We start from the raw sequence: 54432 nt of genomic DNA, 5'->3' as shown, positions 1-54432 counted from the left end.
AGCGCGGACAGGACGACGCCGTGCGCGATGTCGAGGAACAGCACGATGCTCGCGTCGGACTCGAGGCGCGTCCGCGCTGCGAGCAGTGCCGCGTCGACGACTCGCCCCCGTCGTTCGGCAGGCGCGGCGTCGACGTGCGGGCGCAACCACGCGTCGAGATGCTCCGGCTCCGGGACCTCCGACCACACGGCGTCGTCAGGGCGGAGCGAGATCGCGGTCATCGCTGCTTCCACCGAACGCTCGCGACGATCGCGTCGCACACCCGCGCCATCGCGGCGACGCCCTCGTCCGAGACGCGCGCCCCCTGCGCCTCCCGCAGGATCGAGGAGCGGAAGACGAGTGCGGTGTTCGGGTCGCCGGGGACTCGGAGCAGGTAGCCGTGCCCGGCGACCTCGATCTCGCCGTCCTCGATCTTCGTGGTGGCATCCAGGGCCCACCGCAGAATCGTGCCGCCGGGATCGAGCGGGGCCGCGCCCCACCGTGCGATCGCCTCGCCGCCGAGGTCGGCCGCGGTTCCGCCTCTGGCAGACATCCAGGATGCCGCGAGCGCGACGGGCGCTGCGACGCCGTCCTTCGTTCCGACGGGGGCGAGGACTGCGATCACATCGCCTTTCGCGGCCTGTGCGCGCGAGGACTCGCGGAGCGCGTCGAGATGATGACGGACCACACCTCGGGCTTCGACGGGGAGTGTCGCGAGAGCGGACGCGGTGCGCTCCTCCATGGCGTTGAGCTCAGGGTCGACCGCCTCCCATTCCGTCGGCATGAGTACCGCGAAGGACGGGCGATCGGGGCCGGAACCGAGCAACTCGGCGCGAAGCGACATCGAAGACCTTTCCGGAGACTACGACGACCCTAGCCGTTCGCGGGCCATCGACCGTGCGCGAGCTCTACGCCGTTATCGGCTCAGCCGAGCGCCGCCTGCAGTCGACCGTTCGCCTCGTACAGCAGTCCCATGCCGTCCGTGTAGACGTCGGCCGCGCCGCCGAACGCCTCGAGCACGTTGGTGGGGTTGCCCGCGAGCGCCTGCCAGCCGCCGCGGATGCTGCCGACCCACTGATTGCCCTGTGCGAGGTAGGAGGGCGTGAGCAGAGTGCGGAAGAGGTTCTGCGAGTTCAGGCCGTGCGGGGTCCGGAAGATGAGCTCGCCCGCCTCGTCGTACCGGTTGAACAGCGTCGGCATCCGCGTGCGCATGAAGGCCCCGAAGTCATCGCCGTAGCGGAGGAACTCGTCGCCGCCGAGGCGGAGCGCCCCCATGACCCTCGGGCCGAAACCGCCCAGGTCGGCGAGCGAGCCGAGTTTGGCGAGCTTGCCGAACGGGATGACGCCGACCGCGGCGAGCGCGACGCTCGTCCAGTCGCCGCGACCTGCGGCCATCTTCGCCAGCTCGCCCATCAGGCTCAGGACGCCCACGATGACCGCGAGGACGCCGGCGAGGAGTGCGAGCGGGCCGGTGACGAAGAACGCCACGATCATGAGCGCGATGCCGAGGTAGAACAGCACGGTGAGCAAGCCCTCGACGAAGGGCATGGCGTTGTCCCAGAACCCGTCGGCAACGCCGTTCGCGTTCGTGCGCTGAAGACTGGAGACGGCGCGATCGTACGCCCCCTCCCACGTCTCGACCGGTGCGTCGTACGCGCCCCAGTACGTCTCCCACGACGCGACCGCAGCGTCGAACGCACCCTGCTCCGCATGCGTCGTCGGGCGCGGCGTCGCCGACTCGTCGTCCTCATCGGTCGTCCGGTCGTAATCGCGCTGCTCGCCTTCGGCCTCGCTGAGCGCCCATGACGCCGCACGGACGTCCGGCCACGTACGCTCGGCGCCGTCGACCTTCCCGTCAGTCGCTTCCTGCACGGCGCTCAGCGCCGTCGCGTACGCAGCGAGCGCACTGCCGCTGGGCTTGTAGCGTTCCGAGGCGGTGCGAAGGTCCTCGTAAACCTCTTTCGCCTGCTCACGGATCTTCTCGAACGACTCGCCCTGCCCGATCGTGCCGTCGGCGAACAGTTGCAGCGTGTTGGCGGCGCGCGCCATCTTCTCGCCGAGGTCTTCGATGTCCAGTGCTCGTCGGGAGATGGGAATCGGCTCGCCGACGATGTGCCGCACACGGCGCCCGCCCGGCGTCTCGGGCATGTCTTCGCGTGAGTAGATGTACGAGTTCTCGGTCATTCCGATGCCTCCAGGCTGGCGGCGAGCTCGAGGTCGGCGTCCCTCCACCCGTCACGGGCGTCGTCGAGGCGCTTCTTCATCTCCTCGAGGTTGCGACGCTGCGTCTCGCGCTTGTCGTCCCACTCCGACTCGAAGTCCTCGGCGGCCCGTGCGAGCCGGCTGTCCCCCTGCGGCTCGCCGATCGCCTCGATCAACTCGGTTGTGCGTCCACCGGCCGCTTCGAACTCGCCGATGATCACGTGCAGCGCGTCGCTCAACGCCTGCATCGAGTCCAGCGGGATCTCGACTCCGTCACCCATTTCGCCCCCTCCACGGTCCGATCGCTCATCATCCTAAAGACGGCTCACCGTGAAGAGCGATGGGGAGAGGTTCCCACTCCTCCGCTCAGCCGCCCTGCTTGCGCAGCAGCTCGGCGAGACGCTCGAGCGCCGGCCGCTGGCCCTTCACGATCAGCTCGCTCGCACGAGCCAGCGGCACCCATTCGGCACGATCGACCTCGGGGAACGAGGCCGTCTTCCCCGATCGCGGCGGCCATTCCATCTCGAACTCCCCGAACACGAACCCGCCCTCCTCGAAACCCGCGCCGTCGGCGACGAATACCGTCACCCGCTTGCCCGACGAGTACGCGAACGTGCCGAGCTCGGCGTAGTCGACCTCGGGCGGGTCGACGCCGAGCTCCTCGCGGAACTCCCGCTTCGCGGCATCCAGCACATCCTCGCCGTCCGCGAGTTCGCCCTTCGGGATCGACCAGGCGCCTTCGTCCTTCTTCGCCCAGTACGGCCCGCCCATATGGACGACGAACGCCGACACCCCGCCCTCTCCGTCGAGACGGTAGAGCAGGATGCCGGCGCTGTGCACAGCCATCGGCCGAGATCAGATCAGACGGGCCTTGGGCGACACCGAGTACGTCTCCTCGGGGTCGGTCACCGCCGCCGGGGCGAGCGCGTCGTTGATCGCGTCGTATGTGGCGTCGTCGAGCTGGATGCCCGAGGCCTTCACGGTGTCCTCGAGCTGCTCGGGGCGCGATGCGCCGACCAGGGCCGCGGCGACGTTCGGGTTGTGGAGCACCCAGGCGAGCGCGAGCTGCGGCATCGTGATGCCGGCCTCCTCCGCGATCGGCTTCAGCTTCTGCACCGCGGAGAGCACCTCGTCGTTCATGAAACGGGAGATCATCTGCGAGCCGCCCTTCTCGTCGGTGGCGCGCGAACCCTCGGGCAGGGGCTGACCGGGCACGTACTTGCCGGTGAGCACACCCTGCGCGAGCGGCGACCAGACGATCTGCGAGATCCCGAGCTCTGCGGACGTCGGAACGACCTTGCCTTCGATGACGCGCCACAGCGCGGAGTACTGCGGCTGGTTCGACACGAGCTGGAAGCCGAGCTCCTTCGACAGCGCATGACCGGCGCGGAGCTGCTCGGCCGTCCACTCGCTGACGCCGATGTAGAGCGCCTTGCCCTGGCGGACGACGTCGGCGAAGGCCTGCATCGTCTCTTCGAGCGGGGTCTCGTAGTCGTAGCGGTGCGCCTGGTACAGGTCGACGTAGTCCATGCCGAGCCGTTTCAGGGAACCGTTGATGCCCTCGAAGATGTGCTTGCGCGACAGGCCGTGGTCGTTCGGGCCCTTGGGCCCGATGGGCCAGTAGACCTTCGTGAAGATCTCGAGCGACTCGCGACGCTGACCCTTCAGCGCCTCTCCGAGGACGACCTCCGCCGCCGTGTTCGCGTAGGTGTCGGCGGTGTCGAACGAGGTGATGCCGAGATCGAGGGCCTTGTGGACGGTGGCGATCGCGGCGTCGTTCTCGACCTGCGAAGCGTGCGTCAGCCAGTTGCCGTACGTGAGCTCCGAGACCTTCAAGCCGCTGTTGCCGAGGAAGCGATAGTTGACCATGGGAAAACGCTATCGCGGGACCGTGGACACAGGCCGCGACGACGGCGCCGTCACGCCCACAGCGGAATCGGGATGTCAGACGGATGCCGCGGCAGCCGCCTGATCCTCCTCGGTCGCCACCAGCTGGCCGCACGCTCCGTCGATCTCCTTGCCGCGGGTGTCGCGGAGGGTCGTCGGGATGCCGGCCTCGTTGAGGCGCCGCACGAACTCGTTCTGCACGTCGACGTCGGACGAGGTCCAGATCGATCCCGGCGTCGGGTTCAGCGGGATCGGGTTCACGTGCACCCACCCACGCCCCCGCTCGTTGAGCTTCGTCGCCAGCAGGTCGGCACGCCACGCGTGGTCGTTCATGTCCTTGATGAGCGCGTACTCGATCGAGACCCGTCGACCGGTCTTGTCGAAGTACTCGCGGGCGGCGTCGAGAGCCTCATCGACCTTCCAGCGCGAGTTCACCGGGATGAGCTCGTCGCGGAGCGTGTCGTCGGGAGCGTGGAGCGAGAGCGCGAAGGTCACCGGGATGTCCTCGGCGCTGAGCTTGCGGATGGCCGGGACGAGGCCGACGGTCGACACCGTGATGCCGCGGGCGCTCATCCCGAGACCGTGCTTCTTGTCGACCATCGTGCGGACGGCCTGCATGACGCGCGCATAGTTGGCCAACGGCTCACCCATGCCCATGAAGACGATGTTGGTGACGCGCTCGTCCTTGTGGCCGACCTTGCGGGGGTCGCCCAGCCCGCCGTCGGCGATGAGGCGGTTCGCACGCACGACCTGGTCGACGATCTCGGCCGCCGACATGTTGCGGGTCAGGCCGGCCTGACCGGTGGCGCAGAAGGGGCAGTTCATGCCGCACCCGGCCTGGCTCGACACGCACAGGGTGATGCGGCCGGTGTAGCGCATGAGCACCGACTCGACGAGAGCGCCGTCGTGGAGCTTCCAGAGGAACTTGATGGTGTCGCCGCCGTCGGTCTCGAGCCTGCGGACCTCGGTCATGAGGTTCGGCATCAAGCCGCCGACAAGCTCCTCCCGTCCGGATGCCGGAAGGTCGGTCATCTGCGCGGGGTCGGAGGTGTAGTGCTGGAAGTAGTGCTTCTCCAGCTGCCCGGCGCGGAAGCCCGGCATCCCGAGCTCCTTCAGCTTCTCGACGCGCTGATCGTGGCTGAGGTCGGCCAGGTGCACGGGGGGCTTGCCGCGCTTCGGGCTCGCAAACTGCAGGAGCGGGCGTCCTTCGGCATCCTTCTGCTGCGTCCACCCCTCGGTCGCCGGGCGCACCTGCCGGGGCTTCGTCGTGGGCACGGCGGACATGCCTTCAGGGCGCGCGGAGGGGGACTCAGTCATGTTGTCAAGGGTAGAGGAGCAGGCTGGGCGACGGCGGGGCGCGCCGATACCGTGGCACCGTGAGCGACATCCAGATCCGTCCCATCCGCGCCGACGACGCCGGCGAGGTGCTGACCCTGCAGCGCGCCGCGTTCGTGCAGGAGGCCCTCATCTACGGCGATCCCGACATGCCGCCGCTGACCCAGACGCTCGAGGAGCTGACCGCTGAACTGCACGAGAACCTCGGTCGCGTGGCACTCGACGGCACGCGGATCGTCGGCGCCGCGCGAGCGCGCCTCGATGAGACCCTGCTGCTCATCGGCCGCATCGCCATCGCGCCCGACCAGCAGGGCGCGGGCATCGGCTCCCAACTCCTCGCCGCCGTGGAAGAGTCCGGGCGGCAGGCCGGCGCGACCGAAGCCGAGCTGTTCACCGGCTCCCTCAGCGAGGCGAACATCCGCCTGTACGAACGCGAGGGCTACCGCGAGACGCAGCGCGTCCCCGGCGACGGCGGCGTCGACCAGATCTTCCTCCGCAAGCGCCTCGACTGACGGCATCCCTCGGAGATCGGCGCACACCTCGCGTTCATCCGCATCCCCGAGAATGGAATCATGACCCGAATCGCCTTCCTCGACGTCGACGGCACGATCCTGGAGCACGGCGACGCGATCGCCCCCTCCACGGTCACGGCCATCCGCACCGCCCGCGAGAACGGTCACCTCGTCTACCTGTGCACGGGCCGCGCCGCCGGCGACATCCACCCGAAGGTGCGGGAGATCGGCTACGACGGCGCGATCACCAACGGCGGTGCCTACGCCGCGCGCGGCGACGAGCTCATCTTCGCGGACCCGATGCCGCGGGAGGACACCGACCGTCTCATCTCCTACTTCGAGGCCGAGGACATCGATTACTTCCTGCAGTCCGACGAGGCCGTGTACGCGAGCCCCGGCGTCGGCGCGATGGTCGACGAGTTCTTCGAGCACCGTCGACGCCAGCACCTCGAAGACGCTCGCCGCCTCGGGCTCTCGGAGCCCGTTGACCCGAAGCCCGTGATCTCGTACCGCCCGCTCGCCGAGGCCAACCTCGACCAGATCGCGAAGACGACGTTCATCAGCAAGCGCTCCGACAGCGTCGATCGCGCCCAGGCCGACCTGGGCGACCGCTTTCACGTGATCCCCGGCAGCATCCCCCTCCCGGGCGGATCGAACGGCGAGATCGGTCTCCGCGGCACCACGAAGGGCTCCGCGATCGTGCGGGTACTCGACGTGCTCGGACTCGATGCCGCCGACGCGATCGGCATCGGCGACAGCTGGAACGACGCGGAGATGTTCGACGTCGTCGGGTCGCCCGTGGCCATGGGCAACGCCGACCCCGCGCTGAAAGAGCGCGCGGGCGGCAACGTCACCACCGACGTCCTCGACGACGGCGTGTGGAACGCGTTCGTGAAGCTCGGCCTGGTCTGACCCGCGCGCGCCGCGCGCGGCGCGCGTGCGCGGATGCAACGGATCGCGCGCGACACCCCGGCATCCGCCCGGTACGCACGGGGTGTCGCGCAGGAGCCGTTGCGATCTTGAACGCGTCAGTCGAGGAAGATGTCGGGGAACAGCTCGCTGTCGGGCGTGCCCGGGGTTGCGGCATACGCGGAGAAGTCGGTGACACCGGCATCCTCGAGGACGTCCTCGACGATCAGGGTCTGGCCGCTGTATCCGCGGGCCGGACGGCACAGCACCTCATAGGCCGCGTCGGCATAGATCTCCGGCGTGCGACTGACCTTCATCATCCGGTCGCCGCCGAGAGCGAACTGCACGGCGGCCGTCGCGATCGTCGTCCGCGGCCACAGGGTGTTCGCGGCCACGCCCGCTTCGGCGAACTCCGCGGCAAGGCCCAGGGTCGCCATCGTCATGCCGTACTTCGCGAGCGTGTAGCCGGTGTGGGCGCCGAGCCACTTCGGGGAGAGGTTCAACGGCGGCGACAGCGACAGGATGTGAGGGTTCTCGGCATCCTTCAACATGGGAATCGCCGCGCGCGAGAGCATGAATGTGCCGCGGACGTTGACGTCCTGCATGAGGTCGTACTTCTTCGCCCCGAGCTCGAGTGAACCCGACAGGTCGATCACCGACGCGTTGTTGACGACGATGTCGATGCCGCCGAACTCGCCCTGGGTCTTCAGCACGGCACCGGTGATGTCATCGTCACTGCGCACGTCACCCACGATCGGGAGTGCCTGGCCGCCCGCTGCGCGGATCTGCTCCGCCGCGGAGTGGACGGTTCCCTCGAGCTTGGGATGAGGCGTGTCGGTCTTCGCGATGAGGGCGATGTTGGCGCCGTCGCGCGCGGCGCGGAGGGCGATCGCGAGGCCGATGCCGCGGCTGCCGCCCGACATGAGGATGGTCTTTCCGGCGAGGGTCATGGTTCTCCTTGTCGTCGTCGGTCAGTGGCGGGGCGTACGGGATGCCGCGGCGAAAGCCGCCACGCGGGTCTTCGAGTCGGCGGTGTCGAACGCGGCGCCGATGGTGCGGGCCTCGTCGCCGAGGTTCTCGGCGAAGGGGCGGTGCGCACCGGTGCGGACGAGGCGCTTGGCCTGACCGAACGCGCCGGTCGCGCCCTCGAGCCACGACCGGGCGATCTGCTCGGCCCGGTCGCCGGGCTGGTCGACGACCTCGGCGACGAGCCCCCAGTCGAGAGCGGTGTCGGCGTCGATCGTCAGGTCGGTGAGCAGCATCTGCAGCGCGCGGCGCTGCCCGACCGCGGCCGGCAGCAGCGTCGAGACGCCGAGGTCGGGGGTCAGCCCGATGTTCGCGTACTTGCTGACGAACTTCGCCGCCGGCGACGCGACGACATAGTCCGCCGTCAGCATGAGGCCGAGCCCGCCGCCGGCGACCGCCCCCTGCACCGCGGCGACGATCGGGATCGACGACTCGACGAAGGTCCGGATGCCGTCGTGGATGACGTCGGCCATCGCGGTGATCGCGGCGCCGTCCGACCCGGTGGTCGCCATCGCGACGACATCGCCACCGGCGCAGAAGGCGGGGCCTGCGGCATCCAGCACGATCGCCCCGACGGTGTCGTCGGAGGTGAGCTCGTGGGCGAGGTCGCGCCAGCGCGTGCCCATCTCGAAGTCCATGGCGTTCAGCGACGCAGGACGGTTGAAGGTCAGGCGCGCCAGCGCGCCGTCGCGCTCCAGCAGGATCGTGTCGCTCATGGTCGGTTCTCCCTCGGTGGTCGCCGGGTTCACTTGGGTGCCATCCGGATGGCGCCGTCGAGGCGGATCGTCTCGCCGTTGAGGTAGCCGTTCTCCACGATGTGCTCCACCAGGGCGGCGTACTCGTCGGGCTTGCCAAGTCGGGCGGGATACGGCACCTGCTGGCCGAGCGACTCCTGGGCGGCCTCGGGAAGACCCGCGAGCATGGGCGTCTCCATGATCCCGGGGGCGATCGTGCAGACACGGATGCCATGGCGGGCCAGCTCGCGCGCGATCGGCAGGGTCATCGCGTGCACGCCGCCCTTGCTCGCGGAGTACGCGGGCTGCCCGATCTGACCGTCGAATGCCGCGACGGAGGCGGTGTTGACGATCACGCCGCGGTCGCCGGATCCGGTGGGCTCGGTGGCGGCCATCGCCGCGGCGGCGTGCGCGGTGACCGCGTACGTGCCGACGAGATTGATGCGGACGACGCGTTCGAAGTCGGCCACCGACCCCGGGGTGCCGTCGCGGTTCAGCACCTTGGCCGGCGGAGCGATGCCGGCGCAGTTGACGGCGACGCGGAGCGGAGCGGCAGCGGATGCCGCGGCGACCGCTTCGGCGACCTGCGCCGGATCGGTCACGTCGGCGGCGACGAACGTGCCGCCGACCTCACTCGCGACGGCGGCTCCTGCGGAGCGGGGGAGGTCGACGATCACGACGTGCGCGCCCCGTGCCGCGAGTCGTCGCGCCGTGGCGAGGCCCAAGCCGCTGGCGCCGCCGGTGACGAGCGCGGATGCCGCGGTGATGTCCATGCGTTCTCCTTCGAACGGGATCGCGTCTCATTCCGAGCGCGACTGCGTCTCACGGGGTGACTCTGCGGACCAGGCTACCCGGAGCGTGACATCGGCCGCACCACCGGGGTCCGACGCGCCCGGCCCCCGGCACCCGCGCCGTAGGCTCGTTCCGTGAGTGAGCGGACGAGCACCGAGTCCCGGATCATCGACGTCCCCTGGGACGATGCGCGCGCGGCATCCCTTCGCGACGAACTCGACGCCGACCTCGGCGCACGCTACGACGGCTTCCACGGCGACGAGCCCGAGGAGCGCGCAGTCGCACGCTCGCGCGCTCTCGCGATGCACCCCGACGAGATCGTCGCGACCCTCATCGCGGTGGATGCCGCAGGCACCCCGACCGGTCATGTCATCCTCCGCCGCCTCGGCGTCGAGTGGGAGATCAAGCGACTCGTCGTCACGGCTGCGGCGCGCGGACAGGGCATCGCCCGCCGTCTGATGACGGAGGCGATCGACCGGGCGCGCGAGGACGGAGCCGACCGGGTGATCCTGCAGACGGGTATCCCCCAGCCCGAATCCGTGGCGCTCTACGAGTCGATGGGGTTCACCCGCATCCCGGTATACGAGCCCTACATCGAGACGATGCCGCGGTCCGTCTGCTTTGCCTACCGGTTCTGAGCCGCGCGACGGATGCACGACTCGCGGTGCGGGAGTCGACCACTGCGACCGTCGACTCGACACCGGCACCACCGATCGTGCGGATGTCACGCGAGCGGATCAGGACGGGCCGAGGATGAAGTTCCAGGTGCCGGCCACGGCGGCGGCGACGACCGCCGACCCGGCGATGCCCGCGCCGATCGCGATCAGCGCCCACTCGCGGCCCCCGAACGTCGACGTGCGCGCCCAGGTGCGACGACCGGGGGCACCGAAACCGCGGGCCTCCATCGCCGTCGCGAGCTTCGATCCCCGCCGGATCGACAGCACCAGGAGCGCGAAGGCCATCCCCGCGAAGCGCCGCAGGCGCCCCCGATCCGCGACTCCGCGCGCGCGACGGGCGAGCTCCAGCGATCGCCAGTCGTCGATGAACAGGCCAATCATCCGCAGGCCGGCGAGCGCACCCAGCACGAATCGCGCCGGCAGCCGGACGATCTGCGCCAGGCCGTCCGCGAGATCGGTCGGATCGACCGTGATGAACAGGACGACCGACGGCAGCGCGACGGCGAGCACTCGGAGGAGCGTCGCCGCGGCGAGCTCGAGCGATCCGTCGCTGATACGGATGAGAAGCCATTCGACGTAGACGCGACCGCCGGCTTCGCCGTACAGGGCGATCGTGACGGCCGTGAGCGGCGCTGCGATCCAGACGGGCCAGGTCCGTCGCCAGAACTCGCCCCAGCGCAGCCCCGCGAACGGGATCAGGAAGCACTCGAGGACGAGCGCGACCGCGGCCGACACCCAGTCGAGGGTGAAGACGAGTGGAATGGCGACCAGGCCGCTGGCCGCCAGCTTCGCGACCGGATTGATGCGGGCGACAGCGCCGGTCCTCGCCCTGCCGTCGAGGAGGGTCACTGACCGACCCCCAGACGGACCTCGCGGGCGTGCAGTGCACGGACCGCGTCGAGATCGTGCGTGATGACGACCACCGCCGACCCCACGTCGCGGAGCTCGGCGAGGAGCGCGATCAGCTGGGACCACGTCGTCGCGTCCTGCCCGAAGGTCGGTTCATCGAGCACGAGCACCCGCGGTGCCGTCGCCAGCATCGAGGCGACCGTGAGGCGCCGCTTCTCGCCTCCCGACAGTGTGTAGGGGTTCGCCGCGGCGAGGCGGGTCAGCCGCATTTGTTCCAACAGCCCGTCGACGGTCGCGGCGATCTCCGGCTCCGCGAGCCCGAGCGCCGTCGGACCGATCTCCAGTTCGGCGCGCACCGTCCGTGCGAGGAACTGGTGCTCGGGGTCCTGGAAGACCGTCCCGATGCGCGTCAGGAGCTCTCGGGACGACCAGCGGATCGGATGCGGCCCGATGCCCCCCTGCAGTGCGCTCGTCGCCACGACCTCGCCCGCCGCCGGCGCCAGGAGCCCGGCCAGGGTCAGTCCGAGCGTCGACTTCCCGGCACCGTTCGGCCCCGTCACGGCGAGGACCTCGCCCGCACGCACCTCTAGGTCGATGCCGGTGGCGACGGGATGGCCGGCGACGCGCTGCACCGCGAGTGCGCGCGCGGTCAGCAGGATCTCGCCAGGCGCAGCGCCGGGCGGGTCGGGTGCGACCGGCGGATGCCCGGGCACCCACACTCCTGCCAGCGCGAGAGTCTCACCGAGCGCCCCCAACACCTGCTCCGGGGTGCCGTCGGCGACCACTCCTGGCGCGTCGGGGCCGCCGAGCACCACAACCCGGTCCACCAGGGGCAGCCACACGTCCACGCGGTGCTCGACCACGACGAGGGTCGCCGGGTGCGACCGCAGCATCGCCGCCACCGCGTCGCGCACCTCGGTGACGCCGTCCGGGTCGAGGTTCGCGGTCGGCTCGTCGAGCAGCACCAGGCCCGGCTGCATCGCGACCACGCCCGCGAGGGCGAGTCGCTGCTTCTGACCACCCGACAGCGCCTTCGTCGGGCGGTCCCGCGGGACGTCGAGACCCACCGCGGTCAGCGCCCCCTCGACCCGCGGCCAGATCTGTTCCCGCGGCACGCCGAGGTTCTCGCACCCGAACGCGACGTCATCACCGACGCGGGCGAGGATCACCTGCGAGTCCGGATCCTGCAGGACGAGACCGGCGCGGCCGCGCTGCGCGGCGACGGGAGCGCCGTCCAGGAGGATCTCCCCCTCCACCTCGCCCTCGTCGGCCCCGCCGAGCACCCCCGCGAGGCCGTGGAGCAGTGTCGATTTGCCGGCACCGGACGCGCCGAGGAGCAGCACGCGCTCCCCCGGCGTGATCATGAGGTCAACACCGCGCACGGCCCAGGCGTTCCGTGTCGCGTGGCGCCACCCCCAGCCGCGGACCTCGACGCGCGCGGGGTGCGTCATGCGTCAGACACGACTGCGCGCTTCGCGTCCGATGGCGAATCGGTCGAGTGCCCCCGTGGCAGCGAGCCCCCGGGCGAGGAACCACGTCAGCGCCCCGGCGATGACAGCCCCCGACAGAACGGTGGAGACGAGGTAGACACCCGTGAAGGCGACGTCCGCGCCCGCGTACCAGAGGACGAGGTTGTTGATGCCGCCGGCGAGCGCCGCGCCGGCGCCGGCGAGGATCGCGACGGGGAGCGTGAAGCGCCGGTAGAGGAAGAGGAGCACGATGAGCTCGGCGCCGAGACCCTGCACGAGCCCGGCCTCGATCGTGAGGAAGCCGCCCCAGCTGTTGCCCACGAGAGCCGACACGACCGCCGCCAGGGTCTCGGTGTAGATGGCGGCACCGGGCTTGCGGATGATCAGGGCACCGAGCACCCCGGCGAACAGCCACGGCCCGTCGAGGAGGCCCTGCAGACCCGGCAGGAGGGGCTCGAGGAGCGTCTTCGGGCCGAGGTAGCCGATGTTCCACAGCAGGAAGATGAGTCCCGATGCGACGCCCAGCACGCTGGCCACGACGATGTCGATGACTCGCCAGCGGAAACGGCCCGGCGATGAGGTGGTCCGGGTCTCGGATGTGGACGCGACAGCGTGCATTTCTTTCTCCTCCCTGCGCCGGCATGATCCGGATCAGGTTCGACGGTCGAAGCGTGGATCGCTTCCTCTCAGCCCGGCTCACCGGACTCCCGTGGTTGTGCGTCGAGTATAGCCACACCGTCGGGGCGCTACCGTGGATCAGTGACCACGGAAGACGCCACGCCCCGCACTCGCCGCGAACTCCGCGCCCGAGCGGGAGAAGAGGCTCCCGTCGCCGACGCTCCGGGCTCCGACGACCCGGCTCCCACCTCCGATGCGCCCACGCCCGGACCGTCCACCCCCGCGGGCCCGTCGCGGCTGAACGAGCCGTCGCCGCTTCCGATGTCGGCGGCGTTCGCCGCCGCATCCCCCGTCACCGTTCTCGATGCCGTCGCCGCGCCCGCGTCCACGGCCGCGCCGGCTCCCGCGGCTCCCGTCACGGACCGCGTCGCGCTGACCTGGGTCGACCCCGACGCGCTGCCCAGCGAGGCGGCACCGCAGACCGCGGGCTTCGAACTGCTGCCGCCGCTGCGGCGCCCGCGGCGCAGGTTCGACGCGCGCGTCGTCGTCATCCCGGCGGTCGCCGTCGTCTCGCTCGTCATCGCGTACGTCGCCGCCATGGCGCTCTGGCCGCTGAGCGCGGTGGAGCCGACCGTCACCGCCGCGGAGGCAACCGCGCTTCGCGGCACATCCGCCGACGTCGACTGGCCCTCCGATGGCACCGGCGCCGTCGCAATCGAAGGGTTCACTCCTGCAACCTCCACCGGCGATGCCGACCAGCTCGCCAGCCTCACGAAGCTGGTAACGGCGCTCGTCGTCCTCGACGCCGCGCCGCTGGAGAGCGGCGAGCAGGGACCGTCATACGACTTCACGTTCGCTGACCGCAGCGAGTACTGGCAGTACATCGCCGGCAACCAGTCCGCGCTGAACGTCCCCGACGGCGGTTCATTGACCGAGTACCAGCTTCTCCAGGGGACGCTCATCGCCTCGGCGAGCAACTATGCCGACCGTCTAGCGACGGAGGTGTTCGGCTCCATCGACCAGTACACCGCCGCCGCGACCGCATGGCTCGACGCGAACGACATCGACGGCGTCACGATCACCGACGCATCGGGGTTCGACCGCGGCAACGAGGCGACCCCGGCGGCGATCATCGCGCTCGCGGAGAAGGCTCTCGCGAACCCGGTGATCGCCGAAATCGTATCCACCGACTCCGCGGAACTCCCCGGCGCCGGCGTCTTCGAGAACACGAACGCGCTCCTCGGCGAGTCGGGAGTCATCGGGGTGAAGACCGGCAGCTACGCCGAAAACTACAACCTCGTCGCCGCCCGCACCCTCACCGTCGGCGACCAGGAGCTGACCCTCCTGGCGTCGGTGACGGGTCAGCCCACCGACGACCTGCGCGTCAGCGAGACGCGCCGACTCCTGGAAGACGTCGCGACCGAGGCGTCCGTCGCGTCGTCGCTCGCCGCCGGCACCGTGGTCGCGGGTGTCACCACGGCGTGGGGCGCCTCCAGCCAGCTCGTGACGGATGCCGACGCCTCGCTCCTCCTGTGGAACGGCGCCACCGCACAGACCGAGGCCGACTACGAGCTCGGCGAGGCGCGCGAAGAGGGCGCCACCGCCGGCACGCTCACGCTCACCGGTCCCGCCGGATCCGCCGAGGTCGGCGTCGAGCTCGCCTCCGACGTCCCGGGCCCCGACCTCTGGTGGCGGCTGAGCCACCCGCTCGAGCTCCTCGGCATCGGCTGAGCGCGAAGCCCCGGAGCGCTGCGCCCCGACGGTCGGCGGGGATCAGGCGAAACGCATCACCTGCTGGAGCCGGGTGCGCACGTCGAACAGCTCGTTGCCGCCGATCTCGCGCGCGCCGGTGACGCCGCGACGCAGGACGGTGGCGAGCGCACTGCGGCCGACGACCGCGACCGGGAGCCCCTTCACACGGCCGAGCTCCTCGATCGCCGTGGCGACGTCGTCGTCGGGGAGGACGACCACGGCGCCGCTGAACTTCACCTTCGCGCTCCGCCCGAGGCCACGGGCGGTGAGGACGAGCCTCGCGATCGGCGAGCCTTCGACGGCGTCTCCGATCAGCTCGCCGCGTTTCGTGCGCACGGGGGCACCGAAGTCCTCCGAGAGCAGCGCGTAAAGGCCGCTCGGCCCGAGGACGATGTGATCCAGCTTCACCTCGGGGTCGCGCGGGTCGGCTGCGACGTCGTGCCAGACGGTGTAGCCCATGCCGAGGTCACCGACCAGGCGCGCGGTGGCCTCCTCGGCCAGGGCGTCCGCGAGCAGTCGGCGGATGTCGTGGGGCGCGCTGCGCACGAGCGCGGGATCGTAGGGATCCGGCAGATCGACACCGCGGCCCGCCCACTCCCGAATCAGGGTGAGGTAGCGCTCGCGGCGCCAGCCGCCGGGCTGCCCGAAGGACCGAGCCCGAGGCCGCGTGTCGGCCGGCCGTGACCGTGGTCGCCACTGTGGTGCGTCGGGTGCGAAGGATGCCGCGTCGCCGAAGCCGTGTCCCCGGTCGTACGCGGCGCGGGCGTCGGGCGTGCCGACGAGCTCCCAGGCCCGCTGCACCTGGACGAACACGGCGGCGTCGCCGCCGGTGTCGGGATGCGTCTGTCGGAGGCGAAGCCGGTAGGCACGCCGCAGGTCGTCGTCGGACGCGTCGGGCTTCACGGCGAGGACGTCGTAAGCCGACGCGGACAGGGGGCTGTCGAACATTCAGGGCCTTCCGATGCTCACGACCACAGCGGCACGGCGGGGGTGTGAGCGAGCGCTTCCGCTCCGATCCCGGGCGCCACCTCGGCGAGCGACGCCGGCACCCACCGGGGGGTGCGGTCCTTGTCGACGATTTGAGCGCGGATGCCCTCGACGAGGTCGGGCTGTGTCGTGGCGAACCACTCCACGAGGGCGTACTCCTGCGCGAGCGCCGCACGGAGGCCCGGCAGGGCGCGCGCGGAGCGGATAGCGGCGAGGGTCACGGCGACACCGGTGGGTGAGAGCTCCTCGATGGTGTCGGCTGCTGCGGCGGCCATCGGCTCGGGCCGCGCCCGCAGCCGCGAGACGATCTCCTCGGCCGTGTCGGCGGCGAACGCGTCGTCGATCCAGTCGCGCGCGGCGGCCAGGCTCGCCTCAGCGGGTGTCTCGTCGAACAGCAGGGCGATCTCGGTCGGCGTCTGCGGATCGGCGCGCGTCACGAGCGCGTGGTGCAGGTCACCGAGCCGGTCGGACGGCACGAAGTGGTCGGCGAAGCCGGCGTAGATCGCGTCCGCGGCATCCATCGTCGCCCCGGTCAGCCCGAGGTACTCGCCCAGCCTGCCCGGAGCGTGCGCCAGCAGCCAGGAGCCGCCGACGTCGGGGGTGAAGCCGATCCGGGTCTCCGGCATGGCGAGGGCGGAGCGCTCGGTGACGATGCGGACCGCGGCGTGACCTGCAAGCCCGATACCCCCGCCCATGGTGATCCCATCGGCGAACACCACGACCGGCTTGGGGTACTCGGCGATACGTGCGTTGACGGTGTACTCGTCACGGAAGAAGGCCATCGCCGCGACCGCGTCGCCGCTGAGCACCTGCTCGCGCAGACCGCGCACGTCGCCCCCGGCGCAGAATCCGCGCTCCCCCGCCCCGTCGAGCAGGATGACCTGGACGTCCGCGTCGCGCTCCCAGCGGTCCAGCGCCTCCGCGATGCCGAGGATCATGCCGCGGTCGACCGCGTTGATCGCGCGAGGACGGTCGAGGGTCACGTGTCCGACGCTCCCGTCGGCACGCACCAGCAGGGAGGATGCCGCGTCGTTCGTCACCTCGGCAACGTTACCCGGCCGGGCCGGGGACTCAGGCTTGTGCGGGGCGGGCCGCGGGCGCTCGCGGAGTGCGCGTCGGACGAATCACGGGGATCTCGCTCGTCGCCAGTTCGACGACGTCCACCGGTTCGTCCTCGACCTCGAGGCGGAGGGCCTGCACGAGGGCGAGGCCGTGGCGGGTGGTGAGGATCAGTCGCTGGAACTCGGGGTCTCCCTCGAGGTCCACGACCACCGATGCGCGGCGCCGGCGCACGAGGACGAAGTCGTCACCGCTCGCCGAGCGCCACAGCCCCATCGCGAAGGTGCGCGGGACCACGGTGCCCGGGCTCGGAACGCCGCGCAGCCAGGTCCATGGGTCGTCGACGAGCTGGACTTTCCGGATGTGCGCGCGGTCGACCCGGACGGAGTCGCGACGGAACGACAGTGCGCGCTCGGTCGCCGAGAGCGCGACCTCGAGGCGCGTCGCGTCGAGCAGAAGCGTCACCATGGCACCAGTCTGCCAAACGCACCGCCGCGAACGGATGCCGCGCCGACAACGATCCGATCTCGACCGGTGTCAGCCGCCGATGCGGGGGATCGCGCCCGTCGGCGGGGCCAGCTCGTCGGCCGCGTGAGGCAACGGGAACTGTGCGACGGCCGAGATCAGCCCCGACACGCTTTGCTCCTTCGCCACGACGCTCACCCCGAGCCCGGTGCGTCGGGCGTCCTTCGCGGTGCGCGGACCGATGGCGGCGATGACGGTGTCGGCGGGGATCTCGGGGAACTGCTCGTGCACCTGCTCGGCGACCGAGCCACTGGTGACGAGGATCGCGTTGATGCGGCCCGATCGAACGTCGCCGGCGACCTTCTCGGTCACGGGCACACCCACGGTGCGGTACGCCACCACGCTGCGGACATCGTGCCCCGCCTCGGCGAGACGACGCGTCAGCACCGGCTTGGCGAGCTCACTGCGGAGCGTGAGCACGCGCGTGGGCTGCGGTTCGAGGGCGATCAACTGGCTGGCCATACCGGCTGCCGAGTTGTCGTCGTCGGGAACGAGGTCGACCCGATACCCGACCGCCATCAGGGCGGCAGCAGTTGTCTCGCCGACCGCTGCGACACGCGTGGTGGCCGGGATCTCGGCGCGGTAGGCGTGCAGCACGTCGACGGTGGTCGAGCTGGTGAGCGTCACCCAGTCGAACGCCCCCGCGGCGAGGTCGCGCAGGGCCTCTTCGAGGGTGGTCGGGTCTTCAGAGGGAGCGAAGTTGATGAGCGGGGCGATGACCGGCGTCGCACCCTGGGCACGCAGTGCCGCCGCGACGCTGTCGCCCCACGGACCGCCGCGGGGAACGAGCACGCGCCACCCCTTGAGGGGCTTCGGTGCGGAACCCGCAGCAGATGTGTTCATGGTTCGACTCTCGTGTAGGCGGTCGGCCACCCCGGTGCGAGACGGCCGACGCTCGCAGGCCGGAACGCGCTGTCGCGCGCGTTCGGGTCCGCATCGCCGGCAGCATACGCGTCATCGCCGCTGCCTGATGTTGAGCATACCCCCGCGCTCGCAGGGGTCGACGCGTCGCGGGTGCGGGTCAGCGCGTGTAGAGACGCACGGCGCCCCACACCACGAGTCCGACGGCCAGCGCGACGCCCACGGCGGCCGCGGCCGCTCCGGTGGGATTGCGGTCGGCGAACTGACGCGCCGAGACCGTCGCACGCTCGGTCGCCTTCGCGGCCCGCTTGGGGACGTTGGCCTTCTCCTCGATCGCGTGGAGCGCGGCCTTCAGCTCGGCGCGCGCACGCTCGACGGGGTCGGCGATCCCGAACGGAACAGCGGTGCGGGGGAGTTCAGAACTCATCGGCGACCTCCTTGACGATGCGGGCGTCGGTCGAGATGGCCGACGCGGGATTCTCACGGTTCGACATCTTCTTCACGCGGGCGAGACCCAGCAGCGCCAGGACCGCAACCAGCACCAGCCCGAGCCCGACGAGGATCAGCGCCGCGACCCACAGGGGGATCCACGCCGAAAGTCCGATGACGGTGAACGCGCCGATGGCGGGGATCGTCCAGAACAGGACGAACAGCGCCAGCACGAACCAGAGGCCCACCATGCCGGCGTCCTTGCCCGTGCGGGCAGCCCAGGTCTTGGCCGCATTGATCTCGGCCGTGATCAGGTTCCGGACGAGCTCCGGCAGGTCACCGACCAGCGACAGCAGACTGTCGTCGCGACGGTCGCGGAATCCGCGGGGCGTGCTCATGATGCCGACGAGGTCTTCTTGGCGCCGCTCTGACGAGTGCTCGAGCTCCGAGCGGTGCTCTTGGCGGCGGATGCCGTCGTCTCGGCGGCATCCTTCACGTCGTCAGCCGCGTCCTTGCTCGCGTCGAGTGCGGCGTCGAGCTTCTGCCCCGCCGTGCCCTTGGTGGTGGCGGCGCGGGTGACCTTCACCGCACCGTCCCAGAGCACGGTCGGCAGCGCGAATGCCGCGGACTTGCCGAGCTCGGCGACCTTGTCGACCTGCTTCTGAACGGCGGGCGTGTTGTACACGCGCAGGTAGGCGTCTTTGATCTGCTCGTAGCGCTGACGTCCGGCGCGGGCGCCGAGGACGTACCCCGCAGTGAGTCCGACGACGATTCCGATCTTGCCCTTCATGGCGTTTCCTCACGTAGAAAGCGATGTGGTGCCGAGAGCCCAGCGTAACGGGGCATTCCGTTCGCGGCATCTACCCTTGACATCCGCCCTAACGGGGGGCATCCTCGGCGCGCGGACCCCATAGCAGCTCCGACCTGACTCGCTCCGCTTCGGTCTTCGCGTCCTCGACGACGCGGGCCAGCCCATTGCCCCCGATCCACGCGCCGACGACGCCGAGGTTGGCCCCGGCGCGAAGTCGAGCCTCCAGCTCGTCGCGCTCGGGCGCGAGCGCCGATCCGGGTAGGGCGCGCGGGGCGCGGCGACGATGCGCCGCGCGCGGACCGGCGATGGTGACGCCGAGCATCTCGGACGCCGCGCGGGTCGCCTCGGCGATCACGGCGGCATCCGTCGCGTCGGAGGCCGGAAGGGTCACCCGGACGACGTGCGGGTCGCCGGCGGCGTGCGGCCAGGTCGCGCTCGCGTGGACGACGGCGATCGCGGGCGCGGAGCCCGGGACGACGTAGACGGCGTGGCCCCGCGGGCTGCGATCGAGGTCCGGCTCGTCGAGGAGGAGCGTCGCGACGTCGACGTCGTCCGGCGAGAGCACCGCACCGTCCAGACCGCTGACGTGCGCAGCGAGGAGTCGCCGCGCAGCAGCTTCGTCCGTGGCGACGATCACGGCGGAGGCCGGCAGTCGGGAGCTCTCGCCACCGGACGTCGACGTGACCGCCCACCCCTGCCCCTCGGAATCGAGCGCGGTCGCGGTGGCGCCGAGCCGCAGATCGACGTCGAGATCGGTCAGGTGCGCGACGAGGGCATCGACCAGAGTCGCCATCCCTCCGCGGAGGGTGGCGCGAGTCGGGCGATCGCCGTCCGCGGCCGAGTCGTCGGGGAGCTGCTGGGCGACACCGCCGGAGAGGGAGCCGGTGCGGGTGAGAGCGGCGTTCAACCCCCGCGCCGCACGATCGACATCGACCAGCTCCGGCGACAGGCCGTGGATGCCGTGGCTGAGCGGGGCCACCATGCGGTCCGCCACGCGCGACCCCATCCGCGCCCGCACCAGGGCGCCGAGGCTGCGCGTCTTCCCGATGGTCAGCGGCGGGCGGAGGCGATCGACGTACGCCCGCCACGCACCCGCCCACCCGACGATGCGACGTGTGCGGTCGTCGAACGGGTTGGCCGGGATGCCGAGGATCGACGCGCGCGGCAGCGGCGCCACCCCGAAGGCCCCCGCCACCCAGGTGTCCTGGTCGCGGGCGGGCACGACCTTGCCGCGCAGATCCAGCTCGTCGATCAGGTCGGCGAGAGCCCCGGGTGCCGATCGGAAGCCGTCGGCGGCGGTGTCGACGAGCCGGCCGTCCAACTCGGCAGCCTGCACGAGGCCGCCGAATCGATCGCCGGACTCCAGGACGGTGACCGCCATCCCCACCCGAGCGCACTCGAGCGCGGCGATCAGACCCGCCATCCCCCCTCCGATCACCACGACGCGGGAGGAGCGCGCGTGGGAGACGAGGTCAGGGGCGTCGGAGGTCATGCACCCATCCTCCCCCACCCGACCTTTCCGTCACCTCGACCTCCGGCGTCGACCCCGCGGGTGCGTCGAGCCGCCTGATCACGCGGTCGGCCGCTCCCGAGGCGGCCTGTCGACGAAGATCCACCAGCTCGTCGACGGCAACGGGCTCCCGCTGGTCGCGCTGCTGACAGCAGGCCAGGCCGGGGACTCGCCGATGTTCCTGCCGCTGATGGGACACCTGCGTGTCGCCCGTCCCGTCGGCCGGCCCCGCACTCGTCCGGACGCGGTCCGGGGTGACAAGGCGTACTCATCCCGCGCGATCCGCGGGCATCTACGCGCCCGCGGGATCAAGGCCGTGATCCCCGAGCCGTCCGACCAGCAAGGCCACCGCAAGCGCCGCGGCTCACGCGGCGGACGCCCCGTCGGCCTCGACGCCGCCGACTACAAGGGCCGCAACGTCATCGAGCGCCGCTACTGCCACATCAAGCAATGGCGAGGACTCGCCACCCGCTACGACAAACTCGCGATCACCTACCGGGCCGCTGTCATCCTCAACGCCGTCATCGCCTGGACCCGGCAATTGTCAGACATGCCCTAGGCATCGACCGGTACTTCGCGGGCGTCCGACCCGAAGACAAAGCCTCGAAGGTGAAGGGGCTGCAGGGCGAGGGCCGCAAGGTCGCGATGGTCGGTGACGGAGTCAACGACGCGCCCGCTCTCGCGCAAGCGGACGTTGGTATCGCGATCGGTGCCGGCACGGATGTCGCGATTGCCTCCGCCGGAGTGATCCTCGCCAGCGACGACCCCCGCTCCGTGCTGTCAGTGATCGAACTGTCTCGCGCGAGCTACCGGAAGATGAAGCAGAACTTGTGGTGGGCGGCCGGCTACAACCTCCTCTCCGTCCCCCTCGCGGCCGGCATCCTCGCCCCGGTCGGGTTCGTGCTACCAATGTCGGTCGGGGCGATCCTGATGTCCTTGTCAACGATCGTGGTGGCTCTCAACGCGCAACTGCTGCGCCGGCTGGATCTGTCGCCCGACGCGGTCGCCGGACGCGGCTGATCCGTACAATCACGTCGTACTATATGACCGCGGGAGGTGGAACGTGTCGCTGATGAACATCGCTAACAACGTGGACCATTCGCATGCGCGCGCCCGCACCCGCACACTGCTCACCCTCCTCACCGTCACAACCGCCCTGATCGTCGGCCTGTTGGCGATGCACTCGCTCGGCTCCGGACAGGGCCACGACGCCGCGCCCATGTCTCATGCTGCCTCGATGGGCGAGACTCACGCGGCAACGGCCAGCACGAGCGAGGGCGACACAGCGTCGACGGAGTGTGTGGACTGTGGCGGAGGGTATGCGGACATGCTGGTCATGGCCTGCGTACTGGCGATTCTCGCTCTGGTGATGCTGCTGGCCCCTCGCAGCGCCGCGCTGCTGCGCGTCGTCCGTGACCGGGCACCGACCGTAGCCCTCTTGGCGCCGGGTCGTCGCCCTACTCTCGCGGCCCCGTCGCTATCTGTCCTCTGCGTCAGCCGTACGTGAACGGCGGGGAGTGGGTACCCGGTACCTGCTCACCTCCGCCTTTTCGCCAGCTCGCCGCTGGCTTCACGTATCGATGCTTGGAGACTCCAGATGAAAATTCGTACAGCGGCCACGGTCGCGCTCACCCTCGCCACGGCTCTCACCCTCGCCGGCTGCGCGGGCGGTGGCAACTCGACGTCCATGCCCGGGATGGATCACGGCGGAAGCTCCTCGTCAGCTCCCGCCGAGGCTGCGAACTTCAACGACGCGGACGTGATGTTCGCGCAGATGATGATCCCGCACCACACGCAGGCTGTGGAGATGTCGGACATGCTCCTCGGCAAGGACGGTGTCGATGAGCGTGTCACCGCGTTGGCCGAAGAGATCAAAGCCGCCCAGCAACCCGAAATCGATCAGCTTGAACAGTGGCTGGATCAGTGGGGCGCGGACTCGTCCATGGACGGCATGGGCGACATGGACCACGGAGGCGGGATGATGACCGAGGACGACATGCAAGCGCTCGAGGGCGCCAACGGAGACGACGCGTCCCGGCTGTTCCTGGAACAGATGACTGTCCACCATGAGGGCGCGATCGACATGGCGCAGGACGAGATCGACAACGGTCAAAACCCCGACGCGATCGAGATGGCGCAGAACATCGTCGACACCCAGACGGCGGAGATCGCAGAGATGGAGAACATCCTCGCGGCACTCTGACCCCCGCGGTGTGGGGCGCGGTCGCGCCCCACACCGCCGTCAGTGGCCTGCAGGTCCGACATGCAACACCACTTCTTCCTCGGCGCACCCATGCGCCCACGCACCCCCCGCTCATTCGCCACCCGCCGCGCACTTCCCGCGCTCGGCGTCTTCGCCGCCACAGTCCTGGTCGTTACCGGCTGCGCAGCGAACCCAGGACAGTCCTCTGAGCCGGAAACACCTCTCACACATGTGCATGGGATCGTCGCCGACCCCGCCGGTGAGGGTTTCCTCATCGGCACACACGCGGGCATCTACCCCGCGACCGCAGACGGTGACACCGGTGCCCGGATCGGTCCGGGTTTTGATGCGATGGGGCTTACCGCCGCCGGGGACGCTCTTCTTGCCTCCGGGCACCCTGGCCCCGACACCCCCGCAGAACTTGGCACCCCTCACCTGGGCATCATCCGAAGCATGGATCGGGCCATGACCTGGTCTCCCGTGGTCTTCTCAGGCGAGAAGGACTTCCACGTACTCGCCGGCACCACCTGGAACGTGGTCTATGGGATCGCCACCGACAACCCTGAACTGCTCACCAGCACCGACGGGGGAGTCACCTGGCAACCCACCGGAGCGGAGGTCCCCGCACGCAACCTCGTCGTGGACGCCACCGAACGGCTCATCGCGTCCACCCCAGACGGGCTGCAAGTGAGCACCGACGCGGGAGCCACCTTCACCGGTTGGACGGACGCTCCCACCATCGCGCTGCTGAACACCTCACCCGACCACCAGCGCATCGTTGGTGTCGACACAGCCGGCACCGTCTGGGTCACTGGCGCCGGCGAGTCGGAATGGGTCGAAGCCGGCACTACCAGCCTGAGCGTGCAGGCAGTCGCGATCACCAACGCGGGAGACGTGCTGACCGTCGACCAGACGGGGATATCTCCTCCCGCCCCACCGGCGTCGACAGGCTCCGAGCAATGAACAGCCCCGACCAGACCCCACCCGCCCGCATCGATGACGTCGCGCCGAGGATCCGCACGATGCTGGTGGTGTTGCAGGAGACCACCCGGGTGCTGTCCCTGCCGATGGCGCTGGCGTAGTTGGCTTGGGCGACGAAGGAGTGGCCGGTGGTGGAGTGGGACTCGCCGCCTTGGAGCACTGCCTTGACGCCGAGGGCGCGGTAGCGCTCCAGGTTTCCCGCTGCCACATGCTTGGGGGTGGTGTCGACGACGACGTCGCACTGCGCGAGAAGGTCGTCGAGCACTCCCTGTGCGGGCACGTCGGCGCCCCGCATGGCCTGCTGCGCCTCGATGGTGGAGGCGAACACGGGCAGGCGGTTCGCTGCGGACTTGATCCGCCAGTCGGTGGCGGTGTCCGCGACGCCGACCAGGTCCATGTCCGACTGCAGCAGGACCGCGTCGGCGACGCGCTTGCCGATGACGCCGTAGCCGTTGACGCCGACTCGAATGGTGTTCATGTGCGTGCCTTTCTGATGAGGGATGGGAGCCGCGGCGGTCATCGCCGTCGCCGCGTGGTCCAGAGCAGGTAGCCGCCCAGTGCGGTGACCACGCTCGCGCCGGCGCCGATCATGACGCCTTCCCGCGAGCGCCATCTCGTGTTCCCGCTGACGAGTTCGCCGATGCCGTTGATCAGGGCGGCGGTGATCATGCCGGCGATCAGGCGATTGCCGATCCGTTCAGCCCGTCCCACGAGCGGTTCCAGTTCGGCCGCGCGCAGGTGCACCTCGAGGCCGCCGTTCTCCAGCACCCGCCGGAGCTGCTTGAGTGTTCCGGGCAGCTCGAGCAGCAGTGCTCCGGCATCCGCGGATGCCTGTGCCCAGCGTTTCGCCAGGGCGGGGAGGGAGAACTGTCGCTGCACGATCCGCTCCGAGAAGGGGGTGAGCGCCTGCAGCATCTCGAACTCGGGGTCGAGCCGTGCCGCCAGTGCCTCGCCCATCATCAGGACCTTGAACAGCAGAGCGGTCTGCTGCGGCAGCTGGAGGTGGTGGTGTCGCAGCAGGGCGAGCAGCTCTCCGAGCAGGTGGCTGAGGTTAATGTCGGACAGGGGGCGTCCGAGATACCGCGACACGAAGACGTCCAGGGAGCGGCCGAGCTCGCCGCGGTCGGAGGTGTTCTTGGTGATCGAGAGCGCGAGCAGGGCGGTGGCGAGCGCGTTGGAGTCTCCGCGGGTGAAGGCGAGCAGCACGTCGGAGAGCTGCTCGGTGACCTCTTCGTCGAGTTGGCCGACCATGCCGAAGTCGATGAGGGCGATGGATCCGTCGGTTTGGATGAACAGGTTGCCCGGGTGCGGGTCGGCGTGGAAGAAGCGGTTCTCGAACACCATGGTGAGGATGAGGTCTGCGCCTCGCCTGGCCAGCTGGTTCCGGTCGATGCCGGCCGCGTCCAGGGCGGGCAGGTCGTCGACTCGGATGCCGTGCATCCGTTCCAGGGTCAGCACGCGTGACGTGGTCGTCTCCCAGAACACCTGAGGGACGGCGACGTCGGGTGAGTCGGCGAAGTCGGCGGCGAACCGCTCCGCGTTCCGGCCCTCCTGCAGATAGTCGAGCTCGGCGCGCAGCGTGCGGGAGAACTCCTCGACGATGCCCGGCAGGTTGTACTGGCGGGCGGCATCCCACCGCTTGTCGGCGCGCTCGGCGAGGTTCTGCAGGATCTCCAGGTCTTCGTGGATCTGGGCGACCGCGCCGGGTCGGCGGACCTTCACGACGACCTGGGTGCCGTCGTGAAGGGTCGCGGCGTATGCCTGCCCGATCGACGCGGCGGCCAGCGGTTGCGGGTCGAACTGTGCGAAGAGCTGTTCGGGGTCCGCGCCGAGCTCCTCGCGGATCACCGCCTTCATCGGCTCCCAGGCCTCGGGCGGCGCGGCGTCCTGAAGCTTGACCAACTCGGCGAGGTAAGCGGCGGGCAGCAGGTCGTTGCGGGTGGACAGCAGCTGGCCGAGTTTGATGAAGGTCGGTCCGAGCTCCTCGAGGGCGAGTCGGAGGTGTTCCGGACTGGTGTAGGGCTCGTCCCGGCGCGCATGCCCGAGAACGCCTTTGTTGAAGGGAATCCACTTCTCCAGTCCGAGCAGCCCGAGACCGAGCCCGAGTCCGTGGTGCTCGAGGATGGTGGCGATGCGCCGATACCGGCTCCGATGCGTGCTCATCAGTCGAGGCCTCCTTCGCGGTTGGTCGCGTCGCGGGCCGAGGTGCCCGGGCCGATCGCGAACGTCTTGGTCTGTCCGGCCGAGAGCGGCACGGCGACCGCGCCGACGCGCACGTGGATCGCGGGTGCTGAGCCGGCGTGCACGCGAAGCTCCAGGCTGCGGTCACGGAGCATCACGTCGACGAGGTGGCCGCGGTATCGGATCTGGAACCCGACCCGGGTGAGGTTCGGCGGCAGTTGGGGGGCGAAGACGAGCTCGTCGTCACCGAGGGCCATGCCGGCGAAGGAGCGGACGGGCAGGTCGATGGTGCCGGCCATCGCGCCGAGGTGGATCCCTTCGCGGGTGGTGCCGCCCTGGGAGTCGTCGAGATCGGCGGTCAGCGCCTCGCGGAACGCGATCCAGGAGCGGGACGGGTCGATGCCGGCCAGGACGGAGGCGTTCACGACTCGGCTGAGCGTCGACCCGTTGGCGGTGCGGGCGAGGTAGTACTCGACCGTGCGGGTCAGGTCCTGCTCGGAGAACGGGTAGCCGAGCGTGGCGAGTTGCGCCCGGAGCCCGTCGTGACCGAGCAGGTAGACCAGCATGACGACGTCGGGCTGCTTGGCGAGCTTGTACCGGTTGGTGCTGTCGTTCTCGGACTCGAGGATGAGATCGAGCCGGCCGATGTTCCCGTACTCCTCGCGGTAGTGGTCCCAGTCCAGCTCCTGCAGGCTCTCGTAGCCGTCGAACTGGGTGAGGATGCCGTCGCGGTGGAACCCCACCGCCAGTCGTGTGCTGAGCCGGGCCCATCCCGCGATCTCCTCGTCGGTGACGCGGAGCCGGTCGCGGAGGCCCTCGCCGCGGTGCCCGTGGAGCAGGGCGAGTGTCCGGGCCGCTCGCGTGGCGACCCACGAGGCGAGGACGTTGGTGTACGTGTTGTCGCGCAGGCCGCTGCCGGGAGCGTCCGGGGCGCCGTCGTGGAACTCGTCGGGTCCCATCACCCCGGCGATGTGGAAGCGGTCGGTGGCAGTGTCGTGCTCGGCGAGCGAGGCGAACAGGCGGGTGACCTCGATGATGAGCTCGCCGCCGCGTTCGGCGAGCCACTCGAGGTCGCCGGTGGCCTGGTAGTGCTGCCAGGCGTTGTAGGCGATGGCGAGGCCGACGTGGCGTTGACGGTGGGAGTTGTCCGGCATCCACCGACCGGAGCGCGGGTTGTAGAGCGCCTCGGGCGTCTCCTCGCGACCGTCGCTGCCGCTCTGCCAGGGGAAGAGGGCTCCGCGGAGTCCGGCGGCGGTCGCCGCGGCGCGGGCGGCGTCCAGTCGCCGCCAGCGGTAGTCGATCAGCGCCCGGCTGATCTCGGGCGTGCGCAGAGCGATCACGGGCAGGACGAACACCTCGTCCAGAAGACGTGCCCCCGATACCCCTCGTCGTGCAGGCCGCGGGCGGGCACCCCGGCGTCGAGCTCGACGGTGTGCGGCGAGAGGGTCTGGAGCAGGTGGAAGACGTGCAGGTTCAGGATGAGTCGGCTGTGCGTGTCGGCGTCCAGGGTGACCGCGAAGCGTTCCCAGAGTCGCCGCCACGCACCCGCGTGGCGTTCCCGCAGCGCCTCGACGTCGCCACCGCGTTCGGTGAGCAGGGTCAGGGCGGCACCACCCGGCTCGCTGATGGCCCGATCGTGGGAGGTGTAGATCGCGGCCGTCTTGGTGAGGGTGACCGGTCGACCCTGCTCCAGAGGGATGCGCAGCTCCCGGGTGGGCTGCGATGGCGTGTCGATGCGGTGATCGGTCGCGCTGTCGGTTCCGGTGAGGGTCGTGCGGACGGCGGTGGCGATGTGGACCCGGCTCTGTCGGGTCCGCACCTCGCAGAGGGTGGTGTCGCCGACGTGGCGGAACGTCGGCTGCGTGAGGTGGGTGGCGTCCGATCCGAGGTACGCGGCCACGTTGCTGTTGCGCACGCCGGCGTCGATCCCGGCGCGAAGGGTGACCGTGCCGCTCCAGTCGGGGGCGGTGAGCGTGGTTTCCAGCACGGCAAGGTGAGGTTCGTCCAGGGAGGTGAACGTCGTCTGCACGAAGTCGAGTCGATCCCCGTTCGGAGCGGTGAGGACCGCGCGGCGGACGACCAGGCCGCGGCGCAGGTCGAGCTCGCGTCGTTCGCTGTGCGTCACGACCTGGCCGGTGGACAGCCACGGCCCGTCTCCGATGCGGAGGTCCACCGGAAGCCAGTTGGGCGTGTTGACGAGATGCTCCTCCTCGAGCTCGCGCCCGTGGATGGTGCTCGCCAGTCGGTTGTACACGCCGGCGAGGTAGGTGCCGGGATAGTGGATGCCGTCGTCGTGGTGCTCGGGCCGGGCGCCACGGGTGGCCAGGTAGCCGTTCCCCAGCGCGGTGAGCGCCTCCCGGTGCCCTTCGTGCGCGGAGTCGAAGCCGTCGTAGACCAGCTGCCACGGATCCGTGGTGGAGACGCCCAGGTCGAGCTCGGCGACATCGGCCAGGACGAGGTCGGCGCCCGCGGCCTCGAGCTGCTCCCGCGCTCCGGCGCGGTCGATGCCGACGACGAAGCCGAAGCCTCCGCGCCTCGCGGCCGCTACGCCGGCGACCGAGTCCTCGACGACCGCGGTGCGGGCCGCGGCGACACCCAGTCGCCGGGCCGCCTCGACGAACATGGCGGGATCCGGCTTGCCTTTCAGGTGATGCGAGAGCGCGATCCGGCCGTCCACCACGGTGTCGAAGCAGCCGGCCAGTCCTGCGGCGGCGAGCATCTGCTGCGCGTTCCGGCTCGCGGTGACCAGCCCGACCGGCACGGCCGCGTCCCGCAGGCGATGCAGCAGCGCCGCGGTGCCCGGATAGACGCGCAGCCCACGGGTGCCCAGCTCCGCCAGGAACAGCTCGTTCTTGCGCGCCGCGAGCCCCGCGATCGTCCACGCCGTTGGTGGGTCGTCGGGATCTCCGGCGTCCAGGGCGATCCCACGGGTCGTCAGGTACGCCGATACCCCGTCCTCGCGGGTTCGCCCGTCCACATAGCGGCGGTAGTCGGCGGCCGGGTCGAAGGTCGTCTCGGGGTCGTCCACCTGCACACGCGGGTCTCGCAGCACCTCGTCGAACAGCTGCTTCCACGCGGCGGCATGGATCGCGGCGGTGTTCGTGACCACGCCGTCCATGTCGAACAGCACCGCGTCGTAGACGGCATCGAGGTGGTGAGTCCCGTGCTCTGCCGACCGCGGAGTCATCGCGGCGCCTCGCGTCCGGTCATGAGGCGCCGCCGGGCGTCGACGCCGGGGCGAGGCTGCTCGCCTCTGCCGGGGCCGAGGGGGCCTGCTGGGCGGGCAGCCGGAGCCGCTTGAGCAGGAGCGCGTTGACGGCGACGATCACGCTGGAGCCGGACATGCTGATGGCGGCGATCTCGGGGGTGAGCATGATCCCGAACGCGGGGTAGAACACGCCGGCGGCGATGGGGAGGGCGGCGGCGTTGTAGCCGATGGCCCAGCCGAGGTTCTGCCGCATCTTCCGCAGCGTGCCCTTCCCGATCTTCAGCGCGATCGCGACATCGAGCGGGTCGGACCGCATCAGGACGACGTCTGCGGTCTCGATGGCGACGTCGGTGCCGGCGCCGATCGCGATGCCGAGGTCCGCCTGGGCGAGGGCGGGGGCGTCGTTGACGCCGTCGCCGACCATCGCGACCTTCTTGCCGGATGCCTGGAGCTCGGCGATCTTGGCGGACTTGTCCTCGGGGAGCACGTCGGCGATCACGGTGTCGATGCCCAGCAGCGAGGCGATGCGCTCGGCGGTGGGCTTGTTGTCGCCGGTGAGCATCGCCACCTCGATGCCCTGCTCGTGGAGTGCGTCGATCGCGGCTTTCGCGGTGTCGCGGGGGGCGTCGGCGAGGGCGATCACGCCGGCGATCTGCCCGTCGACGGCGAACATGATCGCGGTGCGGCCGCCGTCTGCGAGGGCCTGCTGCTGCGAGACGACCGGGCCGGTGTCGATGCCCTGCGCGGCCATCAGCCGGGCGTTGCCGAGCACCACCTGCCTTCCGTCGACGGTGGCGATCGCGCCCTGCCCGGTGACGTTGCGGAACGCGGACGCGGTGCGACGCGGGATGTTCCGGCTCTCGGCGTAGGTGACGATCGCCTTGGCCAGCGGGTGCTCCGACTCCCGCTCGAGCGCCGCGGCGAGGGCGAGTAGCTCGAGGTCGTCCATGCCGATGGGGATGTAGTCGGTGACCTCGGGCTCGCCCTTGGTGAGAGTGCCGGTCTTGTCCAGCACGACGGTGTCGATGTGCGCGGCGGTCTCGATGCCGGTGGCGTTCTTGAACAGGACACCACGCTTGGCGCCCAGGCCGGTGCCGACCATGATCGCGGTCGGGGTGGCGAGCCCGAGGGCGTCGGGGCAGGTGATGACGACGACGGTGATCGCGAACAGGATCGCCATCGGCACATCCGCCCCGGCGAGGAACCACACCAGGAAGGTCAGAGTGCCTCCGACGAGGGCGAGCAGGACGAGCCAGAACGCGGCCCGGTCGGCGAGACGCTGCCCAGGGGCCTTGGAGTTCTGCGCCTCCTGCACCAGCTTCACGATCTGCGCCAGCGCCGTGTCGGCGCCAACCTTCGTGGCGCGCACCCGGAGGGTGCCGACGGTATTCACGGTCGCGCCGATCACCTCCGAGCCGGGCGCCTTCTCGACCGGCATGGACTCGCCAGTGACCATCGACTCGTCGATCTCGGACTCGCCGTCCTCGACGACGCCGTCGGTGGGGACCTTCGCGCCGGGGCGGATGAGCATGAGGTCCCCGGGGACGACCTCGGAGGTGGGGATTTCGACCTCCTCGCCGTCGCGGAGGACGACCGCGCGGGCGGGAGCGAGCTCCAGCAGCCGTCGGATGGCGTCGTTCGCGCCGCCCCTGGCGCGCATCTCGACCCAGTGGCCGAGGAGCACGAAGGTGGCCAGCACGGTCGCCGCCTCGTAGAAGACCTCGCCGCCGCCGGTGAGGGTGATGATCAGGCTGTAGATCCAGCCGGCGCCGACGCCGACCGCGACCAGCACCATCATGTCGAGGGTGCGGGCCCGCAGGGCTCGGTAGGCGCCGTCGAAGAAGATCCAGGCCGAGTAGAAGATCACCGGCAGCGACACGATCAGCATGAACACGTCGTCGCGCAGCCCGAACGGGGCCGGCACCTCGAAGCCGAGCACCTCCCGGCCGATCGGGGACCACAAGGTGATCGGGATCGACAGGATCAACGCGACCAGGAACCGGTTGCGCATGTCCCGGATCATCGCGTCCATCGACATGCCGCCGTGATGCCCGCCGTGGCCCATCACATCCTGCGCGCTGCGGCCGGCCGGCTGAGCCCCGTGATCGTGCCCACCCTCGGTGGCCGGAGCGTGACCGGCATGCTCACCGGCGTCCACTGCGGAGTGGTCAGCGTGGTCCGCTGCCGGGTGCGGGTGCTCGTGCCCCGCCGGGGTGTCATGACCGGTGGAGACCGCGCGTCCCTCGTGCTCGGCGTGCTCCTGATAGCCGTCATGCTCGGCGTGGGCATCGTGCTCGGCGTGGTCGTGGTGGTCGGCGTGCTCGTGGGGTTCGTGGGCGGGGTCGCAGACGTGGTCCGGGACGGACTGCCCGGCGCAGTGGTAGCCGCATTCGATCACCCACTGCTGCAGGTGCGCGACCGAGGTGGTCTGCGCGTCGTAGGTGACGGTCGCGGTCTGGGAGACCGGGTTCGCGTCGACGGACAGGACGCCCGGCTGGCGGGCGAGGTGGGCTTCGGTGACGTTCTTGGAGGTCGCGCGGATCATGCCGCTGACCTGCAGGGTCACGGTCTTGGTGTCGGTCATCGGATTTCCTTCGCGGTGGAGGGGCGGTTCGGGTCGGTGTCGGGGTGGGGCCAGCGCCAGTCGGCGACGGCGGGGATGTCGGTGCCGTGCTCGCGGGTGTGGGCGCGGGCGCGCAGGCGGGCGTCGACGAGTTCCTGCCGCAGCTGCGCGTGGGTCGCGGCAAGGCCCGGGACGTGGTCGAGGACGTCGATCGCGAGCCGGTATCGGTCGAGGTCGTTGAGCATGACCATGTCGAACGGGGTCGTGGTGGTGCCCTTCTCCACGAAGCCGTGGACGTGCAGGTTCTGGTGCCCGGCGCGCTTGTAGGTGAGACGGTGGATCAGCCACGGGTAGCCGTGGTAGGCGAAGATCACCGGCTTGTCGGGGGTGAAGATCGCGTCGAACTCCCGGTCCGGCAGGCCGTGCGGGTGCTGGTCCTCGGATTGCAGACGGGTCAGGTCGACCACGTTCACGACCCGCACGGACAGGTCAGGGATGTGCTCGCGCAGCAACGCGGCCGCGGCGAGCACCTCGAGGGTGGGCACGTCGCCGGCGGCGGCGAGCACCACGTCCGGCTCGGCGCCCTCGGTCTCGGTGCCGGCCCAGGGCAGGATGCCCAGGCCCCGGGTGCAGTGCTCGATCGCCTCGTCCATGGTGAGCCACTGCGGGGCGGGCTGCTTTCCGGCGACGACGACGTTGATGTAGCCGGTGGAGCGCAGGCAGTGGTCGTAGGTGGACAGCAGCGTGTTCGCGTCGAACGGGAGGTAGACGCGGACGATGTCGGGGCTCTTGTTCAGGGCGAGGTCGATGAACCCGGGGTCCTGGTGGCTGAACCCGTTGTGGTCCTGCCGCCAGACGTGGCTGGAGAGCAGGTAGTTGAAGCTCGGCACCGGTTCCCGCCAGGGCACCTCGCTGGCGGCTTCGAGCCATTTGGCGTGCTGGTTGAACATCGAGTCGACGATGTGCGTGAACGCCTCGTAGCAGTTGAACAGGCCGTGCCGGCCGGTGAGGACGTACCCTTCGAGCCAGCCCTGGCACTGGTGCTCGCTGAGCACCTCCATCACCCGCCCGGTCGGCGCCAGATGCTCGTCCACCGGCAGCACGGTCGCGTTCCACTGCTTGCCGGTGGCCTCGAACACGGGCGGGGCGAGCCGGTTGGAGGCGGTCTCGTCGGGGCCGAAGATGCGGAAGTTGTCCGGGTTGTGCCGGATCACGTCGGCGAGCCATTCGCCGAGCATCCGGGTCGCCTCCGCCGTTCCCGTGCCTCGCGCCTCGGGGTCGACCGGGTGGGCGTGGTCGCGGAAGTCGCCCAGGCGCAGCGGGACGGTCAGCTGCCCGCCGTTCGCGACCGGGTTAGCGCTCATCCGCCTCGCTCCGGCCGGGGCGGCGGCGACCGTGGCGGGGAACGGGGCGCCGTCGGCGTCGAAGAGCTCGTCGGGCCGGTAGGAGGCCAGCCAGTCCTGGAGGAGCTGCAGGTGCTCGGGGGTGTCGCGGACCTCGGCGAGCGGCACCTGGTGGGACCGCCAGGTGCCCTCCACGGGGAGCCCGTCGATCACCGGCGGGCAGGTCCAGCCTTTCGGGCTGCGCAGCACGATCGCTGGCCACGCCGGCCGGCCTTCCAGGGTGCCGGCCGCCGCGGCGGTCTTGATGTCCGCGATCCGGTCCAGCACCTCGTCCAGCACGCCGGCGAACCGGGCGTGGGACTCCCGCGGGTCCTCGCCGTCGAAGCCGACGGTGACCACGAACGGCTCGTGGCCGTAGCCGCGCAGCAGCGCGACCAGCTCGTCCTCGGGGATGCGGGACAGCACCGTCGGGTTGGCGATCTTGTACCCGTTCAGGTGCAGGATCGGTAGCACCACCCCGTCCGCGGCTGGGTTGAGGAACTTGTTGCCGTGCCACGCGGTCGCCAGCGGCCCGGTCTCGGCCTCCCCGTCGCCGATCACGCACGCGACCAGCAGGTCCGGGTTGTCGAACGCGGCGCCGTAGGCGTGGACGAGGGAATAGCCGAGCTCGCCGCCCTCGTTGATCGACCCGGGCGTGTCCGGGGACGCGTGCGAGGGGATGCCGCCGGGGAAGGAGAACTGCCGGAACAGCGCCTTGAGCCCCTCCTCGGTGCGGTCGATCCGCGGGTACAGCTCCGTGTAGGTGCCGTCCAGGTAGGCGTTGGCGACCATGCCCGGCCCGCCGTGCCCCGGCCCGGTCACGTACAGGGTGTTCAGATCCCGGTCGGTGATCGCCCGGTTGAGGTGGGCGTACAGGAAGTTCAGGCCCGGGGTCGTGCCCCAGTGCCCCAGTAGTCGAGGCTTGATGTGCTCCGCGGTGAGCGGGTCGCGCAGCAGCGGGTTGTCGAGCAGGTAGATCTGCCCGATGCTCAGATAGTTCGCCGCCCGCCACCACGCATCCACCGCCGCCAACTGCTCGGCGGTGGCATCAGTGGTGCGGTGCGCCCACGCGGGGGGTGCCGGTGTGGGGGTCATGGTCGGTCTCCTTCCGATCCGCGGCCGCTCGGGTCGCGCCAGGTGCGAATGACGGTGGTCATGGTGTTGCCGCCGGGATGAGAACGGTGGCGGTGGTGTCGCGGATCCAGACCACGCCGCGGTCATCGACCAGGACGATCGCACCGTCCCCGGTGACCCCGAGGGCTTGGACGGTTCCCGTGGTGGTGCCGACGTCCTCCCAACCGGTGCCGACCAGACGTCGCAACATCCCGTCGGTGTCCACTCCGACCACCCCACCGGTTGGGTCGGTCTCCACCAGGTACAGCACTGGCGCGTCCGGCGCCGGGGTGAAGGTGGCGCCACCGTCGGTGCTGTGCTGCAGCCCGTCCTGGGTGGCGGCGTACAGGGTGCCGTCGGTCGCGGCGGCCAGGTCGACGGCGGGCAGCTCGGCACCGTCCGCCCAACTCTGCCCGCCGTCGCTGCTGGTGCGCAGCAGCGGGCGGGAGGATCCGATCCCGTACAGGGTGCCGTCGCCGGTGACGGTGAGGACGTGGAAGTCCTCTTCCCCGGTGAACGCGACCGGTTCCCACGAGGCGCCGGCGTCGAGGCTGCGGATGATGCCGAGGTTGGGGGCGCCGAGCTCCGCCGGGGTGGACGGGCCGGGGTGCCCGGACGCGTAGAGGTTGTCACCGGTAGCGGTCAGTCCCATCGCGTCCAGGTCGATGCCACCGACCGGGCCGGTGACGGTGCCGTCCTCGCCCAGCGTGTACAGGCCGGTGTGGGTGCCCAGCAGCACGGTGCCGTCACCGGCGTCGACGATGCCGTGCACATGCCCGAACCCGGCCGCGGTGCTCGCGGGGCCATCGGGCTCCGCAGGGGTGGTGCTGCAGCCCGTGAGCAGCAGCGCGACGGTGACGGTGGCCGTGATCGCCAGTCTGCGGGTGGTGGGAGAGATCATGAACGGAGAGCCTTTCCGTGCGGGTACGCCGGATACCGGTGACCGCACAGGGGTCGAGGGTGGGGCCTCGGACGGGACCGGCATCGGGAGCGCGGGTCCCGTCCGAGGGGTTCGGGTCAGAGGGCGGCGAGGATGTCCTGCATGGTGGTGATCTCGGCGGTCTGTCCGTCGATGATCTGCTGGGCGAGCGCGGCCACGTCCGGGTTCTCCCCGTTGTCCAGCACCATCTGGGCCATCGTGACGGCGCCCTGGTGGTGGCCGATCATGCCCTCGAGGAACAGCCGGGTCGCCTCGACCCCGGTGGCGGCGTCCAGGGCGGCCATGTCGTCGTCGGACATCATCCCGTCGCCGTGGTCCATGCCGCCCATGTCGGACATGGAGTCGTCGTAGGGGATTCCCCAGTCCTCGAGCCAGCCCTTCATGGTCTGGATCTCGGGGCCTTGGGCGGCTTTGATCTGCTCGGCGAGGGTCACGACCCGCTCGTCGATGCCGTCCTTGGCCAGAATCTGATCGGCCATCTCGATGGCCTGTTCGTGGTGCGGGATCATCATCGTGACGAACATCTCGTCAGCCGAGTTGAACGATGCCTGCCCGGAGGGGGCGGGGGTGCTGCTGGTCATGCCGCCGGGGCCGTGGTCCATCCCGGGCATGGATCCGTCGGTGGGGGCGCAGCCGGCGAGCACGAGCGCAGCGGCGAGCGCGCCGGTGCTCAGCGCGAGAATGCGGAAACGCACGGGTGGGTGTCCTTGTCTAGTCGGTCGAATGGTGAGTCGATTCCCCTGCCGTATGCGGGCACGGCGCAGCATCTCCCGGCACAGCGGTGACGGGAGGGCGGGGAATCAGGTTCGACTGATCGACAGGACGATGAGGGAAGGTGGTCGGGGGTGCGGTAACGCGGTGAGCACATTCCGCCCGTGCAGGCGCAGCAGGGCGAGGGCGGTGCGCAGGCGGGCCAGCAGCGCCGGGGCGAGCAGCACGATGGTGGCGGCCAACAGCGCCAGCACGCACGCCATCATCAGCATCGAATGGTCCGGCATTCCGCCCGAGCCGTCGCAGTCGCCCTCACAGTGCCCGCCCGAAGCCTCGGGGCCTGTCCCGATGGTGTCCTCGAGCATGCTCCCGGTCGCGACGGTGCCGCCCAGGTCAGAGGCAGGCGCGGCATGGGCGGCTTCGGAGGCCGCTGCGGGGGTGTCGGCGTGCCCGCTGGTGAGCGTGCCGGTGAGGGTGTGCATGGCCAGCAGGCCGGCGATCAGCAGGAGCGCGGTCGCGAAGGTCAGCAGCAGCCGGTGCAGCCCGGATGGGGCGTGCATCAGGGTTCGGATGTGGTTCACCGCCGACCTCCTTCCCGCGTCCAGCGTACCCTGGTGTGCCTGGATCCCCACCGGCGCCGATCGGGCGCACGGCGGTCCTGCCCAGGCTGGTCGCCCGACCGATGCCTGGCCAGGGGCGATGGTCCCGGATGGGGACCGGTGCGCGGCAGCCGGCTCATCGGCGGCCCGTTCCGGCGCGGTGGGCCTTCTCCATCAGAGCCAGCAGCCCGAGGGTGTCGTCCTTGATCTGGGTGCGACCGACGACGGCCCAGTTGCGGGCGAGGTGATCGCGGAGGTAGTCGAGGATGTGCTCGAGCGGGACGGTGTGCCAGGAGCGGGACAGATTGGGGCGGGCGGTGTTGCCGAACGCGACCGTGCGGATCAGGTGGCCCTCCGGGGCGAGGACCTGCCCGGCCGTCAGCAGCTCCTGGACGAGCGCGGGCGCGTCGGCGGGGGTGCAGCAGCCGAACCGGGCGAACGCGGCCTCCAGCACCGCGGGGTCGCGCATCGCGGGGTTCAGCTTCGGGGCGCCCTCCTTGACCTCGCCGACGATCATGTCCGGCGCCCCGGGGCGGGCGCCGAGGGCCGGGTCGGGGTCGTCGCCGCGGATGTGGTGCAGTCGGATCGCGAGGATGTCCAGGTCGGTGACGGTGCGCGGCCCGTCCGGACCGGTCGCGTCCAGCACCGGGTACTCGGCGACGGTGAAGTACCCGTTCACCCGCAGGTAGGCCTGCACCAGCCCGACCGCTGTATCCATCCCGCGCCCCCTTTCCCTGCCGTCGTGGGTCAGGCGGCGTTGGCGTAGCGGGCGGGGTCGGCGTCAAACAGCGGCCCGCACTCGGGGCAGCAGAACCAGTACCGGGTGCCTTCGTAGTCGCGGAACAGGCCGCGCTTCTCGGCCCATGCCGGGTCGACCTGGTTGCCGGGCATGACCGGGCAGGTGACGAGGTTGGTCGCTCCGGCCGGGGGCTCGTGGTGATGATGCTCGTGGGACCCGTGATCGTGCGCGGCGGCGTCGTGGCCGGTGTGGTCGTGCGTCATGGCGGTCTCCTTGCGTGGGTGTCAGGCGTGGACGGGGGTGGTGTCGCGGCGGGGCGTCGGGACGGTGGGCGTCGGGGCGGGCAGGTGGCGGAAGCGGCGCAGTCGGAGGCTGTTGGTGACCACGAACACGCTGCTGAACGCCATCGCGGCGGCGGCGAGGATGGGGTTGAGCAGGGCGAGCATCGCGACCGGGATCGCGGCGACGTTGTACGCGAACGCCCAGAACAGGTTGCCCTTGATGGTGCCCAGGGTGCGGCGGGCGAGCCGGATCGCGTCCGGGACCAGGAGCAGGTCGCCGGAGACGATGGTCAGGTCCGCGGCGGTGATGGCCGCGTCGGTGCCGGTGCCCATCGCGATGCCGAGGTCCGCTTGGGCGAGGGCGGCGGCGTCGTTCACGCCGTCGCCCACCATCGCGACCACCCGTCCGGATGCCTGCAGCTCCCGGATGGTGTCGAGCTTGCCCTGCGGGGTGACTCCGGCGCGGACGTCCTCGATGCCGGCGTCGTCGGCGATGGTGCGGGCGGCGCCGGGGTTGTCGCCGGTGAGCAGGATCGGGGTCAGCCCGAGCCCGCGCAGTCGGGCGATGGCCTCACGGCTGGTGGGCTTGATGGTGTCGGCGACGCTGATCGCGCCGCGCGCCTGCCCGTCCCACGCCACCACGGTCACGGTCGCGCCCGCGGCCTCGTCGGCCGTGATCGTCGCGGCGAGCTCGTCGGGGATCGCGATCGCCCATTGCCCGGTGATCCAGGTGGCGCGGCCGGCGGCGACCATGCGGCCGTCGACGATGCCCTGCACGCCCTGCCCTGACTCGGCGGCGAACGACTCCACCGCATCCACCGGGCCGTCGGCTGCGGCGGTGATGGCGCGGCCGATGGGGTGCTCGGAGCCGTGCTCGAGCGCCGCGGCGAACCGGATCAGCTCCGCCTCATCGGTGCCGGGAGCGGGGTGGATGCCGGTGACGGTCATGGTGCCGGCGGTGATGGTGCCGGTCTTGTCGAGCACGACGGTGTCGATGCGGCGGGTCTGCTCGAGCACCTGGGGTCCGCGGATGAGGATGCCCAGCTGGGCGCCGCGGCCGGTGCCGACCAGCAGAGCGGTCGGCGTCGCCAGCCCCAGCGCGCACGGGCAGGCGATGATCAGGGTGGTCACCGCGGCGGTGAAGGCGACCTCCAAGGGCGCCCCCGCGATCAGCCACCCGGCGAACGCGATCAGGGCGAGAGCGATGACGATGGGGACGAAGACGGCCGACACCCGGTCGGCGAGGCGCTGCACCTGGGCCTTGCCGGTCTGCGCCTCCTCGACCAGCCGCGCCATCCGGGCCAGCTCGGTGTCGGCGCCGACGCGGGTGATCTGCACGAGCAGGCGCCCGCCGGTGTTCACGGTCGCGCCGACCACGCGGGAGCCGGGGGCGACTTCGACCGGCACGGACTCGCCGGTGAGCATCGACTCGTCCACCGCGGAGACGCCCTCGGTGACGAGGCCGTCGGCGGGGATCTTCTCACCCGGCCGCACCACCACGACATCACCCGGTACGAGCTGTGCGACGGGGATGCGCTGCTCGGCACCGGCCCGGAGGACCACGGCGTCCTTCGCGCCGAGCTCCAGCAGGGCGCGCAGGGCCTCCCCAGACTGCCGCTTCGCACGAACCTCGAGGTAACGGCCGAGGAGGATGAACACGGTCACCAGGGCGGCGACCTCCAGGTACACCTCATGACCGCCGGCCTGCGGGGTGCCGACGAAGGTGACGCTCATCCGCATTCCCGGCATCCCCGCACCGCCGAAGAACAGCGCGTACAGCGACCAGCCGAACGCGGCCAGTACCCCGACGCTGATCAGCGTGTCCATCGTCGCCGCCCCGTGCCGGGCATTGATCGCCGCGGCGCGGTGGAACGGCCACGCCCCCCACACCACCACCGGCGCGGCCAGGGTGAGCGTGAGCCACTGCCAGTAGGTGAACTGCAGGGCGGGGATCATCGACAGCACCGCGACCGGCACCGCCAGCACCGCCGAGACGATCAGCCGCTGCCGCAGCGACGCCAGCTCATCGTCCCGCGGGATGGTCTGCTCAGCCGTGTCGGGCACAGGCGGGGCTGGGAGGCTCGCTCCGTACCCCGCCTGCTCGACCGCCGCGATCAGCTCCTCCACCGGCACCAGGGCCTCCGAGTGCACGCGGGCCTTCTCGGTGGCGAAGTTGACCGTCGCCTCCACCCCGGGCAGCTTGTTCAGCTTCCGCTCGACCCGCGTCGCGCACGACGCGCAGGTCATCCCGGTGATGTCGAGATCGACGTCCAGCGTGCTCATGAGGCTGCGGCGAGGCTGTACCCGGCCTCCTCGACCGCCTCCCGCACCCGCTCCGCGTCCACCGGGGCGGTGCTGGACACGGTCACCGTGGACACGCCGCCGGCGTGCAGGTCGACCTCGACGCCGGAGACCCCGTCGATCGCGGAGACCTCCTCGGTGACGCTGCGCACGCAGTGCGAGCACGTCATCCCCTCCACCAGGAACTGCGCCGACACCTCGCCCGATGCCGGTTGCGCCGTCGCGGAGGCGGTGGTGTTGGCCGTGGCGGCGTGGGAGGTGGGGGCGCAACAGGCGCAGCCACCGCCGTTCGTCGCCTGCAGGCCGAGGTCCTGGAATCCTTGTCCGGTCATGTTGTGCTCCTTTCGTGAGCGTGTCGATGCGTGTGGTGTGAACGTTCTAGGAGCGGACCAGCCGCGCGATCGCGGCGTTCGCCTCGCGGAGCTTCTCCTCCGCGACCGGGCCGCCCTGCGCGGTCGCCTGCGCGACGCAATGCCCGAGATGGTCCTCCAGCAGCGTCAGCGCGACCGACTCCAGCGCCTTCGTCGCCGCCGAGACCTGGGTCAGGATGTCGATGCAGTACACGTCCTCGTCGACCATCCGCGCGATCCCGCGCACCTGCCCCTCCGCCCGACGCAACCGCGCCAGCAGCGCCTGCTTGTCATCCACGTATCCGTGTGCCATCTCAGCCACCTCCGACGTCGATCGTATACCCTCTAGCGGTATAAGGTACTTCGTGAAGAGGATATTCCCGGAGCGGGCAGAGCGAAAGGGCGAACGTGACCAACTGGCACGTCATCACCGGCGGGCCCAGCTCGGGCAAGACCACCACCGTGAACCTGCTGCGGGACCGCGGCTACACCACCACCATCGAGCATGCCCGGCACTATCTCGACCTGCAGCGCATCGCCGGCCGCACCGTCGAGGAGGTCCGGGCGAAGCAGCGGCAGTTCCAGCGCGGCGTCCTGGACATGCAGCTCGCGGAGGAAGCTGCCCTCGACCCGGACGCCACCGTGTTCCTCGACCGGGCCGTCCCCGACTCCCTCGCCTACTACCGCTTCCTCGACCTCGAGCCCGACCCCGCTCTGCTCACCGCGCTCGAGCACGTCGACTACCGCACGACGTTCATCCTCGACCTGCTGCCCCTGGCCGCCGACTACGCCCGCACCGAGGACACCGCCGCCCAGCAGCGCATCCACGAACTGCTGACCCAGGTGTACGAAGCGCTGCCCTTCCCGGTCGTGCGGGTTCCGGTCCTCAGCGCCGAGGAGCGGGTGCAGTTCATCCTGGACCGGCTCTGACCGCTCTCGCCCGATCGGGGTGTCCTGTGCAGCGCTTGGCGCCCAGGGCATATCTCACCGGCACAGGTCCAGGCGAGAACGCGCCCCACGGTCGAACAGGACGGATGTCTCGGATGCCCACTCAGGAACGTCTCCGGAAGGACCTGCTTGGCGGCGCTCTCACGACCGCGCTCGGCGTCTTCACCCTCGGGATCGGGGTCTACTTCCTGTTCCTTCGACCCTTCCTCCTGCCAGAAGACATCCGGCATACGGGTATCGACGCCGCCACGCTGCCAGTGGCATTCGTGGACTGGCTCGGGATCGTCTTCTCGACCTGGGGCGGCTTCATCGCGGGGTTCGGGATCGTGCTGCTGGGCATCGGCGCGACCCTGCTGTCCCGCCGCACGCTGTGGCTCTACCTCGGCACGGCGGCCGGGGTGCTCGTCGCCTTCGGCCGCTTCGTCATCAGCAACATCCTGATCGGCTCGGACTTCCTGTGGTTCATCGCGACCATGTTCGTGCTGGCACTGGTGCTCGCAACCGTCCTCGTCTTGAACGTCATCCGACGGCATCGGACGAACGAGACCGCCTCCTCCGACGTCGACGGAACCGCCCTTCCGGTGCGCTTCGATGGCGGCAACTTCCACGTGGCCCAACCACGTGAAGAGGGCCTGCACCTCACCCGCCCCGACCTGGTATAGGGTCCCCGGTTCGTCCTCCGGCGGATCCTGCGAAATGGTCGCTCCAGGCGGAAGCTCCAGACCGAGCAATCGAACAGCGCGGCGATACTCGGCCACGTAGGCCGCCCGATAGTTCCAGTCTTGCTCAGGCCGACGAAAGATCATGCGCCTTCAACTTCGCTTCCGACGCATCACGGTTGCAGCAACGGCGCGTCGCTGCGCTGGCCTTCGTTTCTTCGCTGAGCATCCGGAAGCGCTTCGGGGAACAGCGCCAGCGCGTCGCCTTTGTATATGGAATGTCCCTCGAGGCCATTGAGCTTCGCGAGCCACTCGAGGTCCAGGCAGTACCGCATCGCAATGCCTCGCAGGGTGTCGCCGTCCGCGATCATGTAGATCCCCGAGAGGGGCTACTCGTCGTTGCGTTGTGGCGGTCGATCGTCGGGCAAGTCGGTCCTGGAGCCATAAACCGACGCCCGATCGGCTCTTGCAACGTCGGATTGAAGGCAGATCAGACGAAACCCGCCTATTCCGCCCGGCGACGCGCTATTTCATGAAGCCTCCGGCTGCAAAGCATGAATAGTCCGGGTGGGAACATGGAGACATGGCCCTGCACATCACCGGCGACGCCGACGCCGACGCACTCCTCACCGACGAGCCGCTCGCCCTTCTGATCGGGATGCTGCTTGATCAGCAGATCGCGATGGAGACGGCGTTCAGCGGACCGCTGAAGATTCGCGACCGGACCGGCGGGCTGGATGCCGCGACGATCGCTTCCGCCGATCCCGACGAGTTCACCGCAGCCTTCAGCCAGACCCCCGCGGTGCACCGGTTCCCGGGCTCGATGTCGGGGCGCGTGCAGGCACTGTGCCAGGCGCTCGTCGATGATTGGGGCGGCGACGCCGCAGCACTGTGGACTCGGGATGACCCCGACGGCGCGACCGTCCTGAAGCGTCTGAAGGCGCTGCCCGGGTTCGGCGACCAGAAGGCGCGCATCTTCGTCGCGCTCCTCGGCAAGCAGTACGGCTTCACCGGCGCCGGGTGGCGCGAGGCCGCCGGCGCGTACGGCGAGGAGGGCTCATTCCGCTCGGTGGCCGACATCGTCTCGCCCGAGTCGCTCACGAAGGTCCGCGAGCACAAGCGCGCAGCGAAGGCCGCCGCCAAGGAAGCAAAGGGCTGACATGGAGCCGACCGGCGGCAGTGTCGGCGCGTTCATCGCCGAGGTGACGCCTGCAAAGCGCCAGCGCGACGCCGGGACGCTCGTGGCGATGATGGCCGAGATCACCGGCCGCGAGGCGGAGCTCTGGGGCACGATCATCGGCTTCGGCAGCTGCCACTACCGCTACCCGACGGGCAACGAGGGGGACATGCCCATCCTGGCGTTCTCGCCCCGGAAGACCTCGTCGACGATCTACCTCGATTCGGTCGCGGCGCACACCGACGGCCTCGAGCGGCTCGGCCCGCACACCTCGAGCGTCGGCTGTCTCTACATCAAGGACCTCGAGCTCATCGACCTCGACGTCCTGCGCGGCATCCTGCAGCAGACCTACGCGTGGACGATCGCGGGCGGCGACGAGCGCGCGCGGATCACCGTCACCGACTGATCACGGTGTTCTGAAACGCCGTTTCGCTCGCGCGGCTCCGACAGAAAGACGGTCACGTCCGAGGCGGACGAGGAACGGCTCGTCGCTCGACGAGGTACGCCACGACGAAGACGACCACCGCGGCGATGATCATCCCGCGAGCAACCCAGCCTGCGAGGGGGTCGGTCACCCGGCCATCGCCGATCCCGAAGAGGACGAGCAATTGGGCGAGCGCCTGGCCGCGCGGGGTGCCCGCGGCATCCGTCGCCACCGCGATCGACGCCGGCACGCCCGCCAGCACGGCGAGGAGGATGCCGACGACGATCAGCAGCAGGCTGACGGCGTGAGCGATGAACCTCGCCATCTGCCGACCCCTCGGATCAGGCGCCGCGAAGCTTCGGGGCGAGCCAGGACTGCAGCTGCTCGAGCGACACGCGCTCCTGCGCCATCGAATCGCGGTCGCGGATCGTCACCGCGTTGTCGTCGAGCGAGTCGAAGTCGACCGTGACGCAGAACGGGGTACCGATCTCGTCCTGACGGCGGTAGCGGCGCCCGATCGCACCGGCGTCGTCGAAGTCGACGTTCCAGCCGCTCGCGCGCAGCTCGTCGGCGACCTGGCGGGCCAGCGGCGAGAGACGCTCGTTGCGGCTCAGCGGCAGCACGGCGACCTTGACGGGCGCGAGGCGCGGGTCGAGCCCGAGCACTGTGCGGGTGTCGGTGCCGCCCTTGGCGTTGGGCACCTCCTCCTCGCGGTACGCGTCGACGAGGAACGCCATCATGGCGCGGGTGAGACCGAAGGACGGCTCGATGACGTACGGCACGTACGTCTCGCCCGAGGCCTGGTCGAAGTAGGTGAGCTTCGTGCCGGATGCCTCGATGTGCGACGACAGGTCGTAATCGGTGCGGTTGGCGACACCCATGAGCTCGCCCCACTCCTTGCCGGTGAACCCGAAGCGGTACTCGACGTCGATGGTGCCGGCCGAGTAGTGCGCGCGGTCCTCTTCGGGCACGTCGAACTGGCGCATGTTCTCGGGGTCGATGCCGAGGTCGATGAACCAGTCCCAGCACGCCTTCACCCAGTGCTCGAACCACTCGGTCGCCTCAGCGGGCGGCGTGAAGAACTCGATCTCCATCTGCTCGAACTCGCGGGTGCGGAAGATGAAGTTTCCGGGCGTGATCTCGTTGCGGAACGCCTTGCCGACCTGGCCGATGCCGAACGGCGGCTTCTTGCGCGACGCGGTCAGCACGTTGGAGAAGTTCACGAAGATGCCCTGCGCCGTCTCGGGGCGGAGGAAGTGCAGGCCGCTCTCGTCGCCCGTGACGCCGAGGTAGGTCTTCACGAGGCCTGAGAACGACTTCGGCTCGGTGTAGTTGCCCTTCGTGCCGCAGTTCGGGCAGGGGACATCGCCCAGGCCGTTCTCGGCCTTGCGGCCCTTGCGCGCCTCGAAGTCCTCGATGAGGGTGTCCTCGCGGAAACGCTTGTGGCACTGCAGGCACTCGACGAGCGGGTCGACGAACGTGGCGACGTGGCCCGATGCCTCCCAGACGCGCTTGGGCAGGATCACCGAGGAGTCGAGGCCGACCATGTCGCCGCGGCCGCGGACGAAGGTCTGCCACCACTGGCGGCGGATGTTCTCTTTGAGCTCCGTACCGAGGGGGCCGTAGTCCCACGCCGAACGCGATCCGCCGTAGATCTCGCCCGCCTGGAAAACGAACCCGCGGTGGCGGGCGAGGGCGATGACTTTGTCGAGGCGAGACTGCTCGGCCACGGTGGCTCCAATGGTCGTTGAGGAAGGTGCGCGAAAGCGCGGATGCCGCACCGGCGGCGTCCCTCGAGTCTATCGGGCGGCGTGGCTGCCGCCCCCGTCCACGGAGCGAGCGGTCAGGAGACGAATCGGATCGTGAGGGGCGGCGTGTACCACTCCCCCTGGTTCGCTTTCATGGCCGCGAGGATCTCGATGACCAGCGCGTAGATGCCGACCGCCGGCAGGAGCAGGAAGCCGATGCCCACGAACATCAACGGGACGCACACGAGTACCGCGATCAGCACCGTGAGCTGGAAGTTCAGCGCGGCGGCGCTGTGCGCGCGCACGAAGGGCCCCCGGTCGCGGTGGACGAGGTAGATGACGAGGGGCGCGAGCCAGGACAGCACGATGCCGCCCACGTGGGCGAACGTCGCCCAGAGCCGCTCATCGGCGGGACTCATCGGCGGCGTCGGGGCGTAGACCGGGTATCCGGGCGGCGGGGGCGTCGTCATGCCGCCAGCGTAGGACCTCCGCCCGATGGGGAGTTCTCCCTCGCCGCGCACGTGCTCGACCAGATACGTTCGGAGGACGACATCGGCACCGGAATCGGTCGAAACTCAGGGGGAACAACAGCACATGGATGCACTCATCGCCGGCGGAGCACTCGTGATCGGCGGCATCGTCGTCGCCGCCGTCATCGTCTTCATCATCATCCTGATGATCGTCTTGCGCGCCTGGTACAAGGTCGCCAAGGCAGACCAGGCTCTGGTGGTCGTCGGTAAGAGCCAGAAGAACGCGGCGGGCGACTCCTCGCGGATCTCCGTGATCACCGGCGGCGGCTCGCTCGTCAACCCGCTCACGCAGCGGGCCGAGATGATCTCGCTCCGCGCCCGTCAGATCAAGATGGAGCCCACCGCGCAGGCATCCAACGGCGTCACGGTCAGTGTCGCCGGCGTCGCCCTGGTCAAGATCGGCTCCGACCCCGAGTTCGTGCGCCGCGCCGCTGAGCGCTTCCTCTCGCAGGACGGCGCCATCGAGCAGTTCACGACCGAGCAGCTCGAGGGTGCGCTCCGCGGCGTCGTCGCGACGCTGACCGTCGAGCAGCTGATGAAGGACCGCCAGAAGCTGTCCGACCAGATCGCCGAGGGCATCAAGAGCGACCTGCTCGCCCAGGGCCTCATCCTCGACTCGTTCCAGATCCAGGGCGTCACCGACAAGAACGGCTACATCGACGCGCTCGGCGCGACCGAGGTCGAGCGCGTTCGCCGCGAGGCCGACGTCGCCCGCATCAACGCCGCACGCGAGGTCAAGGCGCGCCAGATCGCCACCGACGAGGCCAACCTCATCGAGCAGACCGCGTACGACCGGAACACCGCTGAGGCATCCGCCCAGGTCGGCCGCGCCCGCGCCGAGGCCGAGCAGGCCGAAGCGCTCGCCCGAGCGGAACGCGAGCAGGCGGTTCTGCTGCAGCAGGCGGAGAACCGTCAGGCCAAGCTAGATGCCGACGTCAAGAAGGTCGCCGACGCGTCGCTCTACGAGCGCCAGCGGGCCGCCGACGCCGACGCGTACACGCAGGTCAAGGCCGCTGAGGCCCGCGCGCAGATCGCCGCCCAGGAGGCGGAGGCCACTCGCCTGCGCGCCCAGGCCGAGGCCGACGCCGTCCGCCTCGAGGGTGAGGCACGCGCCGAGGCGATCAAGGCCGAAGCCGCCGCCATCGCGCAGAACCAGGAGGCCCTGCTCGCGCAGCGCGCCATCGAGGCGCTCGTGCCGCTCATGACGGAGTTCGCCCGCGGTTTCGACAAGGTCGGCTCGATCACCGTCCTCGGCGGCGAGGGCGCGTCGAGCCACATCGCCAGCGAGAGCGCCTCCAGCATGCGCGCCACCTTCGACGCCGTTCAGGCGGCGACCGGCATCGATCTGCGAGGCATCATCCAGGGGCAGGCGACGGGCCGTGGCATCGCCCAGGGTCTACAGAACGAGCAGGGCCTGCAGAACGAGCAGGGCCTGCAGGAGGATGCCGCGCCGCTGCGCCGCCGCTCATCCTCGACGGCCGACACGGCGGCATCCACACCGGCCGCCACGGATGCCGAGGCGCCCGCCGCACCCTCGCCCGACGCGGTCTGACTGCCGCGGGGGCGGCCGTCGCCGACGGCGGCCTCCCCGCCCCGCTATCGCCGACCCGACGCATTCGGTCGTCTCGCGCCCCGCGCAGCGACGTTTTGCGTCGGGTCAGCGCCGGCTCGGGGCTCGACGCCTCGCGCTGACCGCCGCGGCTGTCAACCCGGTGCACCGGACGAATCTGCCGACGTAGCGTCGCGGGCATGACCTTCACCCCGCGCACCGCCATCGTGACCGCCTCCGACTCCGGCATCGGTCGGGCCACCGCAATCGCCCTCGCCGACGCCGGCCTCGACGTCGGCGTCACGTGGCATTCCGACGAGGACGGCGCTAACGACACCGCCGAAGAGGTCCGCCGACGCGGGCGCAAGGCGGTCGTCGCCCAATTCGATGCGACCGACTTCGCCGCCGTCCCTGGAGTCATCCGGCAGCTCGCCGCAGACCTCGGCGGCCTCGACGTGTTCGTCAACAACGCCGGCGGCGGCAGCGGTGGCCCCTTCCTCGATCTCGACCTCGATGGATGGCGCTCGGTCGTGGCCCTCAACCTCGACGGGGCCTTCATGGGGATGCACACCGCGGCGACCCTCATGGCCGACGCCGGCCAGGAAGGGCGGATCATCGCCGTCACGAGCGTGCACGGATCGCAGCCCCGCGTCGGTTCGGCCGCGTACGTCGCGTCCAAGCACGGCCTCGAGGGACTCGTGAAGACGATGGCGCAGGAACTCGGCGCGAAGGGCATCACCGTCAACTCGGTCGCCCCGGGCGAGATCGCCACCCCCATCAACGACATGGATGCCGAGGAGGCCGAGCGCACGCACCGCCCCGGCATCCCGATCCCCCGTCCAGGCAAGCCCGAGGAGATCGCCGACGTCGTCGCGTTCCTCGCCTCCCCCGCATCGTCGTACGTGACGGGTGCGACGTGGGTCGTCGACGGCGGGATGCTGCAGATGGGTCCGCAGGCGGGTTCGCACCTCGAGTCCGACGCCTGGCGCGACGCGGGGTGAGCCCGGGCGGACGCGTCCCGGCATCCGCTCCGCCGATAGCCTGAAGGGATGGCACCGGACGGGGACGACAGACGACGACTGACCCGGATGCCGCGCCAGGGAGCCATCGTGGCGGTGCTCTCGGTGGCAGGGCTCGCGTCGTCGTTCATGTTCACGCTTGTCGTCCCGATTCAGTCGAAACTGCCCGAGCTGCTCGGCGCGAGCCGCGAGGACACCGCCTGGGTCGTGACCGCGACGCTGCTCGCGGCGGCGGTGTTCACCCCGATCGCCGGACGCCTGGGCGACATGTACGGCAAGCGCCGGATCGTCCTGGTGCTCCTCGCGCTCCTGGTCGTGGGGTCGATCATCGCTGCGGTGTCGCCCGGCATCGTCGGCGTGATCGTCGGACGGGCACTGCAGGGCGCGGTGACGGGCGTGGTGCCGCTGGGCATCTCGATCATGCGCGACGTGCTGCATGAAGACCGGATCGACGCGGCCATCGCCTTCATGTCGGCCACCCTGGGCGTCGGCGGTGCGATCGGGATGCCGGTGAGTGCGATCATCACCGAGACGAGCGACTGGCATGTGCTGTTCTGGATGTCGGCCGGGCTCGGCGTCATCGTCTTCGCCCTGGTGGTCTGGATCATCCCGCCGAGCGTGCTGCGCACCGCCGGACGGTTCGACTACATCGGGGCAGCAGGATTGGCCGTCGGACTCACCGGCGTTCTGCTGGCGATCTCGCGGGGCAACGAGTGGGGCTGGGCGTCGCCGGCGACCCTCGCGTGCGGACTCGGCGGCATCGCCGTCCTCCTCGTATGGGGCTGGTACGAGCTGCGTCTGAGCGAGCCGCTCCTCGATCTGCGCGTCGCCGCACGGCCCGCCGTGCTGTTGACCAACCTCGCCTCGGTGGCGGTGGGGTTCTCACTGTTCGCCTCGAACGTCTCGTATCCGCAGATGCTCGAACTCCCCGCCGCCGCCGGCGGATTCGGCCTCTCCCTGTTGCAGGCCAGCCTGATCGTCATGCCCTCGGGTCTCGTGATGATGGTGCTCTCGCCGTTCTCGGGTCGCCTCGCCCGCACCGTCGGGCCGCAGCTCCTGCTGGTGCTCGGCGCGGCCGCGCTCATCGTGGCGTACGGATACTCACTGCTGTTCGCCTCCGAGGTGTGGCACATCCTCGTCGCCAACCTGCTCATCGGCGTCGGCATCGGCTTCGGCTACGCCGCCATGCCGATGCTCATCATGCGGTCGGTTCCGCCGACCGAGACCGGCGCCTCGAACGGACTGAACGCGCTGTTCCGCTCACTAGGGACGTCGACGGCCGCCGCGCTGGTCGGAGCCGTCCTCGCGGCCATGTCGGTGACCCGTGACGGCGTCGCTGTCCCGACCCCCGCCGCGTTCCAGACCTCGTTCGCCCTCGGCATCGGCGCCGCCGCCGTCGCGTTGGCGATCGCGCTGTTCATCCCGCGCCGCCGGGATCCGCACGAGATGCACCCGTCGCTGCCGCACTGACACCACGCTTTACCACGATCCACCGGGGAGCGGCATCCGCTCGACGAGACCACGCGCAGCGCGCGAAGATGACACCATGAGCTACGCGACCGAACGCCCCTCGAACAAGACCGCCTGGGCCGCCTTCTGGGTGGGCCTCGCCGGACTGATCCTCATGCCGATCCCCCTGTTCATCGGCCTGATCCTGGGCGGTGGGCTCTCGTTGGTCGCGGCGGTCCTCGCCGCGATCGGGCTGCTGAAAGGCGTCGCGCGCGGCGGCAAGGGCATCGCGCCCGTCGTGTTCGCGGTGATCTTCATCCTGCTGACGTGGGGTGGTATCTCGCTCGGCGGCGGCATCGTCTGGTGACCACGCCGCAGGGCGTCAGCGCCGGAGGGTGCGCCGCTCGACGGTGACCGCCTCGAGCATGTCGGCATCGATCTCGACGCCGAGCCCCGGGCCGTCGGGGACGGCGACGTGTCCGTCGCGGAGGACGGCCGGCTCGGTGACGATGTCGCGCGCGTAGAAGCGGTCGGATGCCGATACGTCTCCGGGCAACGTGAAGGCGGGCAGAGCCGCGAGGGAGGCGTTCGCCGCGCGCCCGATCCCCGTCTCGAGCATGCCGCCGCACCACACCGGGATGCCGGCCGCCTCGCACAGGTCGGCGATGCGGACGGCTTCGAGGTAGCCGCCCACCCGACCGGCCTTCACATTGATCACGGTGGTGGCCCCCAGAGCCAGCGCATCCCGCGCCGCTTTGGCGGACGTGATCGACTCGTCGAGGCAGATCGGGGTCTTCAGCCGCTGGGCCAGCGCGGCGTGGTCGACGATGTCGTCCTCCTCCAGGGGCTGTTCGATCAGCAGGAGCCCGAACCGGTCGAGCTGGGCGAGGGTGTCAGCATCGGCGAGTGTGTAGGCCGAGTTCGCATCGACCTGCAACGGGATGCCGGGGAACGCCGACCGGACGGCTTCGGTGTCGGCGAGGTCGCGGCCCGGGCGGATCTTGATCTTGATGCGCACGTACCCCTCGTCGAGGTAGCCGGCGACCGTCTCGACCAGGGCGACGGGGTCGGCCTGGATGCCGACGCTGACGCCCGAGGGGACGGCGGTGCGCTCGGCGCCGAGGTATGAGGCGAACGAGCGCGACTGCGTGCGCAGCGCCGCGTCGACGACCGCGAGCTCGAGGCCTCCCTTCGCCATCCGGTGCCCCACGAAGGGATCGAACACCGCCGGCACCTCCTCGGGCGCGATCGCGTCGCGCGCGAGGAGCGCGGGGGCGAGCCAGCGCGTGGCCACGTCCCACGCGCCGTGGGTGTACTCGCTCGAGTACGAAGGCATGTGCTGCGTGACGATCTCACCCCAGCCGTCGACCCCGTCCGTGGTTCGCGCACGGACGACGATCACCTCCCGCACCGTCTCGGTGCCGAACGACGTGGTGAACGGACTCACGAGCGGAAGGTGCAGCACCCGGAGCTCGATCTCCTCGAGACGGACGGATGCTGCGGGCGCGGCGATCGGCATGGCCCCAGCGTACGACCGGGATGCGTGGCATCCGACGATCAGGGGCGGGTGAAGAGGTACCCCTGCCCGGTCACGAAGCCGCCGACCACGAGGCCGGCATCGTGCTGCGCGCGGAAGTCGTCGCGCACCCGCCGCCGCCACGCCACCGCGGCGGTGGGATCGTCGCGCCGCAGCCGCTCGATGTCCTGCGGGATCTCGACCACCGCGACCACGTCCGCCGGGTCGGGAGTCGGCAGCGGTGAGGCGAGGCGCCAGGCGACGTGCAGCCGGTCGCTCTCGTCGCCGCCGTTGATGCCGTCGCCCATCGCGCCGTAGTGGTGCACGAGGTAGTCGGTGACGCGCGCTCCGAGCACCTCGAGGTTGAAGTGGGCGTTGCGCGCGATGAGCGGGTCGAAGGTCCACGTGATCGTGCCGACGTCGCGGGCGAACGCCCACTCCCGCTGGTGCGCCTTCAGCGCCCGGCCCACACCACGCGCCTGGAAGCCGGGAAGCACTCCAGTGACGTGCGAGTGCATGCTGCGCGCAGCGGGCGGACCGAAGAACGCTGCGGATGCCGCGATCATCTGCGCGCCGTCGTACACCCCGACCACATAGTTGCCCGAGTGCTGGAGCGCACGCAGCAGGTTCGGGGGCATGCCACCATCGGGCGATCCCCACACCGCTTCGAAGACGGCGCTGGCGGCGACCATCTCCTCGGTCGTGCGCAGTTCGCGGATGTCGAGATCGGGGTGAGCGTGCGCCATGCCGCCACGCTATCGCCGCCTGGCGCGGGACGGGCGGTGCGCACAACCTGGGTGCCGTATCCAGAGTGCAGGGCTACCGTGGCAGGAATGCGGAATGTTCCACCCGTCGACCTGCCCTCCGCCGACGACACCGCGACACGCGACACCCGGTTCTTCGGGCAGCCGTTCGCCCTCGCGCACGTGTTCGGCGTCGAGATGTGGGAACGGTTCAGCTTCTACGGCATGCAGGGCATCCTGCTGCTGTACCTGTACTACACCGCGACCGACGGCGGCCTCGGGATGGATCAGGCGGTCGCCGCCGGCATCGTCGGCGCCTACGGCGGCGCCGTGTATCTCTCGACGGTGCTGGGGGCCTGGGTCGCCGACCGCATGCTCGGCGCCGAGCGCGTGCTGTTCTTCAGCACCATCGTGATCATGGCCGGCCACATCGCCCTCGCCGCGCTCCCCGGCTTCGCGGGGGTCATCGTGGGCCTGATCCTCGTGGCCGTCGGGTCGGGAGGGCTGAAGGCCACCGCCACCAGCGTGGTGGGGACGCTGTACTCCGGCACCGACACCCGACGGGATGCCGGATTCTCGCTGTTCTACCTGGGCATCAACCTGGGCGCGTTCGCCGGGCCTCTGCTCACCGGGCTCCTGCAGAACTCGCTCGGCTTCCACTGGGGCTTCGGCCTCGCCGCCCTCGGCATGGCGCTCGGCCTGACGCAGTACTCGTTCGGCCGGCGGAGCCTCCCCGACGAGGCACGGCACGTTCCGAACCCCCTGCCCTCGTCGCGCTACCCGCTCGTCGCCGGTGTCGCCGCCGCGGGTGTGGTGCTCATCCTCGTCCTGATCTTCACCGGCGTCATCCGCGCCGACAACCTCGCGCTGATCGTGATCATCGCGGTGATCGCGGCCGCGATCGCGTACTTCGCCGTCATCCTCCTCAGCCGGCGGATCACGTCGGAGGAGCGGAGCCGGGTGTGGGGCTTCCTCCCTTTGTTCGTCACCTCGGTGGTGTTCTGGTCGCTGTACCAGCAGCAGTTCACCGTGCTGACGCTGTACGCCGACGAGCGCCTCGATCGCAACCTCTTCGGTTGGACGATGCCCGTTCCGTGGGTGCAGTCCATCAACCCCGTCTTCATCATCCTGCTGGCCGGCGTCTTCGCCGCGATCTGGACGAAGCTCGGCCGCCGACAGCCGCCGACGCCCACCAAGTTCGCCCTCGGCGTCGTCATCATGGGCGTCGCGTTCCTGCTGTTCCTGCCCTTCGCCGGCGGCGGAGCGAATTCGACGCCGCTGCTGGCGATCGCCGGCATCCTGCTCACCTTCACGATCGCCGAGCTCATGCTGTCGCCGGTGGGGCTCTCGGCGGCGACGAAGCTGGCCCCCGAGGTCTTCCAGACGCAGATGGTGGCGCTGTTCTTCCTGTCGGTCTCGCTCGGAACCGCCATCTCGGGACAGCTCGCCACCCTCTACGACCCGGCGAACGAGGTGCCCTACTTCGCGACGCTCGGCGTCATCTCGATCGTGATGGGCGTGCTGCTCCTGGTGTGCGTCCGGCCGGTGCTCGCGCTCATGCGGGGAGTGCGCTGACCTCCCTCTGTTGCGCCGTGTGACGCGGGGCGTTTCGCCATGTTTCTCCGGGCGGGACGGATGCCACGCCGCGGCGACAGGCTCGCAGGGTGGGCCACCTCATCTCCGTCGACGACATCGACGTCGCCCGGGCGTCCGGGCGCACGGTGCGTCTGCTTGACGTGCGATGGCGACTCGATGTGCCCGAGGGGCGGCCGGCCTACGTCGCCGGGCATCTGCCGGGCGCGGTCTACGTCGACCTCGAGAGGGAGCTGGCAAGTCCCGGGCACCCCGAGCTGGGGCGGCATCCACTTCCCAGCCTCGATGAGCTGCGTACCGCCGTGCAGCGCTGGGGTGTCAACGGCGGCGACCTCGTCGTGGCGTACGACGACAACGACGGCGTAGCTGCGGCGCGGGCCTGGTGGCTGCTGCGCCGCCGAGGCGTGGACATCCGCGTGCTCGACGGTGGACTGCGCGCCTGGATCGCCGCAGGACTCCCACTCCAGACCGGCGACGTCGCCGTCGAGCCGGGCGACGCGGTCATCGGGGACGACGACCCGGGTGTCATCTCGCTGCCCGACGTGGCACGGCTCCCCCAGCACGGCGTGCTCGTGGACGTCCGCAGTCCCGACCAGTACCGC

At 70.4% G+C, this 54432-nt stretch carries 58 protein-coding genes, 2 pseudogenes and 1 riboswitch (2 of these 61 cut by a window edge); of the genes and pseudogenes, 19 read left to right on the top strand and 41 right to left on the bottom strand.

Features of this window, described 5'->3' with window-relative positions:
- The 7 genes from BKA24_RS03600 to rlmN all read right to left on the bottom strand — a co-directional run.
- Window positions 1-221 carry the start of a hypothetical protein gene (locus BKA24_RS03600; protein WP_184215183.1) on the bottom strand. The gene continues 328 nt to the left of window position 1, outside the view, so 221 of the gene's 549 nt are visible here — the first part of the coding sequence; its start codon is at window positions 219-221; its stop codon lies beyond the left edge, outside the window.
- Window positions 218-823: a hypothetical protein gene (locus BKA24_RS03595; RefSeq protein WP_184215180.1), complete on the bottom strand. Its 606-nt coding sequence runs from the start codon at window positions 821-823 to the stop codon at window positions 218-220. The genes BKA24_RS03600 and BKA24_RS03595 overlap by 4 nt, the downstream gene beginning before the upstream one ends.
- A gap of 80 nt (window positions 824-903) precedes the next feature.
- Window positions 904-2163, bottom strand: a complete 1260-nt coding sequence (locus BKA24_RS03590; RefSeq protein ID WP_184215177.1) for a hypothetical protein — start codon at window positions 2161-2163, stop codon at window positions 904-906.
- Complete coding sequence (locus BKA24_RS03585) at window positions 2160-2462, bottom strand: hypothetical protein (protein WP_184215175.1); 303 nt, start codon at window positions 2460-2462, stop codon at window positions 2160-2162. The genes BKA24_RS03590 and BKA24_RS03585 overlap by 4 nt, the downstream gene beginning before the upstream one ends.
- Before the next feature lie 85 nt (window positions 2463-2547).
- Window positions 2548-3027, bottom strand: a complete 480-nt coding sequence (locus tag BKA24_RS03580; RefSeq protein WP_184215172.1) for an NUDIX hydrolase — start codon at window positions 3025-3027, stop codon at window positions 2548-2550.
- Between the two features lie 9 nt (window positions 3028-3036).
- Window positions 3037-4050, bottom strand: a complete 1014-nt coding sequence (locus BKA24_RS03575) for an aldo/keto reductase family protein (RefSeq protein WP_184215169.1) — start codon at window positions 4048-4050, stop codon at window positions 3037-3039.
- A gap of 75 nt (window positions 4051-4125) precedes the next feature.
- Window positions 4126-5385: a dual-specificity RNA methyltransferase RlmN gene (gene rlmN / locus BKA24_RS03570; RefSeq protein WP_460708078.1), complete on the bottom strand. Its 1260-nt coding sequence runs from the start codon at window positions 5383-5385 to the stop codon at window positions 4126-4128.
- Window positions 5386-5444: 59 nt separating this feature from the next.
- Between rlmN and BKA24_RS03565 the strand changes: the two genes are divergently transcribed.
- Both BKA24_RS03565 and BKA24_RS03560 read left to right on the top strand, forming a co-directional pair.
- A complete protein-coding gene (locus BKA24_RS03565; protein WP_184215166.1) occupies window positions 5445-5915 on the top strand; it encodes a GNAT family N-acetyltransferase in 471 nt (156 codons plus the stop codon).
- 60 nt (window positions 5916-5975) lie between these two features.
- Complete coding sequence (locus BKA24_RS03560; protein WP_184215163.1) at window positions 5976-6827, top strand: Cof-type HAD-IIB family hydrolase; 852 nt, start codon at window positions 5976-5978, stop codon at window positions 6825-6827.
- A gap of 116 nt (window positions 6828-6943) precedes the next feature.
- Here BKA24_RS03560 and BKA24_RS03555 read toward each other — a convergent pair whose 3' ends face one another.
- The 3 genes from BKA24_RS03555 to BKA24_RS03545 are packed head-to-tail and all read right to left on the bottom strand — an operon-like array spanning window position 6944 to window position 9357.
- Window positions 6944-7774: an SDR family oxidoreductase gene (locus tag BKA24_RS03555; RefSeq protein WP_184215161.1), complete on the bottom strand. Its 831-nt coding sequence runs from the start codon at window positions 7772-7774 to the stop codon at window positions 6944-6946.
- A gap of 21 nt (window positions 7775-7795) precedes the next feature.
- Complete coding sequence (locus BKA24_RS03550; protein ID WP_184215158.1) at window positions 7796-8566, bottom strand: enoyl-CoA hydratase/isomerase family protein; 771 nt, start codon at window positions 8564-8566, stop codon at window positions 7796-7798.
- Window positions 8567-8595: 29 nt separating this feature from the next.
- Complete coding sequence (locus BKA24_RS03545; protein WP_184215155.1) at window positions 8596-9357, bottom strand: SDR family NAD(P)-dependent oxidoreductase; 762 nt, start codon at window positions 9355-9357, stop codon at window positions 8596-8598.
- Window positions 9358-9510: 153 nt separating this feature from the next.
- Here BKA24_RS03545 and BKA24_RS03540 point away from each other — a divergent pair, with 153 nt between their 5' ends.
- Window positions 9511-10014 carry a GNAT family N-acetyltransferase gene (locus BKA24_RS03540; protein ID WP_184215152.1) on the top strand — a complete coding sequence of 168 codons (504 nt, stop codon included), beginning with the start codon at window positions 9511-9513 and terminating at the stop codon, window positions 10012-10014.
- Window positions 10015-10113: 99 nt separating this feature from the next.
- Here the strand turns inward: BKA24_RS03540 and BKA24_RS03535 are convergent, their stop codons facing one another.
- The 3 genes from BKA24_RS03535 to BKA24_RS03525 form a co-directional block, all read right to left on the bottom strand.
- Complete coding sequence (locus tag BKA24_RS03535) at window positions 10114-10902, bottom strand: CbiQ family ECF transporter T component (RefSeq protein ID WP_184215149.1); 789 nt, start codon at window positions 10900-10902, stop codon at window positions 10114-10116.
- Window positions 10899-12353 (bottom strand): ABC transporter ATP-binding protein, encoded by a 1455-nt coding sequence (locus BKA24_RS03530; protein WP_184215147.1) that lies wholly within the window; start codon window positions 12351-12353, stop codon window positions 10899-10901. The genes BKA24_RS03535 and BKA24_RS03530 overlap by 4 nt, the downstream gene beginning before the upstream one ends.
- A 3-nt stretch (window positions 12354-12356) precedes the next feature.
- Window positions 12357-12989, bottom strand: coding sequence for an ECF transporter S component (locus tag BKA24_RS03525; protein ID WP_184215145.1), 633 nt, complete (start codon window positions 12987-12989; stop codon window positions 12357-12359).
- A riboswitch (TPP riboswitch) is annotated at window positions 12983-13092 on the bottom strand. It overlaps the preceding gene by 7 nt.
- A gap of 38 nt (window positions 13093-13130) precedes the next feature.
- On the opposite strand from BKA24_RS03525, the gene BKA24_RS03520 reads away from it, so the two are divergent.
- Window positions 13131-14720, top strand: a complete 1590-nt coding sequence (locus BKA24_RS03520; RefSeq protein ID WP_343065900.1) for a D-alanyl-D-alanine carboxypeptidase family protein — start codon at window positions 13131-13133, stop codon at window positions 14718-14720.
- A 42-nt stretch (window positions 14721-14762) separates the two neighbouring features.
- On the opposite strand, the gene BKA24_RS03515 is transcribed toward BKA24_RS03520, so the two are convergent.
- From BKA24_RS03515 to BKA24_RS03480, 8 genes are all read right to left on the bottom strand, one after another.
- On the bottom strand, window positions 14763-15689 hold the full coding sequence (locus BKA24_RS03515; RefSeq protein WP_184215143.1) for a nuclease-related domain-containing protein: 927 nt from the start codon (window positions 15687-15689) through the stop codon (window positions 14763-14765).
- Window positions 15690-15706: 17 nt separating this feature from the next.
- A complete protein-coding gene (locus tag BKA24_RS03510) occupies window positions 15707-16768 on the bottom strand; it encodes a 3-hydroxyisobutyryl-CoA hydrolase (protein ID WP_184215141.1) in 1062 nt (353 codons plus the stop codon).
- Between the two features lie 31 nt (window positions 16769-16799).
- Window positions 16800-17255, bottom strand: a complete 456-nt coding sequence (locus tag BKA24_RS03505; RefSeq protein ID WP_184215139.1) for a hypothetical protein — start codon at window positions 17253-17255, stop codon at window positions 16800-16802.
- Between the two features lie 69 nt (window positions 17256-17324).
- Complete coding sequence (locus tag BKA24_RS03500) at window positions 17325-18155, bottom strand: uroporphyrinogen-III synthase (RefSeq protein WP_184215137.1); 831 nt, start codon at window positions 18153-18155, stop codon at window positions 17325-17327.
- A 178-nt stretch (window positions 18156-18333) separates the two neighbouring features.
- A complete protein-coding gene (locus tag BKA24_RS03495; RefSeq protein ID WP_184215135.1) occupies window positions 18334-18600 on the bottom strand; it encodes a hypothetical protein in 267 nt (88 codons plus the stop codon).
- Entirely contained in the window at window positions 18590-19000 is a 411-nt protein-coding gene (locus BKA24_RS03490; RefSeq protein WP_184215132.1) for a phage holin family protein, read from the bottom strand. The genes BKA24_RS03495 and BKA24_RS03490 overlap by 11 nt, the downstream gene beginning before the upstream one ends.
- Window positions 18997-19392 carry a hypothetical protein gene (locus BKA24_RS03485; protein WP_184215129.1) on the bottom strand — a complete coding sequence of 132 codons (396 nt, stop codon included), beginning with the start codon at window positions 19390-19392 and terminating at the stop codon, window positions 18997-18999. The genes BKA24_RS03490 and BKA24_RS03485 overlap by 4 nt, the downstream gene beginning before the upstream one ends.
- An 88-nt stretch (window positions 19393-19480) precedes the next feature.
- Window positions 19481-20905: a protoporphyrinogen/coproporphyrinogen oxidase gene (locus tag BKA24_RS03480; RefSeq protein ID WP_184215126.1), complete on the bottom strand. Its 1425-nt coding sequence runs from the start codon at window positions 20903-20905 to the stop codon at window positions 19481-19483.
- Between BKA24_RS03480 and BKA24_RS03475 the strand changes: the two genes are divergently transcribed.
- The 5 genes and pseudogenes from BKA24_RS03475 to BKA24_RS15870 all read left to right on the top strand — a co-directional run bounded on the left by BKA24_RS03475 (window position 20904) and on the right by BKA24_RS15870 (window position 24089).
- A complete protein-coding gene (locus BKA24_RS03475; protein WP_246367002.1) occupies window positions 20904-21482 on the top strand; it encodes an IS5 family transposase in 579 nt (192 codons plus the stop codon). The genes BKA24_RS03480 and BKA24_RS03475 overlap by 2 nt on opposite strands.
- Window positions 21467-21943: pseudogene (locus BKA24_RS03470) on the top strand (HAD-IC family P-type ATPase); the annotation flags it as partial. The gene BKA24_RS03475 and the pseudogene BKA24_RS03470, both read left to right, overlap by 16 nt.
- A 52-nt stretch (window positions 21944-21995) precedes the next feature.
- On the top strand, window positions 21996-22430 hold the full coding sequence (locus tag BKA24_RS03465; protein ID WP_221417273.1) for a DUF6153 family protein: 435 nt from the start codon (window positions 21996-21998) through the stop codon (window positions 22428-22430).
- 90 nt (window positions 22431-22520) lie between these two features.
- Complete coding sequence (locus tag BKA24_RS03460) at window positions 22521-23126, top strand: DUF305 domain-containing protein (RefSeq protein ID WP_184215120.1); 606 nt, start codon at window positions 22521-22523, stop codon at window positions 23124-23126.
- A 60-nt stretch (window positions 23127-23186) separates the two neighbouring features.
- Window positions 23187-24089 (top strand): F510_1955 family glycosylhydrolase, encoded by a 903-nt coding sequence (locus BKA24_RS15870; RefSeq protein ID WP_343065899.1) that lies wholly within the window; start codon window positions 23187-23189, stop codon window positions 24087-24089.
- Here BKA24_RS15870 and BKA24_RS03450 read toward each other — a convergent pair.
- The 14 genes and pseudogenes from BKA24_RS03450 to BKA24_RS03390 form a co-directional block, all read right to left on the bottom strand.
- Window positions 24004-24585, bottom strand: a complete 582-nt coding sequence (locus BKA24_RS03450; protein ID WP_184215118.1) for a type II glyceraldehyde-3-phosphate dehydrogenase — start codon at window positions 24583-24585, stop codon at window positions 24004-24006. The two genes, BKA24_RS15870 and BKA24_RS03450, sit on opposite strands and share 86 nt — an antisense overlap.
- Before the next feature lie 38 nt (window positions 24586-24623).
- Entirely contained in the window at window positions 24624-26270 is a 1647-nt protein-coding gene (locus tag BKA24_RS03445) for an ABC1 kinase family protein (protein ID WP_036298344.1), read from the bottom strand.
- Complete coding sequence (locus tag BKA24_RS15505) at window positions 26270-26545, bottom strand: glycosyl hydrolase family 65 domain-containing protein (protein ID WP_246367206.1); 276 nt, start codon at window positions 26543-26545, stop codon at window positions 26270-26272. Before BKA24_RS15505 ends, BKA24_RS03445 begins: the two co-directional genes overlap by 1 nt.
- 87 nt (window positions 26546-26632) lie before the next feature.
- A pseudogene (locus tag BKA24_RS03440) lies at window positions 26633-29406 on the bottom strand (HAD-IA family hydrolase); the annotation flags it as partial.
- Window positions 29407-29494: 88 nt separating this feature from the next.
- Window positions 29495-32080, bottom strand: a complete 2586-nt coding sequence (locus BKA24_RS03435; RefSeq protein WP_184215115.1) for a heavy metal translocating P-type ATPase — start codon at window positions 32078-32080, stop codon at window positions 29495-29497.
- The gene (locus tag BKA24_RS03430; RefSeq protein ID WP_184215112.1) at window positions 32077-34536 is read right to left on the bottom strand and encodes a phosphoketolase family protein; all 2460 of its coding nucleotides are present in this window, start codon (window positions 34534-34536) and stop codon (window positions 32077-32079) included. The genes BKA24_RS03435 and BKA24_RS03430 overlap by 4 nt, the downstream gene beginning before the upstream one ends.
- A 58-nt stretch (window positions 34537-34594) precedes the next feature.
- Window positions 34595-35455 carry a F510_1955 family glycosylhydrolase gene (locus tag BKA24_RS03425; protein WP_184215109.1) on the bottom strand — a complete coding sequence of 287 codons (861 nt, stop codon included), beginning with the start codon at window positions 35453-35455 and terminating at the stop codon, window positions 34595-34597.
- A gap of 116 nt (window positions 35456-35571) precedes the next feature.
- Window positions 35572-36189, bottom strand: a complete 618-nt coding sequence (locus tag BKA24_RS03420) for a DUF305 domain-containing protein (RefSeq protein WP_184215106.1) — start codon at window positions 36187-36189, stop codon at window positions 35572-35574.
- Between the two features lie 105 nt (window positions 36190-36294).
- The gene (locus BKA24_RS03415; RefSeq protein WP_184215103.1) at window positions 36295-36786 is read right to left on the bottom strand and encodes a DUF6153 family protein; all 492 of its coding nucleotides are present in this window, start codon (window positions 36784-36786) and stop codon (window positions 36295-36297) included.
- Window positions 36787-36940: 154 nt separating this feature from the next.
- On the bottom strand, window positions 36941-37522 hold the full coding sequence (locus BKA24_RS03410; RefSeq protein WP_042378563.1) for a hypothetical protein: 582 nt from the start codon (window positions 37520-37522) through the stop codon (window positions 36941-36943).
- Between the two features lie 29 nt (window positions 37523-37551).
- Window positions 37552-37806: a YHS domain-containing protein gene (locus BKA24_RS03405; protein WP_184215100.1), complete on the bottom strand. Its 255-nt coding sequence runs from the start codon at window positions 37804-37806 to the stop codon at window positions 37552-37554.
- Window positions 37807-37827: 21 nt separating this feature from the next.
- Window positions 37828-40107 carry a heavy metal translocating P-type ATPase gene (locus BKA24_RS03400; protein ID WP_184215098.1) on the bottom strand — a complete coding sequence of 760 codons (2280 nt, stop codon included), beginning with the start codon at window positions 40105-40107 and terminating at the stop codon, window positions 37828-37830.
- Entirely contained in the window at window positions 40104-40457 is a 354-nt protein-coding gene (locus tag BKA24_RS03395) for a heavy-metal-associated domain-containing protein (protein WP_021010665.1), read from the bottom strand. The genes BKA24_RS03400 and BKA24_RS03395 overlap by 4 nt, the downstream gene beginning before the upstream one ends.
- A 46-nt stretch (window positions 40458-40503) precedes the next feature.
- Window positions 40504-40788, bottom strand: a complete 285-nt coding sequence (locus BKA24_RS03390) for a metal-sensitive transcriptional regulator (protein WP_033107649.1) — start codon at window positions 40786-40788, stop codon at window positions 40504-40506.
- A 95-nt stretch (window positions 40789-40883) separates the two neighbouring features.
- Between BKA24_RS03390 and BKA24_RS03385 the strand changes: the two genes are divergently transcribed.
- Both BKA24_RS03385 and BKA24_RS03380 read left to right on the top strand, forming a co-directional pair.
- Window positions 40884-41405 (top strand): AAA family ATPase, encoded by a 522-nt coding sequence (locus BKA24_RS03385; protein ID WP_184215096.1) that lies wholly within the window; start codon window positions 40884-40886, stop codon window positions 41403-41405.
- 113 nt (window positions 41406-41518) lie between these two features.
- On the top strand, window positions 41519-42085 hold the full coding sequence (locus BKA24_RS03380; RefSeq protein ID WP_184215094.1) for a hypothetical protein: 567 nt from the start codon (window positions 41519-41521) through the stop codon (window positions 42083-42085).
- Between the two features lie 170 nt (window positions 42086-42255).
- On the opposite strand, the gene BKA24_RS03375 is transcribed toward BKA24_RS03380, so the two are convergent.
- Complete coding sequence (locus BKA24_RS03375; protein ID WP_184215092.1) at window positions 42256-42453, bottom strand: LysM peptidoglycan-binding domain-containing protein; 198 nt, start codon at window positions 42451-42453, stop codon at window positions 42256-42258.
- A 212-nt stretch (window positions 42454-42665) separates the two neighbouring features.
- On the opposite strand from BKA24_RS03375, the gene BKA24_RS03370 reads away from it, so the two are divergent.
- Window positions 42666-43241 carry an HhH-GPD-type base excision DNA repair protein gene (locus BKA24_RS03370; protein ID WP_184215090.1) on the top strand — a complete coding sequence of 192 codons (576 nt, stop codon included), beginning with the start codon at window positions 42666-42668 and terminating at the stop codon, window positions 43239-43241.
- Window position 43242: 1 nt separating this feature from the next.
- A complete protein-coding gene (locus BKA24_RS03365; protein WP_184215087.1) occupies window positions 43243-43665 on the top strand; it encodes a DUF1801 domain-containing protein in 423 nt (140 codons plus the stop codon).
- Between the two features lie 52 nt (window positions 43666-43717).
- Here the strand turns inward: BKA24_RS03365 and BKA24_RS03360 are convergent, their stop codons facing one another.
- The 3 genes from BKA24_RS03360 to BKA24_RS03350 all read right to left on the bottom strand — a co-directional run bounded on the left by BKA24_RS03360 (window position 43718) and on the right by BKA24_RS03350 (window position 45901).
- Window positions 43718-44008, bottom strand: coding sequence for a hypothetical protein (locus tag BKA24_RS03360; protein ID WP_184215083.1), 291 nt, complete (start codon window positions 44006-44008; stop codon window positions 43718-43720).
- Between the two features lie 16 nt (window positions 44009-44024).
- Window positions 44025-45413, bottom strand: a complete 1389-nt coding sequence (locus tag BKA24_RS03355) for a glycine--tRNA ligase (protein WP_184215080.1) — start codon at window positions 45411-45413, stop codon at window positions 44025-44027.
- Between the two features lie 113 nt (window positions 45414-45526).
- Window positions 45527-45901 (bottom strand): DUF4870 domain-containing protein, encoded by a 375-nt coding sequence (locus BKA24_RS03350; RefSeq protein WP_246366999.1) that lies wholly within the window; start codon window positions 45899-45901, stop codon window positions 45527-45529.
- A gap of 124 nt (window positions 45902-46025) precedes the next feature.
- On the opposite strand from BKA24_RS03350, the gene BKA24_RS03345 reads away from it, so the two are divergent.
- From BKA24_RS03345 to BKA24_RS03330, 4 genes are all read left to right on the top strand, one after another.
- Complete coding sequence (locus BKA24_RS03345; protein WP_184215078.1) at window positions 46026-47513, top strand: SPFH domain-containing protein; 1488 nt, start codon at window positions 46026-46028, stop codon at window positions 47511-47513.
- Window positions 47514-47710: 197 nt separating this feature from the next.
- The gene (locus BKA24_RS03340) at window positions 47711-48511 is read left to right on the top strand and encodes an SDR family oxidoreductase (RefSeq protein WP_184215075.1); all 801 of its coding nucleotides are present in this window, start codon (window positions 47711-47713) and stop codon (window positions 48509-48511) included.
- Window positions 48512-48598: 87 nt separating this feature from the next.
- Window positions 48599-49999 carry an MFS transporter gene (locus BKA24_RS03335; protein WP_184220375.1) on the top strand — a complete coding sequence of 467 codons (1401 nt, stop codon included), beginning with the start codon at window positions 48599-48601 and terminating at the stop codon, window positions 49997-49999.
- 76 nt (window positions 50000-50075) lie between these two features.
- Entirely contained in the window at window positions 50076-50345 is a 270-nt protein-coding gene (locus BKA24_RS03330; protein ID WP_184215072.1) for a hypothetical protein, read from the top strand.
- 15 nt (window positions 50346-50360) lie between these two features.
- On the opposite strand, the gene menC is transcribed toward BKA24_RS03330, so the two are convergent.
- Window positions 50361-51497, bottom strand: coding sequence for an o-succinylbenzoate synthase (menC, locus tag BKA24_RS03325; protein ID WP_184215069.1), 1137 nt, complete (start codon window positions 51495-51497; stop codon window positions 50361-50363).
- 38 nt (window positions 51498-51535) lie between these two features.
- The gene (locus tag BKA24_RS03320) at window positions 51536-52240 is read right to left on the bottom strand and encodes a GNAT family N-acetyltransferase (protein WP_184215066.1); all 705 of its coding nucleotides are present in this window, start codon (window positions 52238-52240) and stop codon (window positions 51536-51538) included.
- Window positions 52241-52327: 87 nt separating this feature from the next.
- Here BKA24_RS03320 and BKA24_RS03315 point away from each other — a divergent pair, with 87 nt between their 5' ends.
- Together BKA24_RS03315 and BKA24_RS15865 are read left to right on the top strand one after the other, a co-directional pair.
- Window positions 52328-53812, top strand: a complete 1485-nt coding sequence (locus BKA24_RS03315) for a peptide MFS transporter (protein WP_184215063.1) — start codon at window positions 52328-52330, stop codon at window positions 53810-53812.
- An 89-nt stretch (window positions 53813-53901) separates the two neighbouring features.
- Window positions 53902-54432, top strand: the 5' portion of a protein-coding gene (locus BKA24_RS15865) for a rhodanese-like domain-containing protein (protein WP_184215060.1). 324 nt of this gene lie beyond the right edge of the window; 531 of the gene's 855 nt are visible here — the first part of the coding sequence; it begins with the start codon at window positions 53902-53904; its stop codon lies off the right edge, out of view.

Source organism: Microbacterium marinum, assembly GCF_014204835.1.
In the GTDB taxonomy this organism is placed as follows: domain Bacteria; phylum Actinomycetota; class Actinomycetes; order Actinomycetales; family Microbacteriaceae; genus Microbacterium; species Microbacterium marinum.
The sequence above is the reverse complement of the archived record's forward strand: the minus strand, read 5'-3'. Positions and strand labels throughout refer to the sequence as shown.

Bases quoted from the DNA above. Each gene is read 5' to 3' on its own strand.
- BKA24_RS03595 (WP_184215180.1), bottom strand. From the start codon at position 823: ATGTCGCTTCGCGCCGAGTTGCTCGGTTCCGGCCCCGATCGCCCGTCC.
- BKA24_RS03590 (WP_184215177.1), bottom strand. From the start codon at position 2,163: ATGACCGAGAACTCGTACATCTACTCACGCGAAGACATGCCCGAGACG.
- BKA24_RS03585 (WP_184215175.1), bottom strand. From the start codon at position 2,462: ATGGGTGACGGAGTCGAGATCCCGCTGGACTCGATGCAGGCGTTGAGC.
- BKA24_RS03580 (WP_184215172.1), bottom strand. From the start codon at position 3,027: ATGGCTGTGCACAGCGCCGGCATCCTGCTCTACCGTCTCGACGGAGAG.
- BKA24_RS03575 (WP_184215169.1), bottom strand. From the start codon at position 4,050: ATGGTCAACTATCGCTTCCTCGGCAACAGCGGCTTGAAGGTCTCGGAG.
- rlmN (WP_460708078.1), bottom strand. From the start codon at position 5,385: ATGACTGAGTCCCCCTCCGCGCGCCCTGAAGGCATGTCCGCCGTGCCC.
- BKA24_RS03560 (WP_184215163.1), top strand. From the start codon at position 5,976: ATGACCCGAATCGCCTTCCTCGACGTCGACGGCACGATCCTGGAGCAC.
- BKA24_RS03555 (WP_184215161.1), bottom strand. From the start codon at position 7,774: ATGACCCTCGCCGGAAAGACCATCCTCATGTCGGGCGGCAGCCGCGGC.
- BKA24_RS03550 (WP_184215158.1), bottom strand. From the start codon at position 8,566: ATGAGCGACACGATCCTGCTGGAGCGCGACGGCGCGCTGGCGCGCCTG.
- BKA24_RS03545 (WP_184215155.1), bottom strand. From the start codon at position 9,357: ATGGACATCACCGCGGCATCCGCGCTCGTCACCGGCGGCGCCAGCGGC.
- BKA24_RS03530 (WP_184215147.1), bottom strand. From the start codon at position 12,353: ATGACGCACCCCGCGCGCGTCGAGGTCCGCGGCTGGGGGTGGCGCCAC.
- BKA24_RS03525 (WP_184215145.1), bottom strand. From the start codon at position 12,989: ATGCACGCTGTCGCGTCCACATCCGAGACCCGGACCACCTCATCGCCG.
- BKA24_RS03515 (WP_184215143.1), bottom strand. From the start codon at position 15,689: ATGTTCGACAGCCCCCTGTCCGCGTCGGCTTACGACGTCCTCGCCGTG.
- BKA24_RS03505 (WP_184215139.1), bottom strand. From the start codon at position 17,255: ATGGTGACGCTTCTGCTCGACGCGACGCGCCTCGAGGTCGCGCTCTCG.
- BKA24_RS03500 (WP_184215137.1), bottom strand. From the start codon at position 18,155: ATGAACACATCTGCTGCGGGTTCCGCACCGAAGCCCCTCAAGGGGTGG.
- BKA24_RS03495 (WP_184215135.1), bottom strand. From the start codon at position 18,600: ATGAGTTCTGAACTCCCCCGCACCGCTGTTCCGTTCGGGATCGCCGAC.
- BKA24_RS03490 (WP_184215132.1), bottom strand. From the start codon at position 19,000: ATGAGCACGCCCCGCGGATTCCGCGACCGTCGCGACGACAGTCTGCTG.
- BKA24_RS03485 (WP_184215129.1), bottom strand. From the start codon at position 19,392: ATGAAGGGCAAGATCGGAATCGTCGTCGGACTCACTGCGGGGTACGTC.
- BKA24_RS03475 (WP_246367002.1), top strand. From the start codon at position 20,904: ATGCACCCATCCTCCCCCACCCGACCTTTCCGTCACCTCGACCTCCGG.
- BKA24_RS03480 (WP_184215126.1), bottom strand. From the start codon at position 20,905: ATGACCTCCGACGCCCCTGACCTCGTCTCCCACGCGCGCTCCTCCCGC.
- BKA24_RS03465 (WP_221417273.1), top strand. From the start codon at position 21,996: ATGAACATCGCTAACAACGTGGACCATTCGCATGCGCGCGCCCGCACC.
- BKA24_RS03460 (WP_184215120.1), top strand. From the start codon at position 22,521: ATGAAAATTCGTACAGCGGCCACGGTCGCGCTCACCCTCGCCACGGCT.
- BKA24_RS15870 (WP_343065899.1), top strand. From the start codon at position 23,187: ATGCAACACCACTTCTTCCTCGGCGCACCCATGCGCCCACGCACCCCC.
- BKA24_RS03450 (WP_184215118.1), bottom strand. From the start codon at position 24,585: ATGAACACCATTCGAGTCGGCGTCAACGGCTACGGCGTCATCGGCAAG.
- BKA24_RS03445 (WP_036298344.1), bottom strand. From the start codon at position 26,270: ATGAGCACGCATCGGAGCCGGTATCGGCGCATCGCCACCATCCTCGAG.
- BKA24_RS15505 (WP_246367206.1), bottom strand. From the start codon at position 26,545: ATGGCCCTCGGTGACGACGAGCTCGTCTTCGCCCCCCAACTGCCGCCG.
- BKA24_RS03435 (WP_184215115.1), bottom strand. From the start codon at position 32,080: ATGACCGACACCAAGACCGTGACCCTGCAGGTCAGCGGCATGATCCGC.
- BKA24_RS03430 (WP_184215112.1), bottom strand. From the start codon at position 34,536: ATGACCCCCACACCGGCACCCCCCGCGTGGGCGCACCGCACCACTGAT.
- BKA24_RS03425 (WP_184215109.1), bottom strand. From the start codon at position 35,455: ATGATCTCTCCCACCACCCGCAGACTGGCGATCACGGCCACCGTCACC.
- BKA24_RS03410 (WP_042378563.1), bottom strand. From the start codon at position 37,522: ATGGATACAGCGGTCGGGCTGGTGCAGGCCTACCTGCGGGTGAACGGG.
- BKA24_RS03405 (WP_184215100.1), bottom strand. From the start codon at position 37,806: ATGACGCACGACCACACCGGCCACGACGCCGCCGCGCACGATCACGGG.
- BKA24_RS03400 (WP_184215098.1), bottom strand. From the start codon at position 40,107: ATGAGCACGCTGGACGTCGATCTCGACATCACCGGGATGACCTGCGCG.
- BKA24_RS03395 (WP_021010665.1), bottom strand. From the start codon at position 40,457: ATGACCGGACAAGGATTCCAGGACCTCGGCCTGCAGGCGACGAACGGC.
- BKA24_RS03390 (WP_033107649.1), bottom strand. From the start codon at position 40,788: ATGGCACACGGATACGTGGATGACAAGCAGGCGCTGCTGGCGCGGTTG.
- BKA24_RS03380 (WP_184215094.1), top strand. From the start codon at position 41,519: ATGCCCACTCAGGAACGTCTCCGGAAGGACCTGCTTGGCGGCGCTCTC.
- BKA24_RS03375 (WP_184215092.1), bottom strand. From the start codon at position 42,453: ATGATCGCGGACGGCGACACCCTGCGAGGCATTGCGATGCGGTACTGC.
- BKA24_RS03370 (WP_184215090.1), top strand. From the start codon at position 42,666: ATGGCCCTGCACATCACCGGCGACGCCGACGCCGACGCACTCCTCACC.
- BKA24_RS03365 (WP_184215087.1), top strand. From the start codon at position 43,243: ATGGAGCCGACCGGCGGCAGTGTCGGCGCGTTCATCGCCGAGGTGACG.
- BKA24_RS03360 (WP_184215083.1), bottom strand. From the start codon at position 44,008: ATGGCGAGGTTCATCGCTCACGCCGTCAGCCTGCTGCTGATCGTCGTC.
- BKA24_RS03350 (WP_246366999.1), bottom strand. From the start codon at position 45,901: ATGACGACGCCCCCGCCGCCCGGATACCCGGTCTACGCCCCGACGCCG.
- BKA24_RS03345 (WP_184215078.1), top strand. From the start codon at position 46,026: ATGGATGCACTCATCGCCGGCGGAGCACTCGTGATCGGCGGCATCGTC.
- BKA24_RS03340 (WP_184215075.1), top strand. From the start codon at position 47,711: ATGACCTTCACCCCGCGCACCGCCATCGTGACCGCCTCCGACTCCGGC.
- BKA24_RS03335 (WP_184220375.1), top strand. From the start codon at position 48,599: ATGCCGCGCCAGGGAGCCATCGTGGCGGTGCTCTCGGTGGCAGGGCTC.
- BKA24_RS03330 (WP_184215072.1), top strand. From the start codon at position 50,076: ATGAGCTACGCGACCGAACGCCCCTCGAACAAGACCGCCTGGGCCGCC.
- menC (WP_184215069.1), bottom strand. From the start codon at position 51,497: ATGCCGATCGCCGCGCCCGCAGCATCCGTCCGTCTCGAGGAGATCGAG.
- BKA24_RS03320 (WP_184215066.1), bottom strand. From the start codon at position 52,240: ATGGCGCACGCTCACCCCGATCTCGACATCCGCGAACTGCGCACGACC.
- BKA24_RS03315 (WP_184215063.1), top strand. From the start codon at position 52,328: ATGCGGAATGTTCCACCCGTCGACCTGCCCTCCGCCGACGACACCGCG.